Origin of the sequence: Streptomyces sp. NPDC102467 (genome assembly GCF_044765445.1) — a bacterium.
Lineage (GTDB): Bacteria > Actinomycetota > Actinomycetes > Streptomycetales > Streptomycetaceae > Streptomyces.
The window spans coordinates 158,253-215,923 of the sequence record NZ_JBIWKA010000017.1 but is presented as its reverse complement, the minus strand read 5'-3'; the positions used below and the strand labels follow the sequence as shown (position 1 = coordinate 215,923).

The 57,671-nt window shown below is 70.4% G+C and carries 43 protein-coding genes and 1 tRNA gene (1 of these 44 only partly in view); 14 read left to right on the top strand and 30 right to left on the bottom strand.

The annotated features are described in order from the left end of the window. The 7 genes from ACIREE_RS32620 to ACIREE_RS32590 all read right to left on the bottom strand — a co-directional run. Positions 1 to 526, bottom strand: partial view of a bifunctional aspartate transaminase/aspartate 4-decarboxylase gene (locus ACIREE_RS32620; RefSeq protein WP_404160268.1) — the 5' portion only. The gene continues 1,124 nt to the left of window position 1, outside the view; 526 of the gene's 1,650 nt are visible here — the first part of the coding sequence; it begins with the start codon at positions 524 to 526; its stop codon lies off the left edge, out of view. A gap of 43 nt (positions 527 to 569) precedes the next feature. Next, entirely contained in the window at positions 570 to 2,273 is a 1,704-nt protein-coding gene (aspT, locus tag ACIREE_RS32615) for an aspartate-alanine antiporter (protein WP_404160265.1), read from the bottom strand. 14 nt (positions 2,274 to 2,287) lie between these two features. Further along, positions 2,288 to 3,964, bottom strand: coding sequence for an aspartate-alanine antiporter (gene aspT, locus ACIREE_RS32610; RefSeq protein WP_404160262.1), 1,677 nt, complete (start codon positions 3,962 to 3,964; stop codon positions 2,288 to 2,290). Between the two features lie 118 nt (positions 3,965 to 4,082). Next, positions 4,083 to 5,567 carry a GH1 family beta-glucosidase gene (locus tag ACIREE_RS32605; protein ID WP_404160259.1) on the bottom strand — a complete coding sequence of 495 codons (1,485 nt, stop codon included), beginning with the start codon at positions 5,565 to 5,567 and terminating at the stop codon, positions 4,083 to 4,085. A 142-nt stretch (positions 5,568 to 5,709) separates the two neighbouring features. Next, entirely contained in the window at positions 5,710 to 6,597 is an 888-nt protein-coding gene (locus tag ACIREE_RS32600) for a carbohydrate ABC transporter permease (protein ID WP_404160256.1), read from the bottom strand. Positions 6,598 to 6,600: 3 nt separating this feature from the next. Further along, on the bottom strand, positions 6,601 to 7,602 hold the full coding sequence (locus ACIREE_RS32595) for a carbohydrate ABC transporter permease (RefSeq protein ID WP_404160253.1): 1,002 nt from the start codon (positions 7,600 to 7,602) through the stop codon (positions 6,601 to 6,603). Between the two features lie 216 nt (positions 7,603 to 7,818). Next, positions 7,819 to 9,171, bottom strand: a complete 1,353-nt coding sequence (locus ACIREE_RS32590) for an ABC transporter substrate-binding protein (RefSeq protein ID WP_404160250.1) — start codon at positions 9,169 to 9,171, stop codon at positions 7,819 to 7,821. 257 nt (positions 9,172 to 9,428) lie between these two features. Between ACIREE_RS32590 and ACIREE_RS32585 the strand changes: the two genes are divergently transcribed. Beyond that, positions 9,429 to 10,484, top strand: a complete 1,056-nt coding sequence (locus tag ACIREE_RS32585; RefSeq protein WP_404160247.1) for a LacI family DNA-binding transcriptional regulator — start codon at positions 9,429 to 9,431, stop codon at positions 10,482 to 10,484. Positions 10,485 to 10,569: 85 nt separating this feature from the next. Here the strand turns inward: ACIREE_RS32585 and ACIREE_RS32580 are convergent. The 4 genes from ACIREE_RS32580 to ACIREE_RS32565 form a co-directional block, all read right to left on the bottom strand. Then, positions 10,570 to 10,642 (bottom strand) — tRNA-His (locus tag ACIREE_RS32580). 111 nt (positions 10,643 to 10,753) lie between these two features. Next, positions 10,754 to 11,356, bottom strand: coding sequence for an oligoribonuclease (orn, locus tag ACIREE_RS32575; protein WP_404160244.1), 603 nt, complete (start codon positions 11,354 to 11,356; stop codon positions 10,754 to 10,756). A gap of 75 nt (positions 11,357 to 11,431) precedes the next feature. Beyond that, a complete protein-coding gene (locus tag ACIREE_RS32570; protein ID WP_404160241.1) occupies positions 11,432 to 12,700 on the bottom strand; it encodes a GlxA family transcriptional regulator in 1,269 nt (422 codons plus the stop codon). A gap of 399 nt (positions 12,701 to 13,099) precedes the next feature. After that, positions 13,100 to 13,504: a hypothetical protein gene (locus ACIREE_RS32565; protein WP_404160238.1), complete on the bottom strand. Its 405-nt coding sequence runs from the start codon at positions 13,502 to 13,504 to the stop codon at positions 13,100 to 13,102. 375 nt (positions 13,505 to 13,879) lie between these two features. Here ACIREE_RS32565 and ACIREE_RS32560 point away from each other — a divergent pair, with 375 nt between their 5' ends. After that, positions 13,880 to 14,404, top strand: a complete 525-nt coding sequence (locus ACIREE_RS32560) for a universal stress protein (protein ID WP_404160235.1) — start codon at positions 13,880 to 13,882, stop codon at positions 14,402 to 14,404. Positions 14,405 to 14,640: 236 nt separating this feature from the next. Here ACIREE_RS32560 and glmS read toward each other — a convergent pair whose 3' ends face one another. Continuing rightward, positions 14,641 to 16,458, bottom strand: a complete 1,818-nt coding sequence (gene glmS, locus ACIREE_RS32555) for a glutamine--fructose-6-phosphate transaminase (isomerizing) (protein WP_404160232.1) — start codon at positions 16,456 to 16,458, stop codon at positions 14,641 to 14,643. Positions 16,459 to 16,511: 53 nt separating this feature from the next. After that, positions 16,512 to 16,769 carry a hypothetical protein gene (locus ACIREE_RS32550; RefSeq protein WP_404160229.1) on the bottom strand — a complete coding sequence of 86 codons (258 nt, stop codon included), beginning with the start codon at positions 16,767 to 16,769 and terminating at the stop codon, positions 16,512 to 16,514. A 196-nt stretch (positions 16,770 to 16,965) separates the two neighbouring features. On the opposite strand from ACIREE_RS32550, the gene ACIREE_RS32545 reads away from it, so the two are divergent. Beyond that, positions 16,966 to 18,573 carry a purple acid phosphatase family protein gene (locus tag ACIREE_RS32545; RefSeq protein ID WP_404160226.1) on the top strand — a complete coding sequence of 536 codons (1,608 nt, stop codon included), beginning with the start codon at positions 16,966 to 16,968 and terminating at the stop codon, positions 18,571 to 18,573. A 77-nt stretch (positions 18,574 to 18,650) separates the two neighbouring features. On the opposite strand, the gene ACIREE_RS32540 is transcribed toward ACIREE_RS32545, so the two are convergent. Further along, positions 18,651 to 19,541 carry a DUF4429 domain-containing protein gene (locus tag ACIREE_RS32540; RefSeq protein ID WP_404160224.1) on the bottom strand — a complete coding sequence of 297 codons (891 nt, stop codon included), beginning with the start codon at positions 19,539 to 19,541 and terminating at the stop codon, positions 18,651 to 18,653. A 166-nt stretch (positions 19,542 to 19,707) separates the two neighbouring features. On the opposite strand from ACIREE_RS32540, the gene ACIREE_RS32535 reads away from it, so the two are divergent. Next, positions 19,708 to 21,327 (top strand): beta-N-acetylhexosaminidase, encoded by a 1,620-nt coding sequence (locus tag ACIREE_RS32535; protein WP_404160339.1) that lies wholly within the window; start codon positions 19,708 to 19,710, stop codon positions 21,325 to 21,327. 68 nt (positions 21,328 to 21,395) lie between these two features. Here ACIREE_RS32535 and ACIREE_RS32530 read toward each other — a convergent pair whose 3' ends face one another. The 10 genes from ACIREE_RS32530 to ACIREE_RS32485 all read right to left on the bottom strand — a co-directional run bounded on the left by ACIREE_RS32530 (position 21,396) and on the right by ACIREE_RS32485 (position 34,474). Continuing rightward, on the bottom strand, positions 21,396 to 23,177 hold the full coding sequence (locus tag ACIREE_RS32530; protein ID WP_404160221.1) for an IucA/IucC family protein: 1,782 nt from the start codon (positions 23,175 to 23,177) through the stop codon (positions 21,396 to 21,398). Then, complete coding sequence (locus ACIREE_RS32525) at positions 23,174 to 23,716, bottom strand: GNAT family N-acetyltransferase (RefSeq protein ID WP_404160219.1); 543 nt, start codon at positions 23,714 to 23,716, stop codon at positions 23,174 to 23,176. The genes ACIREE_RS32530 and ACIREE_RS32525 overlap by 4 nt, the downstream gene beginning before the upstream one ends. Next, complete coding sequence (locus tag ACIREE_RS32520) at positions 23,713 to 24,993, bottom strand: lysine N(6)-hydroxylase/L-ornithine N(5)-oxygenase family protein (protein WP_404160216.1); 1,281 nt, start codon at positions 24,991 to 24,993, stop codon at positions 23,713 to 23,715. Before ACIREE_RS32520 ends, ACIREE_RS32525 begins: the two co-directional genes overlap by 4 nt. Continuing rightward, positions 24,977 to 26,419 (bottom strand): lysine decarboxylase DesA, encoded by a 1,443-nt coding sequence (gene desA / locus ACIREE_RS32515; protein ID WP_404160213.1) that lies wholly within the window; start codon positions 26,417 to 26,419, stop codon positions 24,977 to 24,979. Before desA ends, ACIREE_RS32520 begins: the two co-directional genes overlap by 17 nt. 155 nt (positions 26,420 to 26,574) lie before the next feature. Beyond that, complete coding sequence (locus ACIREE_RS32510) at positions 26,575 to 27,465, bottom strand: siderophore-interacting protein (RefSeq protein ID WP_404160211.1); 891 nt, start codon at positions 27,463 to 27,465, stop codon at positions 26,575 to 26,577. A 4-nt stretch (positions 27,466 to 27,469) separates the two neighbouring features. Then, positions 27,470 to 28,516 carry an ABC transporter substrate-binding protein gene (locus tag ACIREE_RS32505; RefSeq protein WP_404160208.1) on the bottom strand — a complete coding sequence of 349 codons (1,047 nt, stop codon included), beginning with the start codon at positions 28,514 to 28,516 and terminating at the stop codon, positions 27,470 to 27,472. A 160-nt stretch (positions 28,517 to 28,676) separates the two neighbouring features. Further along, positions 28,677 to 29,831 carry an acyl-CoA dehydrogenase family protein gene (locus ACIREE_RS32500; protein ID WP_404160205.1) on the bottom strand — a complete coding sequence of 385 codons (1,155 nt, stop codon included), beginning with the start codon at positions 29,829 to 29,831 and terminating at the stop codon, positions 28,677 to 28,679. 7 nt (positions 29,832 to 29,838) lie between these two features. Continuing rightward, positions 29,839 to 30,780, bottom strand: a complete 942-nt coding sequence (locus ACIREE_RS32495; protein WP_404160203.1) for a hydroxymethylglutaryl-CoA lyase — start codon at positions 30,778 to 30,780, stop codon at positions 29,839 to 29,841. Beyond that, positions 30,777 to 32,801: a biotin carboxylase N-terminal domain-containing protein gene (locus ACIREE_RS32490; RefSeq protein ID WP_404160200.1), complete on the bottom strand. Its 2,025-nt coding sequence runs from the start codon at positions 32,799 to 32,801 to the stop codon at positions 30,777 to 30,779. Before ACIREE_RS32490 ends, ACIREE_RS32495 begins: the two co-directional genes overlap by 4 nt. A 50-nt stretch (positions 32,802 to 32,851) precedes the next feature. After that, a complete protein-coding gene (locus ACIREE_RS32485) occupies positions 32,852 to 34,474 on the bottom strand; it encodes a carboxyl transferase domain-containing protein (protein WP_404160198.1) in 1,623 nt (540 codons plus the stop codon). A gap of 157 nt (positions 34,475 to 34,631) precedes the next feature. On the opposite strand from ACIREE_RS32485, the gene ACIREE_RS32480 reads away from it, so the two are divergent. The 4 genes from ACIREE_RS32480 (at position 34,632) to ACIREE_RS32465 (ending at position 38,461) form a co-directional block, all read left to right on the top strand. After that, positions 34,632 to 35,222: a TetR/AcrR family transcriptional regulator gene (locus ACIREE_RS32480; protein WP_404160196.1), complete on the top strand. Its 591-nt coding sequence runs from the start codon at positions 34,632 to 34,634 to the stop codon at positions 35,220 to 35,222. Positions 35,223 to 35,356: 134 nt separating this feature from the next. Further along, on the top strand, positions 35,357 to 36,514 hold the full coding sequence (locus tag ACIREE_RS32475) for an acyl-CoA dehydrogenase family protein (protein ID WP_404160193.1): 1,158 nt from the start codon (positions 35,357 to 35,359) through the stop codon (positions 36,512 to 36,514). 49 nt (positions 36,515 to 36,563) lie between these two features. After that, positions 36,564 to 37,451, top strand: a complete 888-nt coding sequence (locus ACIREE_RS32470) for an acyl-CoA thioesterase (RefSeq protein WP_404160190.1) — start codon at positions 36,564 to 36,566, stop codon at positions 37,449 to 37,451. Positions 37,452 to 37,471: 20 nt separating this feature from the next. After that, on the top strand, positions 37,472 to 38,461 hold the full coding sequence (locus ACIREE_RS32465; protein ID WP_404160187.1) for a cation diffusion facilitator family transporter: 990 nt from the start codon (positions 37,472 to 37,474) through the stop codon (positions 38,459 to 38,461). A 236-nt stretch (positions 38,462 to 38,697) separates the two neighbouring features. Here the strand turns inward: ACIREE_RS32465 and ACIREE_RS32460 are convergent, their stop codons facing one another. Next, positions 38,698 to 39,501 (bottom strand): phosphatase, encoded by an 804-nt coding sequence (locus ACIREE_RS32460; protein WP_404160185.1) that lies wholly within the window; start codon positions 39,499 to 39,501, stop codon positions 38,698 to 38,700. Between the two features lie 70 nt (positions 39,502 to 39,571). Further along, positions 39,572 to 41,059, bottom strand: coding sequence for a PucR family transcriptional regulator (locus ACIREE_RS32455; RefSeq protein ID WP_404160182.1), 1,488 nt, complete (start codon positions 41,057 to 41,059; stop codon positions 39,572 to 39,574). A 162-nt stretch (positions 41,060 to 41,221) separates the two neighbouring features. Here ACIREE_RS32455 and ACIREE_RS32450 point away from each other — a divergent pair, with 162 nt between their 5' ends. The 3 genes from ACIREE_RS32450 to ACIREE_RS32440 are packed head-to-tail and all read left to right on the top strand — an operon-like array spanning position 41,222 to position 44,763. Beyond that, positions 41,222 to 42,046, top strand: a complete 825-nt coding sequence (locus ACIREE_RS32450) for a nitrilase-related carbon-nitrogen hydrolase (RefSeq protein WP_404160179.1) — start codon at positions 41,222 to 41,224, stop codon at positions 42,044 to 42,046. 50 nt (positions 42,047 to 42,096) lie between these two features. Then, positions 42,097 to 43,074, top strand: a complete 978-nt coding sequence (speB, locus tag ACIREE_RS32445) for an agmatinase (protein ID WP_404160176.1) — start codon at positions 42,097 to 42,099, stop codon at positions 43,072 to 43,074. A 21-nt stretch (positions 43,075 to 43,095) separates the two neighbouring features. Continuing rightward, positions 43,096 to 44,763 (top strand): thiamine pyrophosphate-binding protein, encoded by a 1,668-nt coding sequence (locus ACIREE_RS32440; RefSeq protein WP_404160173.1) that lies wholly within the window; start codon positions 43,096 to 43,098, stop codon positions 44,761 to 44,763. Positions 44,764 to 44,779: 16 nt separating this feature from the next. On the opposite strand, the gene ACIREE_RS32435 is transcribed toward ACIREE_RS32440, so the two are convergent. After that, complete coding sequence (locus tag ACIREE_RS32435; protein WP_404160170.1) at positions 44,780 to 45,574, bottom strand: endonuclease I family protein; 795 nt, start codon at positions 45,572 to 45,574, stop codon at positions 44,780 to 44,782. 153 nt (positions 45,575 to 45,727) lie between these two features. Next, entirely contained in the window at positions 45,728 to 47,983 is a 2,256-nt protein-coding gene (locus ACIREE_RS32430) for an ArnT family glycosyltransferase (RefSeq protein ID WP_404160167.1), read from the bottom strand. A gap of 168 nt (positions 47,984 to 48,151) precedes the next feature. Between ACIREE_RS32430 and ACIREE_RS32425 the strand changes: the two genes are divergently transcribed. The 3 genes from ACIREE_RS32425 to ACIREE_RS32415 all read left to right on the top strand — a co-directional run bounded on the left by ACIREE_RS32425 (position 48,152) and on the right by ACIREE_RS32415 (position 54,012). Continuing rightward, the gene (locus ACIREE_RS32425) at positions 48,152 to 51,871 is read left to right on the top strand and encodes an ABC transporter ATP-binding protein (RefSeq protein WP_404160165.1); all 3,720 of its coding nucleotides are present in this window, start codon (positions 48,152 to 48,154) and stop codon (positions 51,869 to 51,871) included. A 199-nt stretch (positions 51,872 to 52,070) separates the two neighbouring features. Beyond that, the gene (locus ACIREE_RS32420; RefSeq protein WP_404160162.1) at positions 52,071 to 52,457 is read left to right on the top strand and encodes a hypothetical protein; all 387 of its coding nucleotides are present in this window, start codon (positions 52,071 to 52,073) and stop codon (positions 52,455 to 52,457) included. Between the two features lie 145 nt (positions 52,458 to 52,602). Continuing rightward, positions 52,603 to 54,012 carry a S28 family serine protease gene (locus ACIREE_RS32415; RefSeq protein ID WP_404160159.1) on the top strand — a complete coding sequence of 470 codons (1,410 nt, stop codon included), beginning with the start codon at positions 52,603 to 52,605 and terminating at the stop codon, positions 54,010 to 54,012. A gap of 70 nt (positions 54,013 to 54,082) precedes the next feature. Here ACIREE_RS32415 and ACIREE_RS32410 read toward each other — a convergent pair whose 3' ends face one another. Next, positions 54,083 to 54,730, bottom strand: coding sequence for a hypothetical protein (locus tag ACIREE_RS32410; protein ID WP_404160156.1), 648 nt, complete (start codon positions 54,728 to 54,730; stop codon positions 54,083 to 54,085). Between the two features lie 126 nt (positions 54,731 to 54,856). After that, positions 54,857 to 56,716 carry a glycoside hydrolase family 3 protein gene (locus ACIREE_RS32405; protein ID WP_404160153.1) on the bottom strand — a complete coding sequence of 620 codons (1,860 nt, stop codon included), beginning with the start codon at positions 56,714 to 56,716 and terminating at the stop codon, positions 54,857 to 54,859. Positions 56,717 to 57,671 lie beyond the last annotated feature (955 nt).

The window sequence follows — 57,671 nt, the reverse complement described above, 5'->3', positions numbered from 1 at the left end:
CCGGCGGCTTCTTGGCGAACATCTCGTCGGCGATGTAGCCGCGCACGATCTCCTGCGTGTGGTGCAGGATCCGGTCCGGCACCGGGTAGTTGTCGCCGATCGAGCTGTCGGTCAGCTCGTGCACGAAGGCGTCCTTGTCGAACCCGAAGCGCTGGATGCCGAGTTGGACGCACTGGGCGAGCAGCTCGATGCCGGGCAGATCCGGGTGGCGGCGCACGAACGTGTCGAAGCGCTCGTAGGAGCCGGCCTCCTCGGGCATGCCGCCGAGGTTGTCGGCCGTCCACACGCGCCGCGACTCGTCCAGCGCGAAGTAGCCGAGCGCGTAGAACGCCTCGCGGGGGCCCGTCGCCGTCCAGTTCGGGTTGCCGCGGCCCGCGTTGAGCATCTGGACGCTCGACTTGCCCTTCTGTCCGGGCTGATCGGCCTGCGCCTCCTTGGCCAGGTCGATGAAGACGTTCTTCAGCTCGAAGGGGGAGAGCTGGGCGTACTTCTGGATCTGCTCGCGGGTGAGGGTCGTCTTCGGCATGTCTTTCCTAACGTCCTTGAACACGTCCTTGAACGCGTGCGGGTCAGTGGTGGAGGAGGACGATCACGGCGCCCCAGATGGTCAGCAGCACGTTCCCGACGGCGTACGGGATCGTGTAGCCGAGCGTCGGCACCTGGGATCTGGACGACTCGTTGATCGCGCCGATCGCGGCGGTCGTGGTCTGGCCGCCCGCCAGAACACCCATCAGGATCGGGAAGCGGATCTTCTGGATGTAGTGGCCGACCAGGAAGCCGACGATCAGCGGGATCACCGTGGCCACCGCGCCGAAGACCAGCAGGCCCCAGCCGGCCGTCGACAGGCCGGAGGTGAAGCTGGGGCCCGCGTTGATGCCGACGACCGCGACGAACAGGCAGAGCCCGAGCGTGTCCATGAACCACTGGGCGCCGGGCGGCACGTTGCCGAACGTCGGGTACTTGCCGCGGATCCAGCCGAAGACCAGGCCCATGATGAGCGCGCCGCCCGACGTGGACAGCGAGATCGGCACGCCGCCCGCGGTCAGTGCCGGGATGCCGATGCAGCCGCCGAGGAAGATGCCGAGGCCCACCCAGATCATGTCGGTCGCGAACGAGGTGGGTACGGGCTTGCCGAGCGCCTTGCCCGCCGGGTCCACGAGGCGCTTGGGGCCGGTCAGGATGAGCGTGTCGCCGCGCTCGACCTGAGTGGAGAGCCGGTACGGGAAGTCCGCGCCGGATCGGTAGAGCTTGTCGATGTAGACGCCGACCATGAACGGCTCTTTGCGCAACTCGCCGATGCTGCGGCCGAGTTGTGCCTTCTCGGAGGCCACCACATGCAGCGTCTCCGTCTGGTAGCCGAGCAGTTCGACGTCGTCGGTCTCGGCGCCGATGTGGGTACGCGCGTCGAAGTCGACGAGCGAGCCGCGCAGCGCGCTCAGCGCCACGACGTCGCCTTCGCGCAGCACCGTCCGCTGGTCGTGGTCGAGGATCTGCCCGTCCCGGCGGACCCGCGTGAGGTAGATGCGGTGGCCGAGCTGCTGTTGCTGCTGCTCGAAGTCGTCGATGGTGCGGCCGACGATGTCCGGGCGCTGGATGGTGAAGGCGCGCAGCACGACCTCGTAGTAGCCCTCGTGGAGGTCGGGGTCGTCCTCGGGGGCGTCCAACTCCTTGGCCAGCGCTGCCGATTCGGCGGCGAGGTCCTTGCGGTACAGCTTCGGCAGGACGTTCGCGAGGAGCATCGCGCAGAGGATCGTGCCGAGGGGGTACGTCACGGCGTAGCCGATGGCGACGAGGTTCCCCTCATTCTTGGCTTGTGCCGAGGACAGCCCCGGCAGGTTGCCGATGGCGTCCTGGGCGACACCGATCACGGCGGACTGGGTCAGGGCGCCACCGAGCAGGCCGGCGCTCAGTCCTGGCCCGTAGCCGAGGATGCCCGCGAAGCCCCAGCAGACCAGCAGGCCGGTGACGCAGACGACGATCGCGTTGACGACCTGCGGCAGGCCGTCCTTCTTCAGGCCGCGGAAGAACTGCGGGCCGACCTTGTAGCCGAGGGCGAACAGGAACATCGTGAAGAACAGGTTCTTCACGGTTCCGTCGATCGTGACCTTGAGCTGGGCGCCGAGCAGCAGCCCCGCGACCAGGCAGCCGGTGACGGCGCCGAGCGCGATGGCCTTGTAGCGCAGCTTTCCGAAGAGGAACCCGAGGGCGACCGTGATGAAGACCAGCAGCTCGGGGTGGGGCTGGAAGATGTTCCGGTTGAGGAAGTCGATCATGTTCGGGACACCTCTCAGGAACCGAGGATGCCGACGAGCACGGGGCCCGTCAGGGGGAGCAGGAAGTTGGAGAGGGCGTAGGTGATCGTGTAGCCGAGCATCGGCACCGACGACTGCGCCACCTGGGTGACGGCGGTGATCGCCGGGGTCGAACACTGCTGGCCCGCGATGGCACCGATCAGCAGCGGCGGCTCGATCTTCAGCAGCTTGCGGCCGACGACCAGCGAGACGGTGGCGGGAATCAGCACCATCGCGATCCCGGCGAACGGCAGCAGCGCCCCGTACTGCTTGAGCAGCGGCCACGCCTGGGGCCCCGACACCAGGCCCGTACAGGCGATGAAGACCGCGAGGCCCATGTCCTTGATGGTCGAGGCGGCCTGCGGCGGGAACGCGCCGAAGGTCTGGCTGCGCGAGCGGAACCAGCCGAAGAGCAGCCCCGAGATGAGGCAGCCGCCGCCGGTGCCCAGCGACATCGGGACGCTGCCGAACCGCACCACGACCTGCCCGAGAAGTGAACCCGCCGCGATGCCGAGTCCCAGGTAGATGAAGTCGGTGGAGTCGTTCTTGACGACCGAACCGAGCTTCGCGACGAGTTTGCCCAGGCCCGAGCGGGCGCCCACCAGGGTGAGGATGTCGCCGCGGTGTACGACCGTGTCGCCGTTGGCGGGCAGGTCCGTGTCGGCGCGGGTGACGTCGGTGACGTACACGCCGTCCTTGAGGAACTCGGGGTTCTCGCGCTGGATCTGGTCGATCGTCTTGCCGTCGTCGGACTTGCGCGTGATCGACACCTGGTTGGTGGCGAGCGGCGAGTCGAGCCCTGGCACACCCGGCGTCTCGGGGCCGATGAGCCGCCCCGCCTCGATGGTCTGCGCCCGGCGGCCGACCACGAGCACCAGGTCGGAGAGGGTGAGCCGCAGGCCGGGGGCGGGGGTCAGGAGCTTGCTGCCGCGTTTGACGGACTCGATGGTGACCCGCTCGCCCAGGCCGGACTCCAGGTCGCCGACGGTCCGCCCGTCGGCGGTCGTCACCAGGAAGGTGCGACCCACCATGCCGGGCAGCGCGGGCCGCTCGTCCGACTCCAGGCTGCCGCTGCTGCGGGTGCGTTCCCACAGGTCGCGGGCGGCGTCGCGCAGGTTGATGCGCATCAGTATCGGCATGATCTGGCTCGTGTAGAGCACGATCGTGATCAGGCCGAAGAGGTAGCAGACGGTGTACGCGGTGGCGACGTTGCCCTGGTACTCGGTGATCTGCTGGGAGGTCAGCCCCGCCAGCTTGCCGATGGACTCGGTGGCGGTGCCGACGACCGCCGACTCGGTGGCCGCGCCGGCCAGGATGCCGGAGGCCGTGCCGACGTCGAGGTCGAACCACTTGGCGAGACCGAGGGCGATGCCGAGGACGCAGGCCAGTTCGATGCCGCACAGCACGAAGAAGCGCAGGCTCTTCTTGTTGAGGTTGCGGAAGAACTGCGGCCCGGCCATATAGCCGAGGGCGAAGATGAACAGCGCGAAGAACACCGTCTTCACGTCGTCGGACACCTGGGCCTTGGTCCAGGCGCCCAGGAGCAGCGAGACGATCAGCGTCCCGCAGATGCCGCCCAGCGTGAGCGGCCCCACGCGCAGCTTCCCGACGAGGTAGCCGAGCGCGAGGCTCACGAACAGGACGAGTTCCGGGTGGTCCTTGAGCACGCCCACGGCGGCTCAGCGAGTCTCAATAGTGACGATATGTGGCATACGCGCAAAAATAAGGGCCGGTACGTGGCCTCGCCACGCGACGTACCGGCCCTGTGAGCAGCTTTCGCGGCTCCGACGGCTACTGGTCGGCGGGCAGCCCGCCGGACCGGGCGACCTGGGAGTACCAGGTCGCGCTCGACTTCGGGGTGCGGACCTGCGTCTCGTAGTCGACGTAGACCGCGCCGAACCGCTTGCCGTACCCGTACGCCCACTCGAAGTTGTCCAGCAGCGACCACAGGAAGTAGCCGCGGACGTCGGCGCCCTCGGCGATCGCCTTGTGGATGGCGTCGAGGTGCGCGTGGAGGTAGCGGATGCGGTCGGGGTCGTGGACGCGGCCGTCGGCGTCGACGGTGTCTTCGTAGGCGGCGCCGTTCTCCGTCACGTAAAGCGGAACCCCGGGGGCCTGAGCGGTGTAATCAAGGAGAAGGTCCGTGAGGCCGGTCGGATCCACCGGCCAGTTCATCGCGGTGACTTCACCGGGCGCGTGGTGGAAGAGGACGTCGTCGGCGGCCGGCCAGGGAGAGTGGTCGCTGGCGCCGTGACCGTCGAGCCTGGGGCCGTCCTGGTCGTCGCGGGGACCGGAGACGACAGCAGGGGTGTAGTAGTTCATGCCGATGAAGTCGAGGGGGTGGTGAATGAGGTCGGTGTCCCCGTCCCGCACGAAGGACCAGTCCGTCAGGCGCGCGGTGTCGGCGATCAGGTCCTCGGGGTAGGCGCCCTTGAGCAGGGGGCCGGTGAAGACGCGGTTCGCGAGCGCGTCGATCCGGCGCTTGGCGTCCAGGTCGGCGGGCGCGTCGGTGAGTGCCCTGACCACGCTCGGGTTGAGGCTGATGCCGATCTGCGCGCGGGCCGGGAGCGTGGCACGCAGCGCCGAAGTGGCAAGGCCGTGGCCCAGGTTGAGGTGGTGGGCGGCGCGCAGTGCGGCGGCGGGATCGGTGCGGCCCGGGGCGTGCACCCCCGAGCCGTACCCCAGGAAGGCGCTGCACCAGGGCTCGTTGAGGGTCACCCAGCTCTCGACCCGGTCGCCGAGCGCCTCACCGACGAGCCCGGCGTACTCCGCGAACCGGTACGCGGTGTCGCGCTCGGGCCAGCCGCCGGCGCTCTCCAGCTCCTGGGGCAGGTCCCAGTGGTAGAGGGTCGCCATGGGCTTGATCCCGTGCGCGAGCAGCTCGTCGACGAGATTGCGGTAGAAGTCGAGGCCGCGCTGCACGGCGGGGCCGCGCCCGGTGGGCTGCACGCGCGGCCACGCCACGGAGAAGCGGTACGAGGTCAGGCCCAGGTCCGCCATGAGCGCCACGTCGTCGCGCCACCGGTGGTAGTGGTCCACGGCGATGTCGCCGGTGTCCCCGTTCGCCACCTTCCCGGGGGTGTGGCTGAACGTGTCCCAGATCGAAGGCGTCCGCCCGTCCTCCCGCACGGCGCCCTCGATCTGGTACGCGGCGGTGGCCGACCCCCAGAGGAACCCGGCGGGGAATCGGGTGAGGGGCACGGCGGTGGTGGTCGTGGGGGCGGTTCCGGTGATCCCGGCGGTGTCGATCGGGCTGGTGTTGTTCGTGGTGGTCATAGGAGCGCTCCCAAGGTGGCTGCGGAGAAGGAGAGATGACAGGGCGTCAGGGCATGGGCGTTCGGCGGTTCCGCGCGCGGGGCGGGCCGGAGGCGCCGGGCATGCCGACTCGGGGCTGGGGTGGCTCGGGGGCCGCGGTGGCTCAGCTCTTGACCGCGCCCGCCGTGATGCCGCCCACGATGTGCTTGCCGAGGAAGGCGAAGACGACCAGGAGCGGGACCGTGGAGATCAGCGCCCCGGTCAGCACGACCGCGGTGTCCACGGTGTGGTTTCCGGCGCCGAGGTTCGCCAGGGAGACCTGGAGGGTCGGCGTGCCGGTGTCGGTGAGGACGATGAAGGGCCAGAAGAAGTCGTTCCACGCCTGCACGAAGGTGAGCATCGCGAGGACGGCCATCGCGGGCCGGGCCACGGGGAAGACCACGTGCCAGATGACCCGCAGGCTGTTCGCGCCGTCCACCCGGGCCGCCTCGACGAGTTCGACCGGCAGCGCCTCGACGAGGTACTGCCGCATGAAGAACACACCGAAGGCCGCGACGAGCGACGGCGCGATGACCGCCTGCAGGGTGTCCGTCCACTGCAGGTCCGTGATGATCTGGTACAGCGGGATGACGGTGAGCTGCGGTGGCACCGTCATGGTGGCGACGACCAGGGCGAGCAGCATGTTGCGGCCCTTGAACTGCAGCTTGGCGAAGGCGAAGCCGGCCAGCGTCGCGAAGAGCACGGTGCTGGCACTGATCACACTCGCCACGACGGTGGTGTTGATCAGGGCCACGCCCATGTGGACCTGGTTCCACGCGACATCCAGGTTGTCCAGCAGGTGCGAACCGGGCAGCAGCGGCGCCGGGGCCTGCTGCACCCGCTGGCTGTCGTGGGAGGCGGCCACCACGTTCCAGTACAGCGGGAACAGGGAGACGAGTGCGGCGACGATCAGCAGGACGTAGGCGAGCGGTCCGGCCTTGCGCTGGTCGCCCGCGCCGGGTGCGAAGCGGCGGCGGCGCGTCGCGGGGGGCGCCGGGAGTTGGACGGTCATGGGTCAGCCTCCCAGCTTCGTGCGGTTGCGCCGGGCCACGAGCGCCTGGGCGGCGCCGATGAGCAGCAGGATCAGCAGCATCACCCAGGCGATGGCGGAAGCGCGGCCCAGGGAGTTGTTGGTCCAGCCGGTCTGGTACATGAGCAGCGAGAGCGTCTGGTACTGACCGCCGCTGCCGCCGCCGATACCGACACTGCCGCCGTACAGCATCGGCTCACCGAACAGCTGGGTGGCGCCGATGGTCGAGACGATGATGGTGAACAGGATCGTCGGCCGGATCGAGGGGATGGTCACGGAGGTGAACTGCCGCCAGCGGGAAGCCCCGTCGAGGGCGGCCGCTTCGTAGAGGTCGTTCGGCACGGCCTGCATGGCGGCCAGGTAGATGAGCGCGTTGTAACCGGTCCAGCGCCACGTCACGATCGTCGAAATGGCTATCTGGGAGGGCCACTTGGCCGACTCCCACTGGATCGGCCCGATCCCGAAGACGTCGAGAAACGAGTTGATCATGCCGTAGTCGGTGTTGAACAGCTGGGCGAAGACCAGCGTGGCCGCGGCGATCGAGGTGGCGTACGGGGTGAGGACGGCGATGCGCAGGAAGGCGCGTCCGCGCATCCGGGAGTTGAGCAGGTGCGCGAGGCCCAGCGCCATGAGGAGCTGCGGGACGGTCGAGATCACACCGATGGTGAACGTGTTGGACAGCGCGCGCCAGAAGAACTCGCTGTCGAGAAGGCGGCTGTAGTTGTCGAAGCCCACCCATGAGGCCTGGTCCTCGGCGCCGAGCTGGACGCTGTGCAGCGAGAGCCAGCCCGTGTAGATCAGCGGGAAGAGGCCGAAGGCCGCGAAGCAGAGGAAGAAGGGGGCGATGAAGCCGTACGGGGAGCCTTTGAGGTCCCAGCGGTAGATTCTGCTGCGCCAGTTCGAGGGGGCGGGCCGCTTGGCCGGGGCGGCGGAGGGTGGAGCGGACGGCGGGCTGCCGCCGGCGTCCGCCTTGACGGAGGTGGCCACGCGGGCTTTCCTTCCGGTTCGGTGGTGGTGCACGGATGTGGGTGGCGGGCCGTGGCGCGGTCCCGGCGCCCTGCCGAAGCGGGCGCCGGGACCACGGCTGGGGCCTGTCCTGCGGGTCGGGTCGTAGGCGCCCGGCCCGCACGGTTCTGCGCCGGTGAGCGGGTCAGGCCCCGCGCCTGCGGCAGGATCCGACGGACAGGCCCTGTCGGCCGTCCGTCACTGCTCGATCTTGTCGTCGACCAGCTTCTTGACGTTGTCCCACGCCTTGTCGGGGTCGGTGCCGCGCTGCTCGACGTCGAGGATGCCGTTGTCGGTGAGGAAGGTCTTCACCTGGCCGTCGTTGGCGCCGATCGGCGCCGGCTTGATGCCCTCCGCGATCGTGGAGTAGATCTGGCCGATCGGGGCGTCACCGTAGTAGTCGATCTTGGCGTTCTTCACGGTGCCGGAAGCCAGGCCGTCCTTGCTGGACGGGAGGTTGCCGAGCGCCGTGAAGACCTTCTCCTGCTGGGCCGCGCTGGTCAGCCAGGCGGCCAGCTCGGTGGCTTCCTTGACGTGCTTGCCGGAGGCCGGGACGCCGAGGAAGGAGCCGCCCCAGTTGCCGTTCTGCGGGGGCAGCGCGACATCCCACTTGCCGTCGTTCCCGGATCCCGCATTGCTCTGGATCTGGCCGAGCATCCAGCTCGGGCAGGTGACGGTCGCGAACTTGGTGTTCTTGAAGCCGGCGGCCCAGGTGCCCTTCTCGTCGAACTGGCGCAGCTTGGCGGTGTAGCCGTCCTGCGCGGCCTTGACGGCCAGGTCCCAGGCGGTCTTCACGCCGGGGCTGGTGTCGTAGACCAGCTTGCCCTTGGCGTCGGAGTACTGCTGGGGCTGGCTGGAGAGGACCGCGTTGAACAGGCCGCCCGCCGAGTCGGTGAAGACGGTGCCGTTCGGGGCCTTCTTCTTGTAGTCGGCCGCGACGTCGAGGAACTTCGACCAGTTCCCCTGCCAGAGCTTCGCGACCGCGTCGCGCTCCGTGGGCAGGCCGGCCTTCTTGAAGAGGTCCTTGTTGTAGCAGACGGCCATCGGGCCGATGTCGGTGCCGAAGCCGATCGTCTTGCCGTCGGACGTCGTGGCCTGCTTGGTCTTGAAGTCGAGGAAGTCCGACACGTGGGCGCTGTCGGCCTTGCCGAGGTCCTCCCACTTGCTCGCCATGACCGGACCCGTGGCCTCGGCGATGTAACCGACCTCGATGGCCTGGACGTCGGCGAGGCCGCTGTTGCGCGACATTCTCAGCTTGAGGGTGTCCCAGTACTTCTGACCGTCCGTGGTGTGTTCTTCGACGATCTTGATGTTCGGGTGCAGCTTCTCGTACGCGGCGTAGAGCTTGGCGCTGTCCTTGCCGTTGTCGAAGCCGAAGGTGCCGAACGTGCCGACGTGCAGGGTGATCTTGCCGCCGTCCGAGCCTGAGCCCGAATCGGTGTCTTCGCTGGCGCTGCACCCGGTGGCCAGGAGCGCGGCGGTGGCGAGGCCGACGGCTGAGACCAGTGTGGTGCGGCGAGCTCGGCCGCGGGAGTTGCCCGAAGTGCGCATTGCGTCCCTCCAAGTGCTTCGGTTGCTCTGACGTGCTGTGCCCCGGCCAACTGCCTACGCTGGGCCCGTTGTTCGTGCTGCGGCTCGGGCGGGGAGTGTGCGAGGTATGTAAGAACCAAGTACGGTGGGAGCGCTCCCACTCGTGATGAGTTGAAGATTCGCCTCTCATGCGATGGGTGTCAAGACGTAAGGCCGCGACAACTTGCCGCGGTTATCGGGCTGTTAGATTCCGCGTGAGACTTGGGGAGGTATGAGTCATGGCGGCTCGCGGCACTCACGGCAGGCGTCCCACCCTTGAGGAGGTCGCGGCCCGGGCAGGCGTGGGCCGGGGCACGGTCTCCCGCGTGATCAACGGATCGCCGCGGGTCAGCGACCGCACCCGCGCCGCGGTCGAGGAGGCGGTCGCCGAGCTCGGCTACGTCCCGAACACGGCGGCCCGCGCCCTCGCGGCCAACCGCACGGACTCCATCGCGGTGGTGGTTCCGGAAGCCGAGTCGAGGTTCTTCTCGGAGCCGTACTTCTCGGGCATGGTCGGCGGCGTCGGCATCGCGCTGGCCGAGTCCAACCTGCAGCTCCTGCTGACCTTCGCCCGCGGCGAGCGCGAGCAGGACCGGCTGGCCGCGTACCTCGCCGCCCACCGCGTCGACGGCGTCCTGCTCGTCTCCGTGCACGCCGACGACCCCCTCGCGGACCGCCTGCTGCAGATGGACATCCCGACGGTGATCAGCGGCCCCCGCTCCGCCGACGAGCCGCTGCCCTCGGTCGACACCGACAACTACGCGGGCGCCCGTTCCGCCGTGGAACACCTGACGTCCCGCGGCCGCCGCTCCGTCGCCATCATCACGGGCCCGCTCGACGTGTACGGCGCCCAGCGCCGTCTCGTCGGCTACGAGGCCCAGCTGGCCGCCGACGGCATCGCGTACGACGAGAAACTGGTGGCCTACGGCGACTTCACCGAGGAGGGCGGCCGCAGCTGCATGGCCGAGCTCCTGGAGCGCAGCCCCGGCCTCGACGCGGTCTTCGCCTGCTCCGACCTGATGGCCTCGGGCGCCCGCCAGGTGCTGCGCGAGGCCGGCCGCCGCATCCCGGACGACGTCGCCCTGGTCGGCTTCGACGACTCGGTGATCGCCCGCCACATGGAGCCGGGCCTGACCAGCGTGCGCCAGCCCACCCGCGACATGGGCCGGGCGATGACGAAGCTGCTCCTGGACGAGATCGCGCTCGCCGCCGACGGCAAGCGCTCCTCGGTGCGCCGGGGCACCGAGCGTCATGTGGTGCTGCCGACCGAGCTGGTCGTACGCGGCTCGTCGTGAGGCGCGGGGCCCGGGGCCCGCGGCGGCCCGGGGCGGGAACGCCGAAGGCCCCGGTTCTCGCGAACCGGGGCCTTCGATCATTCAGGGTGAGTGACGGGACTTGAACCCGCGGCCACCTGGACCACAACCAGGTGCTCTACCAACTGAGCTACACCCACCATGTCCGGTCTTTTGTCGTTCTTCCGACCGGCCGAGAAAAAGTGTACAGGGTCCGAAGGGGTGCTCGCGCACTCCTTTTCCGGACCCCGTACGGGTGGACGTGGGACGGGTTACTCCGTGGGCAGGACGTACTTCGCCGCGATCGATTTCGCGGTGTCGGAGTCGGGCCCGGGCTGCGGGACGAAGATCGCCTCACGGTAGTAGCGCAGCTCGGCGATGGACTCGCGGATGTCGGCGAGTGCCCGGTGGTTGCCGTTCTTCTCCGGACTGTTGAAGTACGCCCTCGGGTACCAGCGCCGGGCCAGTTCCTTGACCGAGGACACATCGACGATCCGGTAGTGGAGGTACTCCTCCAGTGTCGGCATGTCACGCAGCAGGAAACCGCGGTCTGTACCGACCGAGTTCCCGCAGAGCGGGGCCTTGCCCGCATCCTTGACGTGCTCACGTACATAGGAGAGGACCTGCTCCTCGGCGTCGGCGAGCGTCGTTCCGCCCGCCAGTTCGTCGAGGAGCCCCGAGGCGGTGTGCATGGTGCGCACCACCTCGGGCATCGTCTCCAAGGCCTCGTCCGGCGGGCGGATCACGATGTCCACACCGTCGCCGAGTACGTTCAGCTCCGAATCGGTGACCAGTGCGGCCACCTCGATGAGCGCGTCGTTCGCCAGCGAGAGACCGGTCATCTCGCAGTCGATCCACACCATGCGATCGTTCATGCGAGTAACCCTACGGGTCGGACCTTCCCGCTGGCAGACGACGGGCGTCAGCTCCTGTTTCCGTTCTCCGGCGCGCTACGGTGCCGTGCGCGGTCCGGGCACGCTCGCCCGGCCCGTCGCGTACGCGTCGGACACCGGTTTGCCGCCTTCCATGTGATGCGTAGGACCCGTCGGCATCGAGGCCGCGTGCGCGCCGAACGCGTTCGCGGCAGCGGTGCGCCGGGACTGGGCGGGCACGGGACCGGGGCCCGGAGTCTCGGGGCCCTGCACGGGGAGGATCTCCACGGGTTTCTCCGCCTTCGCGGCGCCCCCGGAATCGCCTCCCTGCGGCCTGCGCGCACGGTACGCCGCCCGGTACGCGGCCGGGGACGAGCCCAGCTGGCGCCGGAAGTGTCCGCGCAGCGCGACCGGCGAGCGGAAGCCGCAGCGTCCGGCGACCTCGTCGACCGAGTAGTCGGAGGTCTCCAGGAGCCGCTGTGCCTGCAGCACCCGCTGGGTGATCAGCCACTGCAGCGGAGCGCTTCCGGTGAGTGAGCGGAAGCGCCGGTCGAAGGTGCGGCGGCTCATATAGGCACGGGCCGCCAGCGTCTCCACGTCGAACTGTTCGTGTAAATGCTCGAGCGCCCAGGCGACGACCTCGGCCAGCGGGTCGGCGCCGATCTCCTCCGGCAGCGACCGGTCGAGATAGCGCTCCTGGCCGCCGCTGCGGCGCGGCGGGACCACCAGGCGGCGGGCGAGCGCTCCGGCCGCCTCGTTCCCGTGGTCCGTGCGCACGATGTGCAGGCACAGGTCGATGCCGGCCGCGGTGCCGGCACTCGTCAGTACGTCCCCGTCGTCCACGAAGAGCTCGCGCGGGTCCACATGGACCGACGGATAGCGCTTGGCGAGTGTCGGCGCGTACATCCAATGCGTGGTGGCCGGCCGGCCGTCGAGCAGTCCGGCCGCGGCGAGCACGAACGCGCCGGTGCACAGACCGACGATGCGCGCGCCCTCCTCATGGGCGCGACGGATCGCGTCCAACGCCTCTTCCGGTGGCGGTGAGGTGATCGACCGCCAGGCCGGCACGACGACCGTGCCTGCCCGTGAGATCGCCTCAAGGCCGTGTGGCGCGGTGAGTTCGAGTCCCCCTGTGGTGCGCAGTGGTCCCTCTTCACCGGCGCACACAAGCAACCTGTACCGCGGTACTCCCGCGTCCTGCCGGTCGATGCCGAACACGGAGAGCGGTATGGAACTCTCGAAGATGGGTCCGCCGCTGAACAGCAGCACCGCGACGATCTCTCGTCGACGGCGCCCTGACAGCTTGCGAGCCGCCGCCTCCGGCGCGGTGGTGGAGTCGTGGCTCATCCTGCTAAGCCCCCCTCGGTGCTCGCGGCTCCCTCAATATTCTGACGGGCTGTTCGCTCCTGCACGTTTCCCCTCGGTCCTGCACGAAGTCCCCCGCCGCCTTCAGATCAGACAGTCATGATCGAATCTACTGTGTTCCGTGGTGCCGTCGTGACCAGTTAAGAACCTGGCACATTGTCGACATGGCAACGTGGCGTGAAGCAGTCGATCACGAAGCGTTGCACTCACGGGCGTTGCTGGGAAGTGCGCCTCGACGCAGTGGCCGGTCCCCGTAGGGCGCGCGGGCCATCCGTGGTCCTTTCAGCCCTGCTGGAAGGGGGGTTGGGGGCAGGGTGTGACAAGGGGTAAGCCGGAAGCCGAAGTTGGCTGAAAATCTACGGAGTAGGACCCGGATCGGGGTCACTCCACCGGCGTACCGCACTCCGTCCGATGCCCGTCGCGGTGCGCTCCCGAGGCGGTTCGACCATGACGCCCACGATGACGGCAACACTGTTCACTGTGCAACTGTTCCGCGCCACGTTCGCACTGGCGCAGGAGTACGCGGCAGACCGCGGTGATCGCCGCGAGCCCCAGAGCGGCCCCCGCGGCGCCGGCCGCGGAGATGCCGTACCCGACGAGGACGAGGGGCACCACGACGCAACTGAAGGCCGCCCAGCGGACCACGTCGCTCACTCCGTCCGTCCCCGTGGGTGGCGCGTCCTCGGCGTGAGAGGTCGCGTGGGTGTGCGAAGAGGGCGTGCGGGCGGCGGCCGGAACGCTCCGGCGCGTGGTGGTGGTGCGGTGCGCGCTGGTGGGTCCGGGCACGGAGTGCTCCCTGTGTCTTCTGGTTCGGGAGTTCAACGCGCGGCCGCCTTCCCGGTCACTTGATCCGCCCCCCGACAGGACCACAAGAGTGCGCAAACCGCCTGTACGGGGCAGCAACCATTGCCATACGGGCGGGGCCTCGTGCATGCTCCCCTGAACGCTGCGGAGCAGGACCCCTCGGCATGCAGGGAGCAGGCCCGGCCGCAGGCCGGAGTCTGGGCAGAGGAGGAGTGTCGCCGTACCCTTGGGGGTATGGGGTTGGGAAGATGATTCCCGGACACAGCTCCGCCGAATCCGCCCTCGTCCCCTCACCCATCGTTCTTTCCTACGTCGTCCCCTCATACAGAGGCCCACGAGGTACACGCCGAGACACTCATGGCCGGTCACGAGATTCCCGAACCCGCGGACCGCAAGCGGCAGGTCGCCGATCCCATGGCGACCCCCCAGGCGGCGGAAGAAACACGTCACGCATGTGATCCCGCTTTCCGGCACGGCGTCGTCGTCGGATTCGACGGCTCGACGTCGAGCGAGCGGGCGCTCTCCTACGCGATCGGCATGGCCCACCGTTCGGGCTCAGGGCTGATCATCGTGCATGTGGCCAACCGGCTGCCGACCACCGTGTGGGCGGGCTGTGAACCCCCCGTGTTCGTGGACGTGCCGGACCACCGCACCGAGGTGCTCGGCCTCGAACTGGCCTGTGCGGACTACCTGTCAGAGGTGCCCTGGATCCTCGTCGAGCGTGGCGGCGACATCTGCCACGAGCTGGAGGAGGTCGGGCGGGAGTACTCCGCGGACGCCATCGTCGTGGGGTCGACCCACGGGCTCGTCGGGCGGATCTTCGGCTCGGTGGCGGGGCGGCTCGCCCGGCGGGCGCAGCGGCCCGTCATCGTCATTCCCTGACCGGTCTTTGGCCTTCAACTTGTGTACGCGCTGTGCCCGTTGAGGGTTCCGTGCGATTTTCCGGAAGAGTTGAATCTACCCGCGCGTAGAGGTGGTTTGTGCCCTTGTGAAGGGTACATACCGGTCGCTGGACACGGAGCCGGGGTAATGGGCGACCCCGGCCCTTCGGGAACGGGTCCCTTTGCGCTTGGTGGCGCGCAAAGGGACCCGTTCGTTCTCACCTGCGTACCGGCTGCCTACTCCACGGTCACGGACTTCGCCAGGTTGCGCGGCTTGTCGATGTCGCGGCCGAGGGCCAACGCGGTGTGGTAGGCGAGGAGTTGCAGCGGGATACCCATCAGGATCGGGTCAAGCTCGTCCTCGTTCTTCGGGACGAGAATCGTGTGGTCCGCCTTCTCCTGTTCCTGGTGGGCCACCGCAAGGATCCGGCCGGAGCGGGCCTTGATCTCCTCGAGCGCGGCGCGGTTCTTCTCCAGCAGGTCGTCGTCGGGGACGATCGCGACCGTGGGGAGCGCCGGCTCGATCAGGGCCAGCGGGCCGTGCTTCAGCTCGGACGCCGGGTAGGCCTCGGCGTGGATGTACGAGACCTCCTTGAGCTTCAGGGACGCCTCGCGGGCCACCGGGTAGCCCCGGACGCGGCCGATGAACATCATCGAGCGGGCGTCCGCGTACTCCTCGGCGACCTTCTTGATCTCCGCTTCCTGGTCGAGGATCGCGGTGATCTGGGCGGGCAGCTTGCGCAGGCCCTCGATGATGCGCTTGCCGTCGGCGACGGACAGGTCGCGGATGCGGCCGAGGTGCAGGGCGAGGAGCGCGAAGGCGACCGTGGTGTTGGTGAAGCACTTCGTCGAGACGACGCAGACCTCGGGGCCCGCGTGGACGTAGACGCCCGCGTCGGACTCGCGGGCGATCGCCGAGCCGACCACGTTCACGACGCCGAAGACCCGGGCGCCCTTGCGCTTCAGCTCCTGGACCGCGGCGAGGACGTCGTAGGTCTCGCCGGACTGCGACACGGCGATGTAGAGCGTGTCGGGGTCGACGACCGGGTTGCGGTAGCGGAACTCGGAGGCCGGCTCGGCGTCCGCGGGGATGCGGGCCAGCTCCTCGATCATCTGGGCGCCGATCAGGCCCGCGTGGTACGAGGTGCCGCAGCCGAGGATCTTCACGCGGCGCACGGAGCGCGCCTCGCGGGCGTCCAGGTTCAGGCCGCCCAGGTGCACCGTGGAGAACCGGTCGTCGATGCGGCCGCGCAGCACGCGGTCCACGGCGTCGGCCTGTTCGAAGATCTCCTTGTGCATGTACGTGTCGTGGCCGCCCATGTCGTAGGACGCGGCTTCCCACTCCACGGTCGTCGGGGACGCCGTCGTGCGCGTGCCCTCCGTCGTGTACGTGCGGAAGTCGTCGGCCTTGAGCGTGGCCATCTCGCCGTCGTCGAGGGTGACGATCTGGCGGGTGTGGGAGACGAGGGCGGCGATGTCCGAGGCGACGAACATCTCCTTGTCGCCGATGCCGAGGACGACCGGCGAGCCGTTGCGGGCCACCACGATGCGGTCGGGGAAGTCGGCGTGCAGGACCGCGATGCCGTACGTGCCCTCGACGAGGCGCAGCGCCTCGCGGACCTTGTCCTCCAGGTCCGCCTGCTGGGAGCGGGCGATGAGGTGGGTGAGGACCTCGGTGTCCGTCTCGGAGAGGAACTCGATGCCCTCGGCGGTCAGCTTCGCGCGCAGTTCGGCGGCGTTGTCGACGATGCCGTTGTGGACGACGGCGACCTTGTTGTCGCCCGACATGTGCGGGTGCGCGTTCTCGTCGGAGGGGGCGCCGTGCGTGGCCCAGCGGGTGTGGGCGATGCCGGTGGTGCCCTTGAAGCGGGCCGGGACCTTGGCCTCCAGGTCGCGCACCCGGCCCTTGGCCTTGACCATCTTCAGGCCGCCGGCCTTCGGGCTGGTGATCACGACACCCGCGGAGTCGTAGCCGCGGTACTCCAGACGCTGCAGCCCCTCAAGGAGGAGCGGCGCGACGTCACGCTTGCCGATGTAGCCGACAATTCCGCACATAAGTAAAGAGAGTCCCCTCTGGTGGTGGATCTGCCGGCCGGTGGATCTGCCGGTCAGCCGTAGACCATGCGGCGCAGCTGTCTGAGCGAGAGCTCGGGCGGCGCCACCGCCCGGTACCGCAGATCCGCCGTGATCTGTTCGAAGATCGTGGCGTTGGTGAGCCCCTGGCTCTGCAGCTCGCGGTGGCGACGGCGGACGTACTCCTCCGTCGACTCGTCGAAGTAGGCGAGCACGTCCTGAATCACCCGCAACGCCTCGCCCCTGTTCAGGGACGTGCTGCGTGTCAGGTGATCGACCAGTTCCTCGTGCACCCGGTTGATCCTGAGGGAATGCTGCCGCTTTCGCAAGAAATCTGCCCGATATCGGGCAGGATCAGAGGCGACTGGGTGGTGTTCGCGGTTCTTGGCACGAAAGTGGGTAAGCCTTGAAGCGTGCCATGCCGCTTGTTCGGGCGCCGTTCATCCGGCGTATCCGGGCGGGATGGGCGCCCCCAGCAACTTTCAAGCCATGGACATTCCACGTATGGGCGTACCCGACGAGCTGGCCGACCGGAGCCTGGCCGAGCAGCACGAATACCTGCGCAGCAAGTTCTCCCGGCGCACCATGATGCGGGGCGGTGCCGTCACGCTCGGCGCGGTCGCCGGCGGCGTCTTCGTGCCGCGGGCCGCGAGCGCCGCGACCCCGGCCACCGCCTCTTCAGTGTCCGCTGTGTCTGCCGCGACCGCGACGGTCACCCGGCACGTCGACGGCGCGCTCGTCGCCCCCTTCGGCCGGCACCTCTCGTACGGGAGCGACCCGCGGACCCAGATGACCGTGTCCTGGCAGGTGCCGGTCGCCGTGAAGAACCCGTTCATCCGCATCGGCGCGCACGCCGGCGACCTGTCGCGGAAGATCCAGGCCGAGGTCCGCGCGCTGTACACCCCGGCGGGCGTCGGTACGAGCGCCGACCACACGCAGTACTACGTACACGCCGAGCTGAGCCACCTCAAGCCCGGCAAGACGTACTACTACGGCGTCGGGCACCAGGGCTTCGACCCGGCGGAGCCGCGCTTCGCCGGCACGATCGGCACGTTCACCACGGCGCCCGCGCGCTCGCAGCCGTTCACCTTCACCGCCTTCGGCGACCAGGGCGTCAGCTACCACGCGCTCGCCAACGACAGCCTGATCCTCGCCCAGGGCCCCTCCTTCCACCTGCACGCCGGTGACATCGCGTACGCGGACCCGTCGGGCTCGGGGCAGACCACGGACACGTTCGACGCGCGGACCTGGGACCAGTTCCTCGCGCAGACCGAGACCGTCGCCAAGACCGTGCCGTGGATGGTCAGTTACGGCAACCACGACATGGAAGCCTGGTACGCGCCGCACGGCTACGGCAGCCAGGAGGCCCGCTTCGCGCCGCCGCGCAACGGCCCCGACCCGAAGAACCTGCCGGGCGTCTACGCGTTCGTGCACGGCAACACGGCCGTCATCTCGCTCGACGCCAACGACGTGTCCTGGGAGATCCCGGCCAACCTCGGCTTGTCCGGCGGCACCCAGACCAAGTGGTTCGAGGCGCAGCTGAAGAAGTTCCGGGCGCACGGCTCCGGGATCGACTTCGTCGTCGTCTTCTTCCACCACTGCGCGTACTGCACCGCCACCTCGCACGCCTCGGAGGGGGGCGTGCGCAAGGAGTGGGTACCGCTGTTCGAGAAGTACACCGTCGACCTGGTGATCAACGGGCACAACCACGTGTACGAGCGCTCGGACGTGCTCAAGGGCGAGAAGGTCACCAAGGAGCTGCCGATCGGCGGCACCGCGTACCCCGAGACCGACGGTGTCGTGTACGTGACGGCGGGCGCGGCGGGCAAGAGCCTGTACGCGTTCCCGGTGGCCGACACGTACGAGGGCCACGAGAAGGACATCGACCCGTTCCAGTCGTACGTCACCCAGGCCGACGGCAGCAAGAAGGCCGTGACGGTGGACTGGTCCCGGGTGCGCTATACGAACTACTCGTTCCTGCGGGTGGATGTGGAGCCGGCGTCGGTGGGGCGGACGGCCAAGCTGACGGTGCGCGGGATCGCGGAGACGGGTGAGGAGATCGACCGGTTCGTGGTGGCTCGGACCGTGCGTCGCTGACGGTCCGATGCGCGGGGCTCCGCCCCGGACCCCGCTCCTCGGTCGCCGGAGGGGCTTGATGGGGCGGGGCGTGATGACTACAGGCGTTTCAGGACCGCTTGTTTTGCCGCCGTGAACTCCTCTTCCGTCAGGACGCCAGCGCGGTGCAGTTCGCCGAGTTCCCGCAGGCGCCGCAGCAGCGCGTCGTGGTTGTCCTCGGCGGGGGCGGCCGGGGGCTCCGGCTCCGGGGCCGGGGTCTGCGGGAGCAGCTCCTTGGGGGCGGAGTGCGCGCCGGGGTGTGGCAGCCGGGCCTGGACGGCTGCCGCGACCAGCGCCATCAGCGGGTCCTTCTTGAAGCCCCACAGTTCGACCGCGTTGGGGTCGAACTTCGGCGGTGCCTTCGTCGGTGACGAGCGAACGGTGAAGCGGAGGCAGCCGTTCTCCAGGCCCACGGCCGGCTGCCACTCCACCGCGGTGATGTCGGCGAGGGCGAGCAGCCGCGTCCCGGCCGAGGCCTTGGCGTCCTCCGTCTTCCAGTTCCACTCGAGGCGGACGTGCTCCCCGTCGAAGCTCGCCGTGCCGTCCCCCGCGGAGACGGACAGCGGCACCGGGGGGCCCGGCAGCACGTACGCCGTGCAGGCCGCCGACGGGACCTGCTCCAGGAGCAGCGCGTTGCGGACCTCGTCCACGACGTACTCGGCGACCCCGTAGCGGTCCGACTCGACCGTCAGCTGGTACGGGTCCGCGCCCTCCGTCAGTTTGCCGCCGGTCGCCTGCAGCAGCGGGTCCGCGCCGTCACGAAGGCGCAGCCGCAGCCGCCCCGACTTCTTGCCCTGCTCGAAGGAGACTCCGGCCAACGCCCGCAGCGGTACGGTCAGTTCACCCAACGTCTTACGGAGCAGGCCGACGCCTTTGTCGCGCCCCGGCACCAGCCGCAGCGCCTCCCCGTCGAACGTCCATATGCCGTCGCGCTGGATGATTTCCGCCATGGGACGATTCTGGCATCCCGCCCCCGAGAAGTGGTCTACACCTTGACCGGTCGAGGGACGGGCGGTACGCATGGTGACCGATCGGTTGCTCAGCCCGCACAACGAACTCCGCCAACGACCTCCGTCGAAGGGACCGTTCGTGAGGAAGCAGAACAGATCGCAGAACATGCCGCAGCACAAGCCGCGTCCCAGGTCGGGGACGGCCCTGCTGGGCTCGCTGCTGCTCGTCGCCGCCGGAGCCGGGGCCCTGGGCGCCGTTCCCGCGGCCGCCTCCGCACCGGCCGCCGCCACGCCGCTCGGGCAGATCGTCCCCGCACCCGCGAAGGCGACAGCGGGCGGATCCGCGTACAAGATCACGGAGAAGACCCGCATCCGGGTCGACGACGGCTCCCGTGACGCGCGCCGCGTCGGCGACTACCTCGCCGGCGTGCTGCGCCCCTCCACCGGCTACAAGCTGCCCGTCACCGACGACCACGCCGGTTCCGGTGACGGTATCCGGCTCGAACTGAGCAAGAAGGACAAGGGGCTTGGCGCCGAGGGGTACCGGCTGACGAGCACCGGCCGGTCCGTCACCATCGTCGCGCGCGAGGCCGCCGGGCTCTTCCACGGTGTGCAGACGCTGCGCCAGCAGCTGCCCGCCACCGTGGAGGCGAGCAGCAGGCAGTCCGGGCCGTGGCTCGTCGCGGGCGGCACCATCGAGGACAGCCCGCGCTACGGCTACCGCAGCGCGATGCTCGACGTGTCGCGGCACTTCTTCACCGTCGAGCAAGTCAAGCGCTACATCGATGAGTTGGCGCTCTATAAGATCAACAAGCTGCATCTGCACCTGAGCGACGACCAGGGGTGGCGCATCGCCATCGACTCCTGGCCGAACCTCGCCACGTACGGCGGCTCCACGCAGGTCGGCGGCGGTGCGGGCGGGCACTACACCAAAGCCCAGTACAAGGACATCGTCCGGTACGCGGCCTCGCGCTACCTGGAGGTCGTGCCCGAGATCGACATGCCGAGCCACACGAACGCGGCCCTCGCCTCCTACGCCGACCTGAACTGCGACGGGGTCGCGCCGCCGCTCTACACCGGCACCGAGGTCGGCTTCAGTTCGCTGTGCGTCAACAAGGACATCACGTACGACTTCGTCGACGACGTGGTGCGCGAGCTGGCCGCCATCACGCCGGGCAAGTACCTGCACATCGGCGGTGACGAGGCGCACTCCACCAGCCAGGCGGATTACGTCACCTTCATGAACAAGGTGCAGCCGATCGTCGCCAAGTACGGGAAGACCGTGGTCGGTTGGCACCAGCTGACCGGCGCCACCCCGGCCAAGGGCGCGCTCGCACAGTACTGGGGAACGGAAGGGACCAGCGCCGCGGAGAAGGCGCAGGTCGCCGAGGCGGCGAAGAACGGGACCGGACTCGTCATCTCACCCGCCGACCGGACGTACCTCGACATGAAGTACACCAAGGACACGCCGCTCGGCCTGTCCTGGGCGGGCTACGTGGAAGTGCAGCGCTCCTACGACTGGGACCCGGGCAACTACCTTCCGGGAGCGCCCAGTTCGTCCGTACGGGGCGTCGAGGCGCCCCTGTGGTCGGAGACCCTGTCGACCTCCGCGAACATCGAGTACATGGCCTTCCCGCGGCTGCCCGGTGTCGCCGAACTCGGCTGGTCGCCCGCGGCCACGCACGACTGGGACACGTACAAGGTGCGGCTCGCCGCGCAGGCGCCCCGCTGGGACGCGCTCGGCATCGGCTACTACAAGTCGCCCCAAGTGCCCTGGACCAGCTGACGGTCGACGTGTGAAAGGGGCTCGGGAGGACCGTCTCCCGAGCCCCTTTCGGTCTCTGCCCGCCGCCGCTATCCGGCGATCGGGTTCTCCAGGTCGCCGACCAGTTGCAGCGCGCCCGACGGGTCCGCCAGGTCGACCATCTGCTCGTTGTTGCGCAGCTGGAGCCGGTTGAGGGCGGACAGCGCGAAGCTCGGGGCGAACATGTCGAACCGGTCGAACTTGTCGGCCAGGTGGGGCGCCGACTCCTGGTAGTCGCGCACGCAGTCGGCCACCGCCGCCCAGAACGTGGACTCGTCCAGGACGCCGTCCTCGACCAGGTTCGCCGCGAGGAAGCGGAAGAAGCAGTCGAAGACGTCCGTGAAGACCGACAGGAGCTTCATGTCGTCGGGGACCTGCGCCCGGATCCGGTCCACCTTCGGCGGCAGCACCGCGTCCGTGTCCATCACCGCGATCTCCTCGGCGATGTCCTTGAAGATCGTCCGCTGGACCACGCCGCGCTCGTCCAGGACCAGGATGACGTTCTCGCCGTGCGGCATGAACACCAGGTCATAGGCGTAGAAGCTGTGCAGGAGCGGCGTCAGGTACGCCTTCAGGTACGGCTTCAGCCACGCGCGCGGCGTCAGGCCGGAGCGCTCGATCAGGGCCCCGGCGAAGGAGCGCCCCGCGCGGTCCACGTGCAGCAGCGACGCCATCGTGGCCAGGCGCTCGCCCTCGCCGAGGGACGGCACCGGCGACTCGCGCCACAGGGCCGCCAGCATCTTGCGGTACGGCGAGTAGCGGTCGGTGGCCGCCTCGTACTCCAGGTGCCGGTAGCCGACGGCCGCGCACTCGCGGATGATCGTCAGGCCCGTGCCCTTCAGCACCTCGTCGTTCTCGATGAGCCCGGCCAGCCAGTCGTTGATCGCCGGCGTCGCCTCCATGTACGCCGCCGAGAGGCCGCGCATGAAGCCCATGTTGATGACCGAAAGGGCCGTCTTCACGTAGTGCTTCGACGGGGACGTCGAGTTGAAGAACGTACGGATCGACTGCTGCGCCAGGTACTCGTCGTCGCCCTCGCCCAGGCAGACCAGGTGCCGCTGGGCGACCTCGGCGGCGAAGGTGACGGACAGCTTGTTCCACCACTGCCACGGGTGGACCGGGATGAGCAGGTAGTCGGCCGGGTCGAGGCCCTGCTCGCGCAGCGTCGTGTCGAACCGGGCGACGGTCTCCCCGCCCAGTTCCGCGCGGAGCAGCGACTCGTAGTCGACGCCGACGCCCGCCGTGAAGGCCGCCCGCTCACGCGTCGCGGCCAGCCAGATCAGGCGTACGGGGCTCGCGGTCTCGGGCGCGTAAGAGAGGTACTCGTGGATGCCGAAGCCGAGCCGCCCGTTGTTCGCGACGAAGCACGGGTGGCCCTCGGTCATGCCCGTCTCGATGTCCTGGAAGGAACCGGTCGCGGCGAGCTCGGCGGACGTCACGTCGGGCTTGGTCAGCTTGAAGCAGGTGCCCGAGAGGGTGGAGGAGATCTCCTCCAGGTAGACCGGCAGGATCGCGTCGGTCAGCCCGAGGGCGCCCTTCAGCTCGGTGAAGAACTCCAGTGCGTTCAGCGGGAGTTCGGAGCCGTCGCGTTCCCGGACGATCGAGTCGGCGGCCACCTGCCAGTGGTCCAGGCGCAGTCGGCGGGCGCTGAACCGGTAGCGGGTGTTGCCGTCGTCGCTGCGGACGACGTACTGGCCGTCGTCACCCTCCAGGGGCTCGGGCGTGAGCAGCCGCTCGTGGCTGAACTCGGCGAGCGCCTTGCGGATGAGGAGGCGGTTCGCCTGCGCCCAGCGCTCGGGGGAGAGGTGGGAGACGGTGTCGGCGAGCGTCATGCCCGGCCCCCCTTCGCCCGTGCGGTCGCGGCTTCGAACTGGGCGCGCGTGCAGAAGCTGAGCAGCGCCTTCTTCTCCGGCTTGTCGATCTCCCGGTCCGGTACGAAACCGACGACCTCGTTGAGCGCGTGCACCGCCTTGTTGCTCACGTCGGGCTCGACGACGACCCTGCTGACCGCCGGGTCGGCGAACAGGTGCTCCATCACCGCGGTGATCACGGCGCGGGTGAAGCCGTGCTCGGGGGTGTCGGTGGGCGCGACGAGGAAGTGCATGCCGATGTCGCCCGGCTCGGGCTCGTACAGGCCGACGAGCTCGACGTACCGCGGGTCGTAGCGCTCCATCAGGAAGGCGGGCACGCCGTCCCGCTCGCCTATGAAGGCGTCGTGGTGCTCGGCGGCGGCGATCCCCATGTACTCGCGTTCCACGTCTGGGAGTTGGGCATCGCCCATGAGCCAGAACGCGGCCTTGGGGTGGGTGACCCAGCCATGGACGAGCTCGGCGTCCCGCAGGGGATCGAGGGTGCGTATTTCGAAGGTCATACGGCGAACTCCTGGAAGGCGATGGTCTTCTCGACGTGGTAGTACTCGGTGCCGAGCAGCTCGCCGATGATGTAACTGTTGCGGTAGGCGCCCATGCCCAGGTCGGGGCTGGTGATCGAGTGCGTGTGCACGCCCGCGTTCTGCAGGAAGATGCCGCGCCCGGTCGTGTCGATCGCGTAGTTGCGGGCGACGTCGAAGCGGCCCCGGCCGTCGAGCCGGATGCGGTCCTTGACCGGCTCCAGGAAGGCGGGTGCCTGGTACTTGTAGCCGGTGGCCAGGATCAGGCCCTCGGTCTGCACCTCGTACGCCTTGTCCTGCTCCTCCTGGTGCAGGCCGAGGGTGTACGTGCCGTTCTCGTAACTCGCGTTGCTGAGCGCCGAGTTGGTGAGCAGACGCGTCGGCACGGGACCGCCGAGCTTCTTCTGGTAGAGCAGGTCGAAGATAGCGTTGACGAGCTCCCCGTCGATGCCCTTGAACAGGCCCTTCTGCCGCTCTTCGAGCGAGTACCGGGTGCCTTCCGGCAGCGCGTGGAAGTAGTCGATGTAGTCCGGGGACGTCATCTCCAGCGTGAGCTTGGTGTACTCCAGCGGGAAGAAGCGGGGCGAGCGCGTGACCCAGTTGAGCTGGTAGCCGTGGACGTCGATCTCGCCGAGCAGGTCGTAGTAGATCTCGGCGGCGGACTGCCCGCTGCCGATCAGGGTGATCGACTTCTTCTGCTGGAGCTTCTGCTTGTGCTGCACGTAGCGGGAGTTGTGCAGGTAGTCGCCGCCCAGGCCCTGCACGGACTCGGGGATGTTCGGCGGGGTGCCGGTGCCGAGGACCAGGTGCGGGGCGCGGTAGGTGGTGCCGTCCTCGGTGGTGGCCGTGTAGAGGCCGTCGCCCTCGTCGTACGTCACCTCGGTGACGGTCGTGTTGAACCGGATCGAGGAGAGTTTCGCGGCGGCCCAGCGGCAGTAGTCGTTGTACTCGACGCGCAGCGGATAGAAGTTCTCGCGGATGTAGAACGAGTACAACCGCCCCGACTCTTTGAGGTAGTTGAGGAAGGAGTACGGGGAGGTCGGGTCGGCGAGGGTCACCAGGTCCGACATGAACGGGGTCTGCAGGTGGGCGCCTTCGAGGAACATGCCCGAGTGCCACTCGAAGTCCGGCTTGGACTCCAGGAAGACGCCGTTCAGCTCGGTTATCGGCTCGGTCAGGCAGGCGAGGCCGAGGTTGAACGGGCCGAGCCCGATCCCGATGAAATCGTGACGGTCACGGGACTCAGGAAGCGCGGTCAAGGGTGTCTCCCAGGTACTGCTCGGCGTGGCCGGCGATGAGGTCGAGGACGGCCGAGATGTCGTCGAGCGTCGTCTCGGGGTTGAGCAGGGTGAACTTCAGGTACTGGCGGTCGCCCACCTTGGTGCCCGCGACGACGGCGTCACCGGAGGCGAACAGGGCTTTGCGGGCGTGGAGGTTGGCGCGGTCGATCTCGGCCGGGTCGCTGACGTCCGGCGGGATGTAGCGGTAGACGAGCGTGGACAGGCTCGGCTCCACGACGACGTCGAAGCGCGGGTCGGCGGCGAGCAGCCGCCAGCCCTCGTGCGCCAGGTCGCAGACCTCGTCGAAGAGGTCGCCGATGCCGTCGGCGCCCATCACGCGCAGCGTCATCCACAGCTTGAGGGCGTCGAAGCGGCGCGTGGTCTGCAGGGACTTGTCGACCTGGTTGGGGATGCGCTCGGCGACGGTCCGGCGCGGGTTGAGGTACTCCGCGTGGTAGGTCGCGTGCCCGAGGGTGGCGCCGTCCCTGACCAGCACGGCGCTCGAACTCACCGGCTGGAAGAAGGACTTGTGGTAGTCGACGGTGACGGAGTCGGCCCGCTCGATGCCGTCGAGCCGGTCGCGGTTCTTCGTCGACACGAGCAGCCCGCAGCCGTACGCGGCGTCGACGTGCATCCACGTGTCGTACTGGGCGCACAGCTCGGCGATCTCCGGCAGCGGGTCGATGGACCCGAAGTCGGTGGTGCCGGAGGTGGCGACGACGGCCATGGGGACGAGGCCGTCGCGGCGGCAGCGCTCCAGCTCGTTGGCGAGCGCCACGGTCTGCATGCGCTTTTCCCTGTCGACCGGGATGGTGACGACCGCGTGCTCGTCCAGGCCGAGCAGCGTCGCGGACTTCTTGACGCTGAAGTGGCTGACCTCGGAGGCGAAGATACGCAGTTTCGCGAGCGACTCCGACTTGGCTTCCTGGCGGGCGAGGAGCAGCGCCTGGAGGTTGGACTGCGAGCCGCCGGAGGTGAACACGCCGTCGGCGGCGGGGCCGAGGCCGATCCGCGCGGTCGTCCAGTCGATGAGCTTGCGCTCGATGAGCGTGCCGCCCGCGGACTGGTCCCAGGTGTCGAGGGAGGAGTTGACCGCGGACAGGATGGCCTCGCCGAGCACGGCCGGGATGACGACCGGGCAGTTGAGGTGGGCGAGGTAGCGGGGGTGGTGGAAGTAGACGGCGTCGCGGAGGTAGACGTCCTCCAGCTCGTCGAGGACGGCGATGGTGTCGTGGAGCGGCTTGTCCAGGTCGACGGCGTCGATGGTGGGGGAGAGGGCGTCCGGGGTGACACCCGTGAACGGCCGTGCGGTGGTGGCGAGTTTGGCCGCCACCCGCTCGATTCCCTCGGTCACGGAACTGCGGTACAGCTCCGCGGTCGTGTCATTGAGCAGGTGCGAGCGCATGAACGGTTCCTCCGGGTGGGGATGAGGGTGTTCCCGGGTGGGGCAGGAAAAAGGGCGGGGTCGCGTACTCATTCTTAGGTTAGCCTAACCTAAGTTGAGCCCGCGACCCCGCCCCATGCATGTGACTGGATTGCCCTGAAGTGGCTGGATTGCCGTTACGTGGCGGCCGGTTGTGCCGCCGGCTGCGCCCGCAGCGCGTCCTCGCTCAGGCCGCGCCGCCAGTACCCGACGAACGTCACCGCCCGCTTGTCGTAGCCGCGCTCGCGCACGAGATGGCGCCGCAGCTCCTTCATGGTCCCGGACTCGCCCGCCAGCCAGGCGTACGGGCGTGCGGCGTCGGGCAGCGGGGTGTTCCGCAGGGCTTCGAGGGCCGAGGGGCCGTCCTCGTCGCGCACCAGCCACGTCACGGTGACATCGGCGAGCGTCACGATGGGCTGGATGTCGTCGCGGTGCGGGACTTCCAGCCACACGTGAGCCGACGCGTACGCCGGAAGCCAGGCGAGCACGCCGAGCGCCGCGGGCAGGGCCGTCTCGTCGCCCCACATGAGGATGTGGTCGAAGTCGTGCGGCGGTTGGCAGCGCACGGCCGCGTTGTCGGCGATCGCCGGGCCGAGCACGACGACCTGGTCACCGGGCGCGGCGGCCTCCGCCCAGCGGCAGGCGGGTCCGGCCGCGGCCGGGTCGTCGTTGTGCAGGACGAAGTCGATGGAGACTTCCTCGACGGTCCCGCCCGGCCCGCGGCGCTGACCGCTCAGCGTGTACGAGCGCATGATCGCGCGCTCGTGGTCCGGGATCGCCCGGTACGCGGCGTGCCAGGCGCGGCCGTCGTCGCCCGGCTCGGCGGGCGGCAGGACGGGGGCGTCCTGGCCGGGGTGCGGCAGGAAGAGGGAGAGGGACTGGTCGCGGCCGCCGCCGTTGAAGGCGGCGAGCTCGTCTCCCGTGAAGATGACCCGGAGCAGTGACGGGCCGAGCCGCCGAGTGCGGACCACTCGCAGATCGAAGAATCGGAAAGGGGTTACAGCGGGGGCTTCGACCGTCACAGTCATGGGATCAGGACACCTTCTTCGCCGTCTCGATGGCCTTGGCCAGGTTCTCCAGGAGCGGGGCGCACTTGTCGTAGGACAGGATCGGCTCGGGGGAGCGCGGGATGACCTGGCCGGCCTTGACAGCGGGCAGCTGCTTCCAGGTCGGCTCGTCGATGTCGGCCGGCTGAATGGTCTGGCTGCGGTCGTCCATCATGATGATGTCGGCCTTGTGCTTGTCGACGTTCTCCCAGCTCAGGTTCTCGAACCAGCCGCCGGACGACTTCTTCGCGGCCTCCGTGGGCTCGACGAAGTTCACGCCGAGCGCCTTGAAGTACTCCAGGTCGATGGAGAGGTTCGTGCCGGAGACGTAGAAGATGTCCTGGCTCGCGCTGCCCGCCAGGACCTTGATGTCCGGGTGGGCCTTGGCGGCCTTGCGCAGCCGGGCGGCGGCGTCCTCGAAGCGCTTCTTCGCCGTGACGACCTTGTCGGCCTTCAGGTCGGCGCCGAGCGAGGCGGCCAGCGCGTACATCCGCTCAAGGGGCTGGGTCAGCTGGCGGTCGAAGACCGAGATCGCGACGCTCGGGGCGAGCTTCGCGATCTTGTCCTTGGACTCCTCGGGGACCGACCACAGGGTGCCCGCGTCGTCGAACGTCGTGGTGATCAGCACGTCGGGCGCGAGGCCCGCGTACTTCTCGATGTTGAACTGGCCCCAGGCGTTGCCGAGGACCGTGACCTTGGACACGTCCATGTCGCCGGCCTGGACGTCCGGCTTGCCGCCCTTGGTCGTCGTCGGCCCGAAGACCGCCTTGACCTGGACGCCGTAGTCCCAGAGGGCGGCGCCGACGCCGGTGAACGCCGCGATGTTCGCCGGGACCTTGTCCAGCTTCACCGTGGTGCCGCGGTCGTCCTTGAACGACCAGGGGCCGGACTTGCCCTTCGTCGTGGAGCCCGCGTCACTGTCTTTGGAACCGTCGTCGTTGCCGCACGCGGCGAGCGCGACACCGAGGCCGAGGGCGCCTCCGATGGCGAGTACGCCGCGGCGGGTGGGGCGGGACAGCTGGGCGATGGGCATGACGAGCTGCTTTCGGACGTGCCGGACCGGCGCTGGCTGGTTCTTGGAACTGAGGGAAGGTTAACCTAAGTTCCTGGCATGTCCAGGGGGCGGGGGATGTTGTGCTGCACGCCACGGGGCTCCGCCCCGGACCCCGCTGCTCAAACGCCGCAGGGGCTATCTAGGGAGTCAGGCCCAGTTCCCTTGCGATCAGCATCCGCTGCACCTCGCTCGTACCCTCCCCGATCTCCAGGATCTTGGAGTCCCGCCACATCCGGGCCACGGGGTACTCGTTCATGAAGCCGTATCCGCCGTGGATCTGCGTCGCCTCCCGCGCGTTGTCCACGGCCACCGTCGAGGAGTAGAGCTTCGCGATCGCCGCCTCCTTCTTGAACGGCTCCCCGGCGACCAGGCGCGAGGCCGCGTCGTACCAGCCGACGCGGGCCATGTGCGCCCGCATCTCCATATCGGCGATCTTGAACTGGATGGCCTGGTTCGACCCGATCGGCTTCCCGAAGGCGTGCCGCTCCCCGGCGTACTTCAGGGACTCGTCCACACAGCCCTGGGCGAGCCCGGTGGCGAGCGCGGAGATCGCGACGCGGCCCTCGTCGAGGATGCGCAGGAACTGTGCGTACCCCCGGCCCTCCTCGCCGAGGAGGTTCGCAGCCGGGACGCGGACATCGGAGAACGACAGCTCACGCGTGTCCGACGCGTTCCACCCGACCTTCGAGTACGGCGCCGCGACCGTGAAGCCCGGTGTCCCCGACGGCACGATGATCGCGGAGATCAGCGGCCGGCCGTCCGGCTTGCGCCCGGTGACGGCGGTGACCGTGACCAGGCCCGTGATGTCCGTACCGGAGTTGGTGATGAAGCACTTCGATCCGTTGATCACCCAGTCGTCGCCGTCCCGGACGGCCGTCGTCCGGGTGCCGCCCGCGTCCGAACCGCCGTCCGGCTCGGTGAGCCCGAACGCGCCGAGGACCTCGCCCGAGCACAGCTTCGGCAGCCACTGCCGCTTCTGCTCCTCGGTGCCGAACAGGTGCAGCGGCATGGCGCCCAGCGAGACACCCGCCTCCAGCGTGATCGCCACGGACGAGTCGACGCGGGCCAGCTCCTCCAGGGCGATGCCGAGCGCGAAGTAGTCGCCGCCCATCCCGCCGTACTCCTCGGGGAAGGGCAGACCGAACAGGCCCATGCGGCCCATCTCACGGACGATCTCGTACGGGAACTCGTGCCGCTCGTAGAAGTCGCCGATCTTCGGGGCGACGACATCGTGGGCGAACGCCTCGACCGTGCGGCGGAGTTCCTCGAGTTCGGGGCTCAGACGGTGGTCCATCGTGTACTCACTGCTCCTGGTGCGTCAGGGCGCGGACGGTGCGGGAAGGGCTGGGTCGGCCCAACCGGTCGGCCATCCACGCGCTGGTGGCGCTGAGACGGCCGAGATCGACCCCGGTCTCGATGCCGAGTCCTTCGAGCATCCAGACGAGGTCTTCGGTGGCGAGATTGCCGGTGGCGCTCTTCGCGTACGGGCAGCCGCCGAGGCCGCCCGCGGACGCGTCCACCGTCGTCACGCCGTGCTGCAGCGCCGCCAGGGTGTTGGCGAGCGCCTGTCCGTAGGTGTCGTGGAAGTGCACGCCGACGACGTCCGTCGGCACGCCCGCCCTGTTCAGCTCCGCGAGCAGCTTCTGTACGTGGCCGGGCGTGGCCACGCCGATCGTGTCGCCGAGGCTCAGCTCGTCGCAGCCCATGTCCATGAGGGCTCTGGCCGCCGAGACGACCTGGGGGACCGGGACCGCGCCCTCCCAGGGGTCGCCGAAGCACATCGAGAGGTAGCCGCGCACGTGCGCGCCGCTCTCCTTGGCACGGGCCACGACCGGCTCGAACAGGGCGAGCGATTCGGCCACCGTCCGGTTCAGATTGGCCTTCGCGAAGGACTCGGTCGCGCTGGCGAACACGGCGATGCGGCTCGCGCCGAGCGAGAGGGCTCTGGTCAGGCCCCGCTCGTTCGGTACGAGGACGGGGAGGTGGACCCCGTCGAGGTCCTGGAGAGCGGGGAACAGGGCCTCCGCGTCCGCCAGTTGGGGCACCCACTTGGGGTGGACGAAGCTGGTGGCCTCGATCGTGGTGAGGCCGGCTTCGGCGAGGCGGTGGATGAACTCCGCCTTCACCTCCGTGGGGACCGTGGATTTCTCGTTCTGGAGGCCGTCTCTTGCGCCCACCTCGTGGATGCGGATCTTTTTTGGCAGGTTCTGGGCGGGGGCCACCATGGGGAGGGAGGGGGTCATGACGTCGCCTCCTCGCCGTTGATGGTTCGGTTCGTTGGCGAGTGCGATGGCGTCGTGGCTGGTCGCGCCGTTCCCCGCGCCCCTGGCGGGGCGCTCTCTTGCTCGGCGTCTGAGGGCTCGACCACCGCCAGCACCTGGTCCATCGCCACCGTCGCGCCCGGGGCGACGTCCAGCTCCGTCACCACGCCCGCGTGCGGGGACGCGATGACGTGCTCCATCTTCATGGCCTCCACGACCAACAGGCTCTGCCCGGCCGCCACTTCGTCGCCGACCGCCACCTTCACCACCGTCACCGTGCCGGGCATCGGTGCGGTCAGTGAGCCCGCGCCGCCGGCCGCGGCGCCGGTCAGGCTCGCCGCCACCGGGTCGTGGTCCTGCACGTGCCAGGCGTCCCCGTCGCGGCCCAGCCAGTCGCCGGCGACGGCCGTGAGCCGGGCGGGTTCGGTCGGGGCGCCGTCGACCAGGATCTCGGCGCCGCGCACCCGTACCTCGACCGGATCGTGGCCCGGCACCTTCACGTGGTGCACGGTCCAGGCGGGTTCGCCGCCGAGCCGCCAGCCGTCGGGGCGCGCGAACGGGTCCGTCCAGGCCCCGGCCGGGGACGGCGCGAGCCGCTCCTGGCGCAGCGCGCCCGCCGCCGCGTACACGGCCGCCGGGACCTCGGAGTCGACGAGGCCGTCCATCGCGCGCTCCACGAGCCCGGTGTCGAACTCGCCCGCCACGACGTCCGGATGGGCCAGCAGGCGGCGCAGGAACCCCGCGTTCGTCGGCACGCCCAGCGTCACCGTCCGGGCCAGCGCGGCCCGCAGCCTGCGCAGCGCCGTGGCCCGGTCGGGGCCGTACGCGATGACCTTCGCCAGCATCGGGTCGTAGAGGGAGGAGACCTCCGTGCCCTCGCTGAGCCCCGAGTCGGTGCGTACCCCGTCGCCGCTCGGCTCGCTCAGCGCGAGGATCGTGCCGCCGGAGGGGAGGAAGCCGCGAGACCCCTCTTTGACGGACACGGTCTCGGCGCACAGGCGGGCCTCCACCGCGTGCCCGGTGAGCGTGATGTCGTCCTGGGCGAAGGGGAGCCGCTCGCCCGCCGCGACCCGGACCTGCCACTCCACCAGGTCGAGGCCGGTGATCAGCTCGGTCACCGGGTGCTCGACCTGGAGGCGCGTGTTCATCTCCATGAAGCAGTACGCGGACGGGTCGCCGCCCGGCACGATGAACTCCACCGTGCCCGCGCCCCGGTAGCCGCAACTGCGCGCCGCCTCCACGGCCGCTGCGCCCATCGCCGCGCGCGTCGCCTCGTCGAGCAGGACGCTGGGCGCCTCCTCGACGATCTTCTGGTGGCGGCGCTGCAGGGAGCATTCGCGCTCGCCCAGGTGCACCACGTTCCCGTGGGCGTCCGCCAAAATCTGGATCTCGATGTGCCGGGGCCGGTCGATCCACCGCTCGACGAGGAGCGTGTCGTCGCCGAAGGAGGCGCGTGCCTCGCGGCGTGCGGCCGCGATCTCGTCATCGAGGGTGCTCAGGTCGCGGACCAGGCGCATGCCCTTGCCGCCGCCGCCCGCCGACGGCTTGAGCAGAACGGGGGCGCCCAACTCCCGGGCAGCGTCGGCCAGTTCGGGGTCGCGGCCGCCCGGTACCACCGGTACGCCTGCCGCCGCCACCGTCTCCTTGGCGCGGATCTTGTCGCCCATCAGGGCGATGGCGTCGGCGGCCGGGCCGATGAAGACGAGGCCCGCCTCCTCGCAGGCCCGCGCGAACCCCGCGTTCTCCGCCAGGAAGCCGTACCCCGGGTGCACCGCCTGCGCGCCCGTCCTGGTCGCCGCCTCGATCAGGCGCTCCGCGGACAGATAGCTCTCGGCGGCCGGGGGCGGCCCGATGCGCACCGCCTCGTCGGCCTCGCGCACATGCCGAGCGTCCGCGTCCGCGTCGCTGTAGACGGCCACCGAGCGGATGCCGAGCTCGCGCAGCGTACGGATGACGCGGACGGCGATCTCGCCGCGATTGGCCACAAGTACCGTCTCGAACAACGTCGTGCTCCTGGTCATCGTGGTCGTAGACGTCACAGTCGTCACAGCCATCACATCCGGAAGACGCCGAAGCCACCGGACTTCTCCGGCAGCGGCGCGTTGGCACAGGCGGTCAGGGCGAGGCCCAGGACCTGACGGGTCTCCATCGGGTCGATCACCCCGTCGTCCCAGAGGCGGGCCGTCGCGTAGTAGGCGTTGCCCTGGGTCTCGTACTGGGTGCGGATCGGCGCCTTGAACGACTCCTCGTCGTCGGCCGCCCAGGACTCGCCGCGCGCCTCCAACTGGTCGCGCTTGACGGTCGCGAGGACGGACGCGGCCTGCTCGCCGCCCATCACGGAGATCTTGGCGCCGGGCCACATCCAAAGGAAGCGCGGCGAATAGGCGCGGCCGCACATCGAGTAGTTGCCCGCCCCGTACGAGCCCCCGATGACGACGGTCAGCTTCGGCACGCGCGTGCAGGCCACCGCCGTGACCATCTTGGCGCCGTGCTTGGCGATCCCGCCCGCCTCGTAGTCCCGGCCCACCATGAAACCCGAGATGTTCTGCAGGAACAGCAGCGGGATACCGCGCTGGTCGCACAGCTCGATGAAGTGGGCGCCCTTCTGGGCGGACTCGGCGAACAGGATGCCGTTGTTCGCGACGATGCCGACCTGATGCCCGTGGATCCGCGCGAACCCCGTGACCAGCGTCTGCCCGAACTCGGACTTGAACTCGGCGAACTGCGAGCCGTCCACGACCCGCGCGATGACTTCCCGTACGTCGTAGGGGGTCCGCGAGTCGACCGGCACCGCGCCGTACAGACCCGCGGGGTCGACCTTCGGCTCCACGGCCGCCTTCACCGACCACGGCAGCGGTCCGCGCTCCGGCAGCGTGGACACGATGGTCCGCACGATGCGCAGGGCGTGCGCGTCGTCCTCCGCGAGGTGGTCCGTGACGCCGGAGACGCGGGAGTGCACCTCGCCGCCGCCCAGCTCCTCGGCGGTCACCACCTCACCGGTGGCCGCCTTCACCAGCGGCGGGCCGCCCAGGAAGATCGTGCCCTGATTGCGCACGATCACGGCCTCGTCGCTCATCGCCGGGACGTACGCGCCGCCCGCCGTGCACGAGCCGAGCACCGCCGCGATCTGCGGGATGCCCGCGCCCGACATGCGCGCCTGGTTGTAGAAGATCCGGCCGAAGTGCTCGCGGTCCGGGAACACCTCGTCCTGCATCGGCAGGAACGCACCGCCGGAGTCCACCAAGTAGACGCACGGCAGCCGGTTCTCCAGGGCCACCTCCTGTGCGCGCAGGTGCTTCTTCACCGTCATCGGGTAGTACGTGCCGCCCTTGACCGTCGCGTCGTTCGCGACGATCACGCACTCGTGGCCCGCGACCCGGCCGATCCCGGCGATCACCCCCGCGGCCGGCGCCTGCCCCTCGTACATGCCGTCCGCCGCCAGCGGTGCCAGCTCCAGGAAGGGGGAGCCCGGGTCGAGGAGCGTGTCCACGCGGTCGCGCGGCAGCAGCTTGCCGCGCGCGGTGTGCCGCGCGCGGGCCTTCTCGCCGCCGCCGAGCCGTGCCGCGGCGAGCTTTCCGCGCAGCTCCTCGCCGAGCGCGCGGTGGGCCGCCTCATTGGCCCGCCAGGCCTCCGACGCGGGGTCTGCCGCGCTCGTCAGCTCCGGTGCCTCGTGCATCCTGCGGTCTCCTCACCCAGTCCTGAGCGTCAACCGACGTTTCCGAGTCCACTGACGTCCGGGCTCACTGACGTTTCCGAGTCCACTGACGTTAATGAGCGTTAACGTATTGCGGTTAGGTTAACGGTCGCTAACCTCCCTGTCTAGAATTGGTTCCATGGCCACCAGAACCGACGCCCCCACCCGTCGTGAGCAGATCCTGAGAGAAGCCGCGCGGCTCTTCGCCGAGCGCGGGTTCCACGGTGTCGGAGTCGATGAGATAGGCGCCGCGGTCGGCATCAGCGGCCCCGGTCTGTACCGGCACTTCGCGGGCAAGGACGCGATGCTCGCCGAACTGCTCGTCGGGATCAGCGGGCAGCTGCTGACCGGCGGGAAGCGGCGGATCGCGGAGGCGCAGGACGGGCCCGAGGTGCTGCTCGACTCGCTGATCGAGGGGCACATCGACTTCGCGCTCGACGACCGCGACCTGATCACGCTGCACGACCGGGAGCTGGACCGGCTGCGTGACAGCGACCGCAAGCTGGTGCGGCAGTTGCAGCGCCAGTACGTGGAGCTGTGGGTGGAGTCCGTGACGAAGGTCTATCCCGAGCTCGCGGAGCCGCACGCGCGCGTGGCCGTGCACGCCGTCTTCGGCCTGCTGAACTCGACGCCGCACCTGAGCCGCCCCGGCTCCCTGCCCGGCCGGGCGGCGACCTCCGGGATGCTGCACAAGCTGGCGCGGGGGGCGTTCGCGGCAGCCGCCTCATAGTGCGTCCCACAGCGCGTCCCCCGAGTGACGTGCATCTCTGGACGCTCTCGTAACTGGCGGGTAACGTGACTCTGAGCAAGCGCTTAGTCGTTTGATCGTAGTCCGCAGACTCGTTTGTAGAGGGAGAGTTCTCCGTGCGCCGTACCGTTTTCAATGAGGACCACGAGGCGTTCCGGGAGACCCTGCGCGCCTTCATCGAGGCCGAGGTCGTCCCGCACTACGACGAGTGGTTCCAGCAGGGCATCGTGCCGCGCGAGCTGTACGCCAAGATGGCGGAGCTCGGCCTGTTCGGCATCAACGTGCCCGAGGACTACGACGGCGCCGGCCTGGACACCCACAAGTTCGAGGCCATCCAGTACGAGGAGACCGCCCGCGCCGGTGTCTCCTTCGGCGGCTCCGGTGTGCACGTGCTGCTCGCCCTGCCGTACATCAAGATGCTCGCCACCGACGAGCAGAAGAAGCGCTACCTGCCGAACTTCGTCTCCGGCGAGGAGATGTGGGCCCTGGCGATGACCGAGCCGGGCACCGGCTCCGACGTCGCGGGCATGAAGACCACCGCCAAGCTCTCCGACGACGGCACGCACTACGTGCTCAACGGCTCCAAGACGTTCATCACCGGCGGCGTGCACGCCGACCGCGTCATCGTCTGCGCCCGCACCTCCGCGCCGAGCGCCGAGGACCGCCGCTTCGGCATCTCCCTCTTCGCCGTCGACACCAAGTCCGACGGCTACTCCATCGGCCGCAAGCTCGACAAGCTCGGCCTGCGCACGTCCGACACCGCCGAGCTGGCGTTCGTCGACGTGAAGGTGCCCGTCGAGGACCTGCTCGGCGAGGAGAACAAGGGCTTCGGCTACCTCGGCACGAACCTCGCATCCGAGCGCTGGGGCATCGCCTACGGCGCGTACGCGCAGGCCAAGGCCGCCGTCCGGTTCGCCAAGGAGTACGTCCAGGAGCGCGCCGTCTTCGGCAAGCCCGTCGCGTCCTTCCAGAACACCAAGTTCGAGCTGGCCGCCTGCCAGGCCGAGGTGGACGCCGCCGAGGCCGTCGCCGACCGTGCCCTGGAGGCCCTCGACGCCGGTGAGCTGACGGCCGCCGAGGCCGCGTCCGCGAAGCTGTTCTGCACCGAGGTCGCCCACCGCGTCATCGACCGCTGCCTCCAGCTGCACGGCGGCTACGGCTTCATGAACGAGTACCCGATCGCCCGCCTCTACGCGGACAACCGGGTCAACCGCATCTACGGCGGCACCAGCGAGGTCATGAAGATGATCATCGCGAAGAACATGGGCCTGTAAACCGGCCGACCCGCACACCGAGTACGACTGGCTGAGTACAACTACCGGTATGAATCAGGCACTTGAGTCCCTGCTCGATCTGCTCGACCTGGAGCGGATCGAGCAGGACGTCTTCCGTGGCCAGTCCCGGTCCGCCGTGGTCCCGCGCGTCTTCGGCGGACAGGTGGCCGCACAGGCCCTCGTCGCCGCCGGGCGCACGGTCCCGGCGGACCGGTTCGCCCACTCCCTGCACGCGTACTTCCTCGTCGCGGGGGACCCGGGCGCGCCCATCGTCTACACCGTCGACCGGATCCGCGACGGCCGCTCCTTCACCACACGCCGCGTCGTCGCCATCCAGCACGGACAGCCGATCTTCCACCTCTCCGCGTCCTTCCAGACGTACGAGGACGGGCTCGACCACCAGGCCACGATGCCGGCCGCGCCCGACCCGGAGACCCTGCCGACCGCGGCCGAGATGCTGCCGCGCTACGCCGACGCGTTCGTCGACCCCGGTGTCGTCGACCGTCTCCTGGAGGCACGCGAGGCCGTCGACCTGCGGTACGTGGACGCGCCGCCGTTCGCCTTCGTGGGCGAGCCGCAGCCGCCGCGCTCCCAGGTCTGGTTCCGCACCAACGGCAAACTCGACGGATCCACCGACGGCGCCGAACACCTGCTGCACGTCTGCCTGGCCACCTACGTCTCCGACATGACCCTCCTCGACTCCGTGCTGCTCGCGCACGGGCGCGGCGGCTGGGCCGTCGGCGACGTGGTGGGCGCGTCCCTCGACCACGCGATGTGGTTCCACCGGCCGTTCCGCGCCGATGAATGGCTGCTGTACGACCAGGAGTCGCCGTCCGCGTCCGGCGGCCGCGGGCTCGGCCAGGCCCGCATCTACACCCGGGACGGACAGCTCGCGATCACCGTCATCCAGGAAGGCGTCGTTCGCGTTCCGCGCTGATCGGACATAGCGTCCCGTACATGGATGCACGGGATGAGGGTGCGGGCGCGGAGAACGAGGAAGCGACCGGCGGGGAGAGCGTCTTCACCGTGATCGTCGCCGCTGCGGCGAACCTGGGGATCGCACTAGCCAAAGCGGTCGCCGGCGTCATCAGCGGCTCCAGCGCGATGCTCTCCGAGGCGGCGCACTCGTTCGCCGACACCGTCACCGAACTGCTGCTCCTCACCGCCCTGAAGCGCAGCGAGAAGCCCGCCGACGAGGAGCATCCGCTCGGATACGGCGGCGAACGCTACGTATGGGCGCTGCTCGCCGCCGTCGCCACGTTCGTCGGCGGCGCCGTCTTCTCCCTGTACGACGGCATCCACACCCTGGTCGCCGGTGAGGACCTGGGCAACCCCCTGGTGTCGTACATCGTCCTCGCGGTCGCCTTCCTCCTGGAGGGGTTCTCGCTGCGCACCGCGGTCAAGCAGGCGCGGGGCGAGGCCGCCCGCTTCCGGACGCCTTTCCGTACGTATCTGAGGTACACGCCCGACACCGCCGTGAAAGCCGTCGTCCTGGAGGACAGCGCCGCGCTCGCCGGTCTCCTGCTCGCCGCGGGCGGGCTGCTCGGCGGGCAGCTCACCGGGTCGGGGGTGTGGGACGGGATCGCTTCGCTGTGCATCGGCGTGCTGCTGCTCTGGGTCGCGTGGGTGCTGGGCCGCTCCAACGCGCAGCTGCTCGTGGGGCGGCCGTTGCCCAAGCCCATCCGGGCGGAGATCAGGTCGATCCTGCTGGAAGGTGAGCACGTCGAGGCCGTGCTCGAACTGACCACGCTGGTCCAGGGACCCCGAGAGGCGCTCGTCGCGGCCAAGGTGGACTTCCGGGACGCGTCCACCGCCGCGCAGATCGAGTGGGCCTGCGAGGACGCGGCGCGGCGGTTGCAGGAGCGGTTCCCCGCGGTGCGCAGGGTGTACCTGGACCCCACGCCCGGGTTCGCCCAGCGCCGCGAGGAGGGGTTGAGCCCGTGGTAGGCGCCGCCTCGCCGTAGGTGCCTGTCGTGCGTTCGCGACCGCGGCCCGGTGGGGCTTCTCGCGCAGTTCCCCGCGCCCCTGGAGCATGCGGCTTCGCCGCAGCCCCATGAACTGGCGCACGCAGCGCGCATTTCAGGGGCGCGGGGCTGTATCGATCAGCGGCTCCGCCGCAGGGCGCGACCAGCCACGACGGCGGGTCAGCCGCGAAGAGACACACCCCCCACGGCGAAGGCGGGCTAGTCCAACAACCCCGCCGCGGCCAGCAGATAGGCCGTCAGGGGATCGTAATGGCGTGGGCTCGTCACATGGTCGTCCAGCGGCACGGTGACCTGCATCGTGCCTTCCGCCTCGCCGACGAACAGCGCCGGGTCGTTGGAGTCCGCGTAACCGACGGAGTCGAGGCCGCGCTGGGCCGCGCAGCCCGCCCAGCCGTGGTCGGCGACGATCAGGTCGGGCAGCGGGCGCCCCGCGCGCTCCATGCCGTCGAGGATCGCCGTCATCGGGTCGGGGGAGTGCGTGTGCCACAGCGTCGCCCCGCGCTCCAGCATCGCCACGTCGGCGAACTGGAAGACCATGCCCTCCTCGGTGGCCAGCCCCTCGGGGATCACCACGATCTCGCAGCCCGCGGCGCGCAGCGCCGTCGCCGTCGCGCGGTGCACGTCGAGGAGGCCGCCCGGGTGACCGGTGGCCACGAGCACCCGCTGCCGGTCCTCGGCCGCCTTGCTCAGCCGGGCCGCCATCCGCTCCAGGGCGTCGACCGTCAGCTCCGGGTCGATCGTGTCCTGGCCGTACCGGTGCTCCGGGTCGTCGACGACGCCGCAGCGCTCGGCCATCACGGCGAGCACGTCCTGCTCGTCGGTCCAGCGGTCGCCGAGTTCCAGGCCCAGCCAGTAGTGCCGGTCGCCGTTCGCGAGCTTGCGGTAGTGGGAGAGGTTGTTCTCGCGAGGAGTGGCCACATCGCCCGCGATGCGGGTACGGACGAGGTGCTCGGTCAGGGCGGCACGGGTCGGACTGTCGCTGGGGATCCCGGGTATCGGCATGAGTCCATTGTGCCCAGCGCCGCCGCGCGGCGTTGATCGGTTCCGCAAGGTGGACCGAAGTATGAACCGGTCAGCCCCGTCGCGCCGCCCGCCGGGCCCGCAACGCGAGCCACAGGTCGAAGCGGTCGTCGCCGTCGTCGAGGCGGCGGCCGGTCACCCGCGCGACCTTGTCGAGGCGGTTGCGGACGGTGTGCCGGTGCAGCCCGAGGCGGCGGGCCGTCTCGTCCCAGGAACTGCCGCTGTCCAGCCAGGTGGCCAGGGTCAGGGAGAGCGCGCCGGTGGGATCCGCCGAGTCGAGGGAGCCGAGCAGCGCGTCCGCGTACCCCGTGAGCGCGGTGCGGTCGCCGAGGTCGAGCAGGAGCGCACTGGAGTGGTCGTGGCGGGCGCGCACCGGATGGCCGGCCGTGCGGCTGAGTTCGAGCAGGCCCCCCGCCTCCTTGAGCGAGGTGCGGGCCGCTCCTGGCGGTACCGGTGCGCCGATACCGGCCGGGCGGCCGGGGGCGAAGTGGGCGAGGGCCGCGTCCGGGTCGAGGCCCTCGCCGACCACCGCCTCGACGAGCGTGCCGCGGGTCCTGGTCAGCCCGCCCGGCACCGCGAGGGCCAGGTCCGCGGCGATCTCGCGGGCGTCCTCGTCGTCCGCCGCCGCCACCACGACGCCGCGCACCGCGTCCGCCGCGAGCCCCGCCCCGGCCAGCACGTCGGCGGCCTGCTCGGCGGTGGCCGACGGGTCGAGGAGGCGGCCGAGGAGTCCGGCCCTGCGGCGGCGCTCCGGTTCGTCGGCGAGGTGGCGGCGCTCCAGTTCCAGGGAGAGCAGCGAGACCAGGCCGGAGATCAGCAGGCGGGCGTCCGGGCCCGGGTCGCCCGCGAGGACCAGCATGCCGCGCAGCCGGCGCGCGCCCAGCGGCTGCACCTCAAGGCCAGGCGCGACCGCGCTGGAGCGCAGTCCGCCCACCGCGACCCGGCGCAGCAGCTCGGCGGCCGCCGCGTCCGGTTCCCGTACGCCGTCCGAGCCGGCGGCGACGGTCCGGCCCAGCGGGTCGGTGACCTGGGCGCGTACGCCGGTGGCCGACGTCCACGCGTCCAGGGTCGGGGTGAGGCCGCCGCCCGCCGCGGCGGCCGCCGTCAGTCGGCGCTGCGTCTCGAAGGCGCGCTCCACGGCGGCCCGCTGCTCGGCGGCCTGCGCCGCGAACACCGCCTTGGTGACCGCGATGAACGGCACCTGCCGGCCGACCGTGAGCAGCGGCAGGCCCGCCTCCCGCGCCGCCGTCACCAGCGGCTCGGGCGCCTCCTGGTACGGCAGGTCGTGGCCGAGCCCGAGCGCCAGCGCGTGCGCCCCGGCGGCCGTGACGTCGTCGACGTACGCACGACAGGCCGCCACGTCCATCGGCAGCAGCAGCCCGATCGTCATGAGGAGTTCACCGCCCTGCAGCCAGGCGCCGGGCCGCACCAGCTCCGACACGTGCGCGGCGAGCACCGGGCGGTCCAGGTGCTCGGGGCACGCGGCGACGGAAAGATGCAGTTCGGGGCGGTCGACCAGGTCGGAGATGAGCAGCGCCATGTGTCCAGTGTGGCGGACGGGGTGTGTACGTGATGTCCAGGGCAGCCGGGGTGATTCGCCTTGAGGGCGATCGAAGCGCCGGTTCGCTCGCGGCTAGCTTTCAGCTGCATCCTGGACCGCGTACGACATGACGGCCCAGGCCGAACCGGAAGGTGCTGAAGCGTGACGACGACCGTGGCCTGTGCGCAGCTCGCCCTCGGCGTGGGAGACGTCGCCGGGAACCTCGCCGCCGCCCAGGAGGCCATCGCGGCCGCCGCGGCCGCGGGGGCGCGCGTCGTCGTGCTGCCCGAGCTCGCCAACAGCGGCTACGTGTTCGCGGACGCCGCCGAGGCCCGCGCCCTCGCCGAGCCGGTGACCGGGCCGACCGTCACCGCCTGGTCCGCGGCCGCCCGCCGGCACGGGGTGACGCTGGTGGCGGGCCTCGCCGAGCTGGACGACGAGGGGCGGGTGCGGAACTCGGCGGTGCTGATCGACCCGGCGGGCGCCGTCCGCGCGGTCTACCGCAAGGCCCACCTCTTCGGCACGGAGAAGGACTTCTTCGTACCCGGCGACGCCGAGCCGCCCGTCGTCGAGATCGAGGGCGTCGGCCGGATCGGCGTCATGGTCTGCTACGACGTCGAGTTCCCCGAGTGGGTCAGGATCGCCGCGCTGGCCGGCGCCGAGCTGCTGTGTGCCCCCGTCAACTGGCCGCTCTTCCCGCGCCCGGCCGGCGAACGCCCCGGCGAGGTCGTCCGCGTCCAGGCCGACGCCGCCGTCAACCGGATGTACATCGCCGCCTGCGACCGGGCCGGCGACGAACGCGGCGTCGCCTGGACCGGCGGCTCGGTCGTCGTCGACCCGGACGGCTTCCCGCTCGCCGGGCACACCCCGACCGAGGGCCCGGCCCTGCTGCTCGCCCCCTGCGACCTCGCGACGGCCCGCGACAAGCGGCTCGGCGAACACAACGACGTCTTCGGGGACCGGCGCCCGGAGCTGTACGGCGACTGACGGCCGCCGCGCCCCCCTCACATACGTACTACGTCCCTGAAAGGCACCCCATGACCAGCGAGCAGCAGCGCACCCCGGTCGGCCCGACCGACTCCTCCCGCGTCCCGCGCTACGCGGGCCCCGCGACATTCGCCCGGCTGCCGCGCCTGGACGAGGTCGGCACGGCGGACGTGGCCGTGGTCGGCGTGCCCTTCGACACCGGCGTCTCCTACCGCCCCGGCGCCCGCTTCGGCGGCAACGCGATCCGTGAGGCCTCCCGCCTGCTGCGCCCCTACAACCCGGCGCAGGACGCGGCCCCCTTCGCGCTCGCCCAGGTCGCGGACGCGGGCGACATCGCCGCGAACCCGTTCGACATCAACGAGGCCGTCGAGACCATCGAGGCCGCCGCGGACGACCTGCTCTCCTCCGGCGCCCGCATGATGACGCTCGGCGGCGACCACACCATCGCGCTGCCGCTGTTGCGCTCCGTCGCCAAGAAGCACGGCCCGGTCGCGCTGCTCCACTTCGACGCGCACCTGGACACCTGGGACACGTACTTCGGCGCCGAGTACACGCACGGCACCCCGTTCCGCCGCGCCGTCGAGGAGGGCATCCTCGACACGTCGGCGTTGTCGCACGTGGGTACTCGGGGGCCCCTCTACGGCAAGCAGGACCTCACCGACGACGAGAAGATGGGCTTCGGCATCGTCACTTCGGCGGACATCTACCGCCGCGGCGCCGACGAGGTCGCCGACCAGCTGCGCCAGCGCATCGGCGATCGCCCGCTGTACATATCCATCGACATCGACTGCCTCGACCCGGCCCACGCCCCCGGCACGGGTACGCCCGAGGCGGGCGGCATGACCTCGCGCGAGCTCCTGGAGATCCTGCGCGGCCTGACCTCCTGCAACCTGGTCTCGGCCGACGTGGTCGAGGTGGCCCCCGCGTACGATCACGCGGAGATCACCGCCGTCGCCGCCTCGCACACCGCGTACGAGCTGACGACGATCATGTCCCGGCAGATCGCGGAGTCCCGAACGGCCTCCTGAACCATTGAGGAGAGACGCCCGATGACCCACGACCACGACCTCGTCCTGCGCCCCACGGACCGCCAGACGGAGGCGGCGCTCAACCCGCCGCCGGGGCGCACGGGCGGCGACCTCGTCGTGGAGGCGCTCGCGGGTCTCGGCGCGTCCACCGTCTTCGGCCTGCCGGGCCAGCACGCCCTCGGCCTCTTCGACGCGCTGCGCCGCAGCGACCTGCTGCGGTACGTGGGGCTGCGCACGGAGCAGAACGCGGGGTTCGCGGCGGACGCGTACGGGCGGGTCAGCGGCGAGGTCGCCCCGCTGTTCGTCTCGACGGGACCCGGCGCCCTGCTGACCCTGCCCGCGCTCCAGGAGGCGGCGGCGGCCTCGGCTCCCGTGCTCGTGGTGTCCAGCCAGGTCCCGGTCGCCGGGCTCGGCGGCGGCCGCCACGGCTACCTGCACGAACTCCCCGACCAGAAAGCCGTGTTCAGGGATGTGGTCAAGTCGGTCCACACGGTCCGCACCCAGTCCCAGATCCCGTCCGCGATCGCGGCGGCCTGGGAGTCGGCGCTGAGCGTGCCGCACGGCCCGGTGTACGTGGAGATCCCGCAGGACGTGCTGCTCGCCCCTGCCCGGCTGCCCGTGGTGACGGCCGCGGACGCGATGCCGCACGAACTGGCGCCGCTCCCCGAACTCACCGCGCTCGCGGCCGACCTGCTCACGAAGGCCGAACGGCCGGTGATCATCGCGGGCGGCGGCGTCGTACGCGCCGACGCCGCAGGCAAGCTGCGCGCCCTGGCCGAACGGATCGACGCCCCGGTGGTGTGCACCGTCGGCGGCAAGGGCGCCTTCCCGTGGGAGCACCCGCTCTCCCTCCAGTCCTGGCTGGAGGACCGGCACACGACCGCGTTCCTGGAGGACGCGGACGTCCTGCTGGTGGTCGGGTCCGGGCTCGGCGAGATGTCCTCGAACTACCACACCTTCGCGCCGCGCGGCCGGATCGTCCAAGTCGAGGCGGACGCGGGCAAGTTGGAGTCCAACCACCCGGCCATCGGTCTCCACGCCGATGCCCGGCTCGCGCTCCAGGCACTCCTGGAGACGGTAGGGGAGCGCACGGACGAGCAGGCCGCGGGCCGCGTCGCCGAGGTCCTGACCGCCGTACGGGAACGCCTCGACAGCCAGGAACTCGCCCTGGAACAGCGGGTGTTGGCGGCAATCCGTGACGCGCTGCCCCGCAAGGCCCCGTCTTTCTGGGACATGACGATCCTGGCGTACTGGGCCTGGTCGGCCTGGCCGGGGCCGCTGCACTCGGCGCAGGGCGCGGGCGGCCTCGGCTACGCCTATCCGGCCGCGCTCGGCGCCGCTGTCGCCGACCCGACGACCCCGGTGCTCGCGGTCTCCGGCGACGGCGGCGCCCTGTACTCGATCGCCGAACTCGCCACGGCGAAGCAGGAATCGCTGAACGTGACCTGGCTGATCGTCGACGACGGCGGCTACGGCATCCTGCGCGAGTACATGACCGACACCTTCGGCGACACCGAGGGCACCGAACTGACCCGGCCGGACTTCGTGGCCCTGGCCGAGTCGTTCGGGGTGCCGGGAGTGCGTACGTCGCCGGAGGCGCTGAGGGAGGACCTGGCAGCGGCCCTCGCCGCGCCCGGCCCGCGGGTGGTCGTACTCCCGGCGCTGCTGCGGATGTTCAAGCCGAGCTAGCGGCCGGCCCGAGCGTCTACCAGATCGACTCGACCCACTCCGGGTGGTCGATGAACGGGTTGCGGTTGTGCTGGTAGGTGTCGTAGATGACCTGGTTGCGCTTCTCCTCGAAGGCGCTCGGCGGGTCCTCGTCGCTCCACTGCTTGAGTACGGAGAGCTTGCCGATGTAGGCGGCGCTGCCGTTGTTGACCTTCTCGTTCGGCTCCAGGTCGGCGAAGCCGTCGCCGCCGTCGTAGCGCACGGCCATGTAGAGGATCATGCGGGCCACGTCGCCCTTGTCCGCGTCGCGCGGCTCGAAGGAGTCCGAGTCGGTGAGGCTGCCGCCGCCGTTGGCGACCGCGCTGCCGCCGTTGTCGAAGTCCTTGTTGCCACGGACGCCGTTGACCTGGACGTCCGCGGGGCGCAGGTGGTGCAGATCGGTGCCGGGTCCGGTCGCCTCGCCGAAGTCGCCGTGGGACTTGGCCCAGGTGTGCTCGCGGTTCCAGTCGCCGGTGTCGCCGCCGTTGAGGGTCTTGGCCCGGGAGACGCCGCTGTACAGCAGGATCACGTTGTTGCTGTTGTTCGGGTCCTGGTCGGTGGCCTTCAGCGCGTTCCAGACCGCGGAGTACGAGATCTTGGTCTGGCTGCTGATGATCGTGTGCAGCGAGGACTTGAGGCTCGTACCGGTCTTGCCGATCGCGTTCTTGTAGTACGTGGAGTCGTACGCGGTCGTGGTCGCGGCGGCCGGGCTCGCGGTGGCCGTGGGGAGGGTGACGGCGGCGAGCAGGCCGGCTGCGGTGAGGGCGAGGGTGCGTATGCGCGTTCCGGGCATGTGGGGTGTCCGTCCGATCTACGCGGGTTGACTGGGTAGACGGGAGCGTGGCATGGACACGTAGAGATTGGGTGAACGTCAGGGGTCGATCGTGTATCGGAAACGGCCCCTGATGGGCAATCAGGGGCCGTTCGTCGAAGGGGCGTTGGTGGGTCAGTCCACGTCGGACGCGTCCAGGCGGTACAGGGACGGGGAGCTGTCCGAGCTCGATGCGTCAGAAGTGCCGGACGTCGACTTGCTGTACGCGCTCTCCTTCACCGCGGTGCCGTGCTTCTTCACCCACGCGGTGACCGCGGAGGAGGCGTCGTTGCCGCCGCCCATGCCACCGCCGCCACCCATGCCGCTTCCGCCGACCTGGATGTAGTGCAACTGCCCGCTCTTGACCAGCTTCTTGAGCTTGGCGACGGTCATGCCGTTGTCGGAGCCGGTGAAGCCGTACATGGAGATGACGGGCTTCTTGGTGCTGAGGACGAGCTGCGCGGCGGACTGCGAATTGGACACCGCGAGCAGCCACTCGGCGCCGTCCTGATGCTTCTCCAGGTACGAGATCAGGTCGCTGTCGACGCTGCCTCCCATACCCCCGCCCATGCCGCTGCCTCCCATATTGCCGCCGGGACCGCTGCCCGAGCCGCCTCCCTTCTGCGCGTCGCCCTGCTCGCCGCCACCGGGCGTCCCGCCGCCCGCCCGGCCGCCCGGCATCTCGCCGCCGCCGGGCATCTCGCCGCCGCCGGGGAAGCCGCCGCTGCCGTTCGGGGGCGTACCGCCACCTGACTCGTCGCCTTCGCCGCCCTCGCCCGGCATGCCCTGCTGGTCGCCCCGGCCCGAGCCCTGCTGCTCGCCGCCGGGCATCTCGCCACCACCAGGTCCGCCGCGGCCGCCGCCCCCGCCGGGGCCGCCCATGCCGCCGCCCGTCGTGGGACCTGCCGTCGGGTTCGACCCGCCCATGCCGCCGCCCGCACCGGAGGAGAACGGCGTCGCCAGCGCGTACGCGGAGGGCCCCGCCAGCGAGGCGACGAGCGCCGCCGCCACGGCCACCGTGAACAAGCGCAGCCGTCGGCCCGACGCCGTACGGAAGACGAGCAGACCTGCGATCGCCAGCGCCATGACGACGGCGATGAGCGGCCACAGCCAGCTGTTCCAGCCGGACGCGCGGCGCAGCAGCACGACCGCCCAGATCCCGGTCACGCCGAGCGCGAGGGGCAGCACCCACGCCCACCGCTTGTCCGCGCGGAAGGCGCGCAGCAGCATCACGCCGCCGCCTCCGCACAGAGCCGCGATACCGGGGGCGACGGCCGTCGTGTAGTACGGGTGCATGGTGCCCTCGGCCGTCGCGAACGTGACGTAATGGAGCACCAGCCAGCCGCCCCACAGTACGAGCGCGGCCCGGGTGAGGTCGGTGCGCGGGGCGCGGCCGCGCAGCACCAGGCCGCCGGTCAGGGCGATCGCCGCGAAGGGGATCAGCCAGGAGATCTGGCCGCCGAGGGTGTCGTTGAACAGCCGGCCGAGGCCCGCGGTGCCCGCGAAGCTGCCGCCTCCGCCACCGCCTCCGCCGTTGCCCTCGCCGCCGAGGACCCGGCCCAGGCCGTTGTAGCCCATGATCAGGTCCCAGGCGGAGCCGTCCGTCGAACCGCCGATGTAGGGGCGGTCGTCGGCGGGGATCAAGGAGACGGCCGTGGCCCACCAGAAGCTGGAGACCGCGAGCACCACGGCGGCGAGCGCCAGGTTGCGGGCCTTCCTGAGCCACCCCAGGTGGGAGGCGTACAGGTACACGGCGAAGACCGCGGGCAGCGCGATGTAGCCCTGCAGCATCTTGGTGTTGAACGCCAGGCCGAAGCAGGCCGCGGAGGCGAGCAGCGGAAGCAGCCTGCCGTCACGGGTGGCGCGCAGAGCGAGGGCCGCGCCGCCCACCATCAGCAGCAGGAGAAGGGTGTCCGGGTTGTTGTCCCGGTTGATGGCGACGGTGATCGGGGTCAGCGCCAGGACCAGCGCGGCGATGGTCGCCGCCGCGTGACCCCACACCCGTTTCACGGAGGAGTGCAGGATCCAGATCGTGCCGAGTGCGGCACCGACCTGCGGCAGCATCATCTGCCAGGTGCCGAACCCGAAGATCCGGCAGGACAGGCCCATCACCATCAAGGAGAACGGCGGCTTGTCCACCGTCAGGAAGTTGCCCGCGTCGATGGAGCCGAAGAACCAGGCCTTCCAGCTCTGCGTGCCGCTGTAGACGGAGGCGCTGTAGAAGCTGTTGAGGCCGTTCGACGACAGGTTCCATGCGTACAGCACGGCGGCGAGCGCCAGGATCGCGAGCAGCGCCGGCAGCGACCACCGCGGCGCGCGGTGCGCCGTGGGGGCGGTCGCGGGCGGCGGCGGGGCGGGGGCGTGGGGGAGCGGTTCGGTCGCGGAGGTCACCACTGCACCCTGGCGGGGCAGGGTGGGCGCGGGCTGTGACGAGGCTGGGTGCCGGCTGTGGATACCGCCCCCGCCCCACCCCGTTTGTTGCGGCGGGATGAAATCGGCGCCTCCTCGCGTTGGGCCTTCGGCAGGTCAGGACGGTGTGGTGCGGCGAGAGGCAGAGGCGTGGCGGAGAAACGGGGCTGGGCGCGGAGGCTCACGGGATACGCGTGGCGTTATCCCAAGGACGTCCTGCTCGCGCTGGGTGCCTCGCTGGGCGGCATGGCCGTCATGGCGCTCGTACCGCTGATCACCAAGGTCATCATCGACGACGTCATCGGGGACCACTCCCGGTCCATGGGGACATGGGCGGGCGTGCTCGTCGGCGCCGCCGTCATCGTGTACGTGCTCACCTACATCCGCCGCTACTACGGCGGGCGGCTCGCCCTCGACGTCCAGCACGACCTGCGCACCGAGATGTACGGGACGATCACCCGGCTCGACGGCCGGCGTCAGGACGAGCTGTCGACCGGGCAGGTCGTCGGCCGCGCCACCAGCGACCTGCAGCTCATCCAGGGCCTGCTCTTCATGCTCCCGATGACCATCGGGAACCTGCTGCTGTTCGTCATATCGCTGGTGATCATGGCGTGGCTGTCGCTGCCGCTGACCCTTGTCGCGCTCGCCGTCGCCCCCGCCCTCTGGTTCATCGCCAAGCGCAGCCGCTCCCGGCTGCACCCCGCCACCTGGTACGCGCAGGCGCAGGCCGCCGCCGTCGCCGGGGTCGTCGACGGGGCCGTCAGCGGCGTCCGCGTCGTGAAGGGCTTCGGCCAGGAGGAGCAGGAGACCGGGAAGCTGCGGGAGGTCGGGCGGCGGCTCTTCGCCGGACGCCTGCGGACCGTGCGCCTCAACTCCAAGTTCACCCCCGCCCTCCAGGCCGTGCCCGCCCTCGGGCAGGTCGCCATGCTCGCCCTCGGCGGCTGGCTGGCCGTGCGCGGGCAGATCACGCTCGGCACGTTCGTCGCGTTCTCCTCCTACCTCGCCCAGCTCGTCGGCCCGGTCCGGATGCTGGCCATGGTCCTCACCGTCGGGCAGCAGGCCCGCGCGGGTGTGGAGCGCGTCCTGGAACTCATCGACACCGAGCCGTCCATCGAGGACGGGACGAAGGAGCTGCCCGCCGACGCTCCCGCGACCGTCGAGTTCGACGATGTCGCCTTCGAGTACGCGGGCGCCGACCGGGCCGTCCTGAACGGACTCTCCTTCGAGATCCGGGCGGGCGAGACCCTCGCCGTCGTCGGCTCGTCCGGCTCGGGCAAGTCCACCGTGTCGCTGCTGCTGCCCCGCTTCTACGACGTCACGCGCGGCGCGGTCCTCATCGGCGGCCACGACGTGCGCGAACTGACCCTGAACTCGCTGCGCGCCGCGATCGGGCTCGTCCCGGAGGACTCGTTCCTGTTCTCCGACACCGTGCGGGCCAACATCGCGTACGGCGCCCCGGACGCCACCGACGAGCAGATCGAGGCGGCGGTCCGCGCCGCGCAGGCCGACCGGTTCATCGCCGAGCTCCCCGACGGGTACGACACCAAGGTCGGCGAGCACGGGCTTACGCTCTCCGGCGGCCAGCGCCAGCGCCTCGCGCTTGCCCGCGCGATCCTCACCGACCCGCGCCTGCTCGTCCTCGACGACGCCACTTCGGCCGTCGACGCGCGCGTGGAGCACGAGATCCACGAGGCGCTGCGCGGCGTCATGGCGGGCCGCACCACGCTCCTCATCGCCCACCGCCGCTCCACCCTGAACCTCGCCGACCGCATCGCCGTCCTCGACGGCGGCCGCCTCGCCGCGATCGGTACGCACGAGGAGCTGGAGGCCGAATCGCCGCTCTACCGGCGGCTGTTGACCGACCCGGACGAGCTCGGCGGCGTATCGCCCGGGCATGCCGCGCCCGCCGCTGAGCAGCCGGAGGACACCTCCGTACGGGACGAGCTGGACGCCGAGTTCGACGCCGAGCGGGGGGTCACCCCCAGGCTGTGGACGGGCGACCGCGAGCCCAAGGACACCGCGCTGTCCGGCATGCCCGCGACCCCCGAACTGCTCGCGCAGGTGGACGCGTTGCCGCCCGCCACGGACGTGCCCGACATCGACGAGGCGCGGGCCGTCGCCGCCGAGGACTCGTACGGGCTGCGCAGGCTGCTTCGCGGGTTCGGGGCGGCGCTGGGGATCAGCCTCGCGCTCGTCGCCGTCGACGCGGGCGTCGGCCTGCTGCTGCCTATCCTGATCCGGCACGGCATCGACGAGGGCGTCTCGCAGCTCGCGCTCGGCGCCGTCTGGGCCGCCTCGGCGCTCGCCCTGGTCGCCGTGCTCGTGCAGTGGGTCGCGCAGATCGGCGAGACCCGGATGACGGGACGCACCGGCGAGCGGGTCCTCTACTCGCTCCGGCTGAAGATCTTCTCCCAGCTCCAGCGGCTCGGACTCGACTACTACGAGCGGGAGTTGACCGGCCGGATCATGACCCGGATGACGACGGACGTGGACGCCCTGTCGACGTTCCTGCAGACCGGGCTCGTCACCGCGTTCGTCTCGGTCGTCACGTTCTTCGGCATCCTGGTCACCCTGCTCGTCATCGACGTACAGCTCGCGCTCGTCGTGTTCGCGACGCTGCCGCCACTGATCGTCGGCACGTTCTTCTTCCGCCGCTCCAGCGTGAAGGCGTACGAGCTGGCGCGCGAGCGGGTCTCCGTCGTCAACGCCGATCTGCAGGAGTCGGTCGCCGGGCTGCGCATCGTGCAGGCGTTCCGGCGCGAGCGGGACGGCGCGGCACGGTTCGCGGCAGGCAGCGACAGCTACCGCTCGGCCCGTACCCGCGGCCAGTGGCTGATCTCGATCTACTTCCCCTTCGTGCAGCTCCTGTCGTCGGTGGCGGCCGCGGCCGTCCTGATGGTGGGCGCGCACCGGGTCGACGCGGGCACGCTGACGACCGGCGCGCTCGTCGCCTATCTCCTCTACATCGACCTGTTCTTCGCCCCTGTGCAGCAGCTCTCGCAGGTCTTCGACGGCTACCAGCAGGCGACCGTCTCGCTGGGCCGCATCCAGGAACTGCTGCGCGAACCGACGTCGACGAAGCCCGCGCGCGAGCCCCTCGACGTGCTCTCCCTGAGCGGGGAGATCGCCTTCGAGGACGTCGACTTCGCGTACGGCGCCGCCGAAGAGCCGGAGACGGCGCTCAGCGGTGTGGCCCTGCGCATCCCCGCCGGGCAGACCGTCGCCTTCGTCGGCGAGACCGGCGCGGGCAAGTCGACGCTGGTCAAACTGGTCGCCCGGTTCTACGACCCGACCGGCGGCCGGGTCACCGTCGACGGCACCGACCTGCGCGACCTGGACCTGACGAGCTACCGGCACCGGCTCGGCGTCGTCCCGCAGGAGGCCTACCTCTTCCAGGGCACGGTCCGCGACGCCATCGCCTACGGCCGGTCCGACGCGAGCGACGCGCAGGTCGAGGCGGCCGCGCGGTCGGTCGGCGCACACGACATGATCGCCACCCTTGAGGGCGGCTACCTGCACGAGGTCGCCGAGCGCGGCCGCAACCTCTCCGCGGGCCAGCGCCAGCTGATCGCGCTGGCCCGTGCCGAACTCGTCGACCCGGACATCCTGCTGCTCGACGAGGCCACGGCCGCCCTCGACCTCGCCACGGAGGCGCAGGTCAACCACGCCACCGACCGGATAGCGGGCAAGCGCACGACGCTGGTCGTCGCCCACCGCCTGACGACGGCGGCGCGCGCCGACCGGGTCGTGGTGATGGACCACGGCCGGGTCGCCGAGGACGGCACCCACGACGAGCTGCTCCGGCAGGGCGGCAAGTACGCCGCGTTGTGGAGCGCCTTCGTGGGGGAGGCCGTCAGTACCTCGCCGTGACACGCGCGATCCGGACGATCCGTACGGGGAGCCGGTCCTCGTGCAACCGTGCGGCCCGTGTGGCGCGTCCGTTCATCAGTACTCTGGTGCTGATGTGACGGGAGGGACTGCGGTGCGAAGAGGTGAGGAAGGCGATATAGGGGGCACCCCGGGTGCGCACGGGGCGCGAGGGGTGCGAGGCGTAGGCGGGGCACGAGGGGTGCAGGGGGCGCGCCGGGTGCTCGTGCTCGCGCTGACCGCGCTGCTCTCGGCCACGCTGCTGGTCGTGGCGGGTCCCGGCGCGGGTGACGCGCACGCCGCCGCGCTCTGCGCGGGCCACAAGGTCCGCACCCTGTCGTTCTCCACCGGCAGGACCGTCGTCTACCGGAGCGGTGGCTATGTCTGCGCCGTCACGCTCGCCAAGCGCACGGGCGTCCGCCAGACCATGTCGGTCAGCGTCCAGGCCCGGGGCAACCGGGCCGTCGTCGACGCGGGCCGCTTCACCCACCACGCGGGCCCGGTCACGGTGCACGCCGGCCACCGCTGCGTCAGGGTGAAGGGACGCGTGGGGTCGAAATCGGTCGCTTCGGGCTGGATTCTGTGCTGAATGCATCTGGAAGTGGTCCGGAAGTGGTCGGGAAGTCTCATGGGCGTTGCCGGATGTCGTGCTGAGCGGACACCAAGTACCCCTGGTGGTACGCGTGTCGCTCCGATAGTTTCCGGAGCGACTGTGTAACTCCAGGGGAGGGTGTATGCGCAAAGCGCTCAGATGGCTGCTGTCGCTCGTCGTGCTCATAGGCACGGTGAGCGCCGCCGGGATATCGACGGCGGCGGCCGCCCGGCCGGCCGACGCGGCGGCCACCGCCGACATCAAGGACCGGCTCCTCGCCATACCCGGCATGAGCCTCGTCGAGGAGAAGCCGTACACCGGCTACCGCTACTTCGTCCTCAACTACACCCAGCCGGTCGACCACCGGCACCCGTCCAAGGGCACCTTCCAGCAGCGCATCACCGTGCTGCACAAGGACGTCAGCCGCCCGACGGTCATGTTCACCAGCGGCTACAACGTCTCCACGACGCCCAGCCGCAGCGAGCCGACCCGCATCGTCGACGGCAACCAGGTCTCCGTGGAGTACCGCTTCTTCACGCCGTCCAGGCCCCAGCCCGCCGACTGGTCGAAGCTCGACATCTGGCAGGCCGCCAGTGACCAGCACCGCCTCTACCAGGCCCTCAAGCCGGTCTACGGCCAGAACTGGCTGACCACCGGCGGCTCGAAGGGCGGCATGACCGCCACGTACTACGAGCGCTACTACCCGCGCGACATGGACGGCGTCGTCGCCTACGTCGCCCCGAACGACGTCGTGAACGACGAGGACTCCGCGTACGACAGGTTCCTCGGACAGGTCGGCCCGAAGGACTGCCGCGTCGCCCTGCAGAAGGTGCAGCGCGAGACGCTGGTGCGCCGCACCGCGCTGGAGAAGAAGTACAAGGAGTACCTCGCCGCCAACAACTACACCGTGAACACGGTCGGTTCACTGGACAAGGCGTACGAGGCGACCGTCCTCGACCTGGTGTGGGGCTTCTGGCAGTACCAGCCCGAGTCGGCCTGCGCGGACGTGCCGGACGCCAGGACCGTCACCGACCAGGCGCTCTTCGACTACGTCGACGCCGTGGGCGGCTGGTCCTCCTACGCCGACCAGGGCCTGGAGCAGTACACGCCGTACTACTACCAGGCGGGCACCCAGCTCGGCTCGCCCGACATCAAGCAGCCGTGGCTCGGCAAGCTCTCGCGCTACGGCTACCAGCCGCCGCGCAACTTCGTCCCGAGCTCCATCCCGATGAAGTTCCAGCGGGGCGTGATGCGGGACGTCGACACCTGGGTGCGCCACCACGCGACGCGCATGCTGTACGTCTACGGCGACAACGACCCGTGGGGCGCGGAGCGCTTCCGCCTCGGCTCCGGAGCCCGGGACAGCTACGTCCTGACGGCGCCGCACGCCAACCACGGCGCGAACGTCGCGGGTCTGAACGCCGACGACAACGCACTGGCCACCTCGCGGATCCTCGCGTGGGCCGGCCTGTCCGGTACGACGGCCAAGGCGTCGCACGACGCGAAGCTCGACCGGCCGGACGTCGCCCGGCAGTTCTCGCTCCGCCCGTGACCGCGAGCGCATGACAGAGGGGGCCGCATCCGCGGCCCCCTTTTTCACACCCCTTTGTCACCCCCGTTTTTCACACCCACACGGAGCACCCCACCGGCTCGGCCCCACCGAGCGACACGTACAGGGCGGTGTTCGGAGGGCATTCGGTGCGGGCCGTCACCGCGGAGGTGACGCGGTACCGCGGCGCGTGCTCGCCCGAACCGTCGCACGCGGTCTCCCTGACCTGGCCCTCGCCCGCGGAGTACACGCAGTCGCCGACGATCGTGCGCGGGCCGCCTCCGCCGCCCGGGTCGCCGGGATGAGGCTCCTCCAGGTTGCGCATGCAGGCGTAACCGCGGGCGATGCTCCCGTCGCCGTCCTCGTCCGACGCCGGGCGGTGCTCGCTGATGTGCAGGACGAAGTCGGTGCGGGCCGGGCAGTCGGGGCCCTCCTTCGTCCCGCCCTCGTACCGCGCGACGACCCGCGCCACCGCGCTCTCACTGCGGCACGCCACCTCGTTGAACGACGTGAGCCCCCGTGAACTGCACTCGCCCACCGCGAGGAACACCGCGCCGTAGCCGGACGGGGAGCGCTGCGGATTCACCGACGACGAGCCCGACCGTCCGCCGCCGGACCTCGAATCCGACCCCGAATCCGACCCCGACAGGGCCTGACATCCGACCAGTGCGAGCGCCAGCAACGGCGCCGCGCACACCACCCCAACTGTCCGCGCGGACATGGCATTCCCCCCGATAGCCCCACCCAGCGTGGCCCGAGGGGGCGGGCACACGCCAGATGTGCAGGGTGCTTTGCGTAAGTTGGGGGTGGTGCGCCGGTGGTGCGGCGTACGCCCTGTACGTCCGGATCAGTACCGCAGGCCGTGGCCGATCGGGTAGAGGACCTGAGTCGGATCGTCGGCCTTCTGCACCGGTACCGGCAGCCTGCCGCGCGGCTCGGCCCGGCCCGCGAGCACCCGCACCGCCGCCCGCAGTTCGACATCGATCCACGAGTACGCGGCCAAGTGGGCCTGCGCCGAACCCAGTTGGGCCACGTCGTACGGGTTGCGCAGGGACAGGGTGATCACCGGAACGCCCGTCGCGGCGACGGCGTTCACCAGGGCCTGCTGGGAGCTGCCCGCCGTGACGTTGTACGTGCCGATGAGTACCGCGTCCTTGCCCTGGGCCGCGGCCACCGCCTGGGCGATGACGGCCTGGCTCGGGGCGGTGCCGGTCGCCAGGACCGTTGCGGAGAAGCCCAGTTCGGTCAGGGCCGCGCCGAGCACGGTGGTCGGCGGGCCGTCGCTGAGCGAGGGCGAGGCAGGGTTCGCGCCGAGCACGAGGACGTCTCTGTGGGTGCGCCGGTTCAGTGGCAGCAGCCGGTCCTTGTTGACCAGGAGCGTCGTCGTGCGCTCGGCGATCCGGTCGGCCGCCGCCAGATGCGCGCGGGTCCCCACGGTGTGGTCGACGCCGCGATGCGTGACGTATGCCTCCTTGAAGAGGCCGAGCTTGGCCTTCAGGCGCAGGACACGCAGGATCGATACGTCCAGGCGCTCCTCGGTCAGCTCGCCGCTCTTCACGGCCTCCAGGACCGCGTTCCAGGAGACGTCCAGGGACGGCGGGTTGAGCAGCTGGTCGACGCCGGCCTTCAGGGCGAGCACCGGCACGCGGTCGTCGCCGTACTTCGTGCGGACGCCCTCCATGCCCAGCGAGTCGGTGATCACGACGCCGTCGTAACCGAGCTGCTCGCGCAGGATGCCGGTGAGGATCGGGTGCGAGAGGGTGGCGGGGTCCTCCGCCGGGTCCAGGGCCGGTACGACGAGGTGGGCCGTCATGATCGAGTCGATGCCGGCGGCGATCACGGCCTTGAACGACGGGGCGTCGAGCCGCTCCCACTCCTCGCGGGTGTGCGTGATCACCGGGAGTCCTGTGTGGCTGTCGGTCGCGGTGTCGCCGTGGCCCGGGAAGTGCTTGGCGGTGGAGGCGATACGGGCCGACTGGTACCCCTCGACCTGAGCGGCGGCGAGCCGGGCCACCGCCGCCGGGTCGGCGCCGAAGGAGCGGACGCCGATGACGGGGTTGGCCGGGTTGATGTTGACGTCGGCGTCGGGGGCGTAGTCCTGGTTGATGCCGAGCGCGCGGAGTTCGGCGCCGGCGATCGCACCCGCCCGGCGTGCGTCGGACCGTGAGCCGCCCGCGCCGAGAGCCATCGCGCCGGGGAGCAGGGTGGCGGGCTTACCGACGCGGGCGACGATCCCGTGCTCCTGGTCGGTGGAGACCAACAGCGGGATACGGGACGGCTGTTGGCGGCCCGCCTCCTGGATGCCGTTGCTCAGATCGGCGATCTGGTGCGGGTCACGGACGTTGTGCGCCCAGGCGAAGTAGATGATGCCGCCGAGCTTGTACTTGGCGATCATCTCGGCCGCGGTGCGGACGCCGATCTCCTTGAGGTTGGCGTCGATGTCGGCCTGGTCCGGGGCGGTCGCCGAGTGGCCGTACACCCGCATCACGAAGAGCTGGCCGACCTTCTCCTCCAGGGACATCCCGGAGATGATCTTCTTCAGCGTTCTGTCCGAGGAGGGTCTGCCGGTGGCGGCGGCCCGGGCGGGTGCGGCGCTCAGGCCGGCCGCGGCGACGCCGGCCGTGGCGGCGGCGAGCAGCGTACGTCTGGGGAAACCCTTGCTGGGCTGTCTGGACTGGCTGGGCTGGCTGGACTGGCGGTGGTGCACTTGCGCTCCTTCCGGAGGGAGGGGAGGGCACGAGCTGCGTGGAAGGTGGTGCGGAGGATGGCATGCGGGATGGCGTGCAGGGTGGTGCTGAAAATTACTTCCACGCGACACGGATATCGGGAAAGTTTCTGCCAGTCAAGGGGGGTGACATGGAAGGGGCCGTCACCGGCACTGTTGGAGGGGGGCGTGCCGGTGACGGCCTGCTGCCGGCCGCAGGCGGCGGAGAGGGTGGTCAGCGTTCGCAGCCAGCAGCGAGGCCGACACCGCACTGCGGGGACTCACCGGCAGCGTGTCTTTTGGACGGGCGGGGCCGCGCCTGGGTTCCCGTCTTTCGGAGGTTCCGGGAAGTTGGTGCGGAGGGGGTGGAGCGGGGGCGGGGTGACGGCTGGGTCGCGTGCCGAGTGCGGGCCGGTGGGGGCTGGTCTTCGCCGCGCTTCCAGGAGGCGATGCGCACTTCGTGCGACGTGCGGCATCTCCAGCCTGAGATGCCGCACGCAGTGCGCGTCTCAGGGGCGCGGGGAACTGCGCGACCAGCCCCCACCGGCGGCCGGTCGGGGGCTGCTCCGCAACTGGGCAGACGGGTCCCTGGGCGCGCAGCGCGCGGCCCCGGCCGGCCGATCGGCCGGGGCTGGTCCGGAACTGGGCAGACGGGTCCCTGGGCCCCTGCCGGCCGATCAGCCGGGGCTGGTCCGCAACCGGGCAGACGGGTCCCTGGGCGCGCAGCGCGCGGACCCTGCCGGCCGATCGGCCGGGGCTGGTCCGCAACTGGGCAGACGGGTCCGGCCCTCGGTCGGCCGATCAGCCAGGGCTGCTCCGCCACCGGGCAGACGGGTCCCTGGGCGGGCAGCGCGCGGCCCCTGCCGGCCGATCGGCCGGGGCTGGTCCGGAACTGGGCAGACGGGTCCCTGGGCCCCTGCCGGCCGATCAGCCGGGGCTGGTCCGCAACCGGGCAGAC

Coding starts and splice junctions, on each gene's coding strand:
- ACIREE_RS32600 (WP_404160256.1), bottom strand. CDS start 6,597: ATGACCGTCCAACTCCCGGCGCCCCCCGCGACGCGCCGCCGCCGCTTC.
- ACIREE_RS32505 (WP_404160208.1), bottom strand. CDS start 28,516: ATGCCCATCGCCCAGCTGTCCCGCCCCACCCGCCGCGGCGTACTCGCC.
- speB (WP_404160176.1), top strand. CDS start 42,097: ATGACCAGCGAGCAGCAGCGCACCCCGGTCGGCCCGACCGACTCCTCC.
- ACIREE_RS32485 (WP_404160198.1), bottom strand. CDS start 34,474: ATGCACGAGGCACCGGAGCTGACGAGCGCGGCAGACCCCGCGTCGGAG.
- ACIREE_RS32545 (WP_404160226.1), top strand. CDS start 16,966: ATGGACATTCCACGTATGGGCGTACCCGACGAGCTGGCCGACCGGAGC.
- ACIREE_RS32410 (WP_404160156.1), bottom strand. CDS start 54,730: ATGTCCGCGCGGACAGTTGGGGTGGTGTGCGCGGCGCCGTTGCTGGCG.
- ACIREE_RS32460 (WP_404160185.1), bottom strand. CDS start 39,501: ATGCCGATACCCGGGATCCCCAGCGACAGTCCGACCCGTGCCGCCCTG.
- aspT (WP_404160265.1), bottom strand. CDS start 2,273: ATGATCGACTTCCTCAACCGGAACATCTTCCAGCCCCACCCCGAGCTG.
- ACIREE_RS32465 (WP_404160187.1), top strand. CDS start 37,472: ATGGATGCACGGGATGAGGGTGCGGGCGCGGAGAACGAGGAAGCGACC.
- ACIREE_RS32525 (WP_404160219.1), bottom strand. CDS start 23,716: ATGACCTTCGAAATACGCACCCTCGATCCCCTGCGGGACGCCGAGCTC.
- orn (WP_404160244.1), bottom strand. CDS start 11,356: ATGAACGATCGCATGGTGTGGATCGACTGCGAGATGACCGGTCTCTCG.
- ACIREE_RS32495 (WP_404160203.1), bottom strand. CDS start 30,780: ATGACCCCCTCCCTCCCCATGGTGGCCCCCGCCCAGAACCTGCCAAAA.
- ACIREE_RS32440 (WP_404160173.1), top strand. CDS start 43,096: ATGACCCACGACCACGACCTCGTCCTGCGCCCCACGGACCGCCAGACG.
- ACIREE_RS32530 (WP_404160221.1), bottom strand. CDS start 23,177: ATGACGCTCGCCGACACCGTCTCCCACCTCTCCCCCGAGCGCTGGGCG.
- ACIREE_RS32480 (WP_404160196.1), top strand. CDS start 34,632: ATGGCCACCAGAACCGACGCCCCCACCCGTCGTGAGCAGATCCTGAGA.
- ACIREE_RS32500 (WP_404160205.1), bottom strand. CDS start 29,831: ATGGACCACCGTCTGAGCCCCGAACTCGAGGAACTCCGCCGCACGGTC.
- ACIREE_RS32590 (WP_404160250.1), bottom strand. CDS start 9,171: ATGCGCACTTCGGGCAACTCCCGCGGCCGAGCTCGCCGCACCACACTG.
- ACIREE_RS32435 (WP_404160170.1), bottom strand. CDS start 45,574: ATGCCCGGAACGCGCATACGCACCCTCGCCCTCACCGCAGCCGGCCTG.
- ACIREE_RS32570 (WP_404160241.1), bottom strand. CDS start 12,700: ATGAGCCACGACTCCACCACCGCGCCGGAGGCGGCGGCTCGCAAGCTG.
- ACIREE_RS32415 (WP_404160159.1), top strand. CDS start 52,603: ATGCGCAAAGCGCTCAGATGGCTGCTGTCGCTCGTCGTGCTCATAGGC.
- desA (WP_404160213.1), bottom strand. CDS start 26,419: ATGCGCTCGCACCTGCTCAATGACACGACCGCGGAGCTGTACCGCAGT.
- ACIREE_RS32605 (WP_404160259.1), bottom strand. CDS start 5,567: ATGACCACCACGAACAACACCAGCCCGATCGACACCGCCGGGATCACC.
- ACIREE_RS32585 (WP_404160247.1), top strand. CDS start 9,429: ATGGCGGCTCGCGGCACTCACGGCAGGCGTCCCACCCTTGAGGAGGTC.
- ACIREE_RS32510 (WP_404160211.1), bottom strand. CDS start 27,465: ATGACTGTGACGGTCGAAGCCCCCGCTGTAACCCCTTTCCGATTCTTC.
- ACIREE_RS32455 (WP_404160182.1), bottom strand. CDS start 41,059: ATGGCGCTGCTCATCTCCGACCTGGTCGACCGCCCCGAACTGCATCTT.
- glmS (WP_404160232.1), bottom strand. CDS start 16,458: ATGTGCGGAATTGTCGGCTACATCGGCAAGCGTGACGTCGCGCCGCTC.
- ACIREE_RS32470 (WP_404160190.1), top strand. CDS start 36,564: ATGAATCAGGCACTTGAGTCCCTGCTCGATCTGCTCGACCTGGAGCGG.
- ACIREE_RS32560 (WP_404160235.1), top strand. CDS start 13,880: ATGGCCGGTCACGAGATTCCCGAACCCGCGGACCGCAAGCGGCAGGTC.
- ACIREE_RS32535 (WP_404160339.1), top strand. CDS start 19,708: ATGCCGCAGCACAAGCCGCGTCCCAGGTCGGGGACGGCCCTGCTGGGC.
- ACIREE_RS32540 (WP_404160224.1), bottom strand. CDS start 19,541: ATGGCGGAAATCATCCAGCGCGACGGCATATGGACGTTCGACGGGGAG.